Here is a 52518-nt window from a genome sequence, read left to right on the forward strand (position 1 = left end):
GCAAACCCCCGCTTCCCCCTCATCGCCGAGATCCGCCAGCTCCTCCTCGACAGCTACTACGGCAGGGCCTACGCCGAGCGGCCGGCGAGCGAGGACGGCGCGGTGGTGACGCTGGCGCGCGCCGGGTGACGGTCGCGCCGGCCCCCCCTCCCGACCTCCCCCCACTTCGCGGGGGAAGGAGACAAGCCCTCCCCCGCGCAGTGGGGGAGGGTTGGGTGGGGGGCCGACGCGACCACGTCACCCCATCACCCGCCGCACCCCCAGAATCCCCCCGGCGCGGGTCGGGTCGACGCGCTGCGCCACCGCGTCCAGCGGCTCCACCGTCACGGTCATGGTGAAGGCGGTGGCGTGCAGCAGGCGCTCGCCGTCCAGCATCAAGCCGACATGGCCGGGAAAGAACACGAGGTCGCCGCGCCGGTAGGCGGTCCCCGGCACCGGCTCCCCGACCTCGGCGCGCTGCATGTCGCTGTCGCGCGGGCAGGCGACGCCGGCCCGCAGCAGCGCCAGTTGCGCCAGTCCCGAACAGTCGATGCCCCGCGGCGTGCGGCCGCCCCACAGGTACGGCACGCCCAGCAGGCGTTGCGCCGTCGCCACGAGGTCGGGCTCGACCGCGTCGACGGGTGCCAGATGGCGGGCGTAGAGCCAGCCGCCGTCGGCGAGCTCCACATAGCCGCCCCGTTCGCCCACCGCCCGCAGCCGCGATCCCAGCGGCAGGCTGTCGAGCGGCGGCGTCTTCAGGTCCGGCTCGGGGAAGCGGAACGCCGCGAGGTCGGCGACCAGATGGGTCGGCGCCGGCCGGCCGGCGTCCAGCGCCGCCTCGGGCACCCAGCCGACGTAGCCGTCGGTGGCGCACTGCCCCCAGGCCCAGCCGCCGCACCTGTCGTAGACGGTGAACCCTTCGCCGTAGAGCACTTCGGAGGTCTGGCGCGCCGCCGGGTCGGGACTGCCGCGCATGCCGGCGACGCCCGCCGTCACCTGGTGCTCCCGGCCGTCGACGAACCGCGCCGCCTCGACGCGCCCGCGCAGATGCGCGGCGGCGAGGTCGGGGCGCCAGGGGTGGCGCCGCGGATCCAGGGGCCCGCTCACGCCTCGGCCGCGCTGCCGGCGGGCTGCTGCTGGCCGGCGTGCAGCTCCGCCTCCAGGCGGGCCTTGGCGGCGGCGGCCATGCGCTCCTGCTCCTCGACGGCGGCGAGGTCGTCGGGAGTGACGGCGCCGGCGCGGATCACCAGCTCGGCGAAGTCGGACAGGAAGACGGAGCCGCGCACCGTGCGCTGGACCAGCACGTTGCGCTTGTCCTCGGTGTCGCGCTTGCGGCGGATGAAGCCGAGCACGGACAGCCGGTCCAGCGCGCGCGTCACGGCCGGCTTGGAGATGCTGAGGATGGCGGCGAGCCCGCGCACCGTGTGCGGCGGATCGGTCAGATAGACCTGGAGCATGATCGCCATCTGCCGCGCCGACAGGTCGGGCCCGGCCTGACGGACGCTGTCGATGAGCGCCGCGCGCCACAGTCCGAGCGCCTTGAGGTTCCGCGCCATGCCACCCCCTCGCTGCGCCGCGTTCCCCCGAAGCGGCGCGCAGGAGAGTGTGCCCAACCCGGCGGAATCGGGCAAGCCTTTCGGCCGAGGATGTTTCGACCGCGGATCGAATGGCTCAGACGATCTCCTGCAGGTACAGCCCCGGCGACTCCTCGGCGTGCCACTGCGCGCGCAGGCGGCCGCGGGAATCGAAGGCCAGCGCCAGCCAGTTGCGGGCACGGATGAGCCGCCGCCCGGTCTCGGCGAAGGGCGGCATCTCCAGGACGGCGCCGTCGAAGGGCGTCTCGCGGCGCCGCGCCAGACGGTCGAGGATCGCGGCGAAGAGGCGCGACGGCGGCGGATGGACGATCCCCGAGGCGATGAGCTGGCGGATCTCCGCCGGTCCGCGCAGCACCGCCTGGGCGCCGAGGTGGACCTCCCCGGACAGGGCGGTGACCCGGCAGCCGGTGCGCAGCGAGAAGGCGCTCAGCGCCTCGACGACGCGGCGCCACTCGGCGGCGTGGGCCGGGCTGCGCCACTGGTCGCGCAGGTCGTCCTCGTAGCCGGTGCGGCCGGGGATCGCCGCCACCGCGCGCTCGACCCCGGCCGTGCCGGTGAACAGCAGCGGCACGCTCGACACCAGCAGCAGGTGGCGGCAGCCGGAGAAGCGGTCGAGCCAGTCGGGCAGCGCCCGGCGGCTGCGCGGCGACAGGACGCGGGTGCCCGTGCGCTCGCTGCGCAGGTCGGGGACGAGGATGCCGACGTCGCCCAGCACGAATCCCTGGGTGAAGGTGCCGAGATCCGCCCCCCACACGCATTCCGGCAGCGACTCCGGCAGCGCCGCCATCTGGAACAGGGCGAAGGCGCGCCGCGCCACGAGGTAGACGCCGCGCATCACCGGGGCCGTCTGCTCCGCCTCCGGCAGCGAGCCCCAGCCGTCGAAGATGTCGTGGTCGTCCCACATCATCACCGACGGGATGCGGGCCAGCACCGCCGCCACCTCCGGCTGCCCCCAGGTCTCCAGGTAGAGGCGGAGGTAATGGTCCATCGCCTCCTCCGCCATGGCGGCGCTGAACGGCTCGGCGAGCCGGGTGGCCGGCCGCCGGCGCCACGCCGCCAGGGTCGGGCAGTCGCGCCACACGCCGTCGGCGTAGAGCTGGTCGCCGCCCTGCAGCAGCAGGTGGAACGGCGCCTGTTCGTGGCGCCGCGCCAGATCGTCCCACAGCGCGTTGCGCGGCGGGCCGTGGCGGTCGAGCGTGCGCGGATGCTCGGCGCCGTTGCACGAGGTGAAGGCGATGCGCGGCGGCGGCGCGTCGCAGCCCGGCACGGCGACCTGCCAGCGCTCGCCGTCCGCGAAGCCGTAGCCGACGGTGCTGTCGTCGGCACGGCGCGGCACCGCGAAGTCGAACCGCCAGAGATGGCGGCCGCGCCACGCCGCGACGTGGCGCGGCGGCACGGCCAGGGTGACGCCGTCGACCACCAGATCCTCGGGCTCCGCCTCGCCGTCGAGCACGAACAGGGCGGCCAGCCGCCAGCGCGCGCCCTGCTCGCCGCGGAAGAACAGGACCGGGCCCAGGACGATGCGAGGCTCCCCGAACGTGCGCGCCATGATCCAGGGCGCTCAGACCTTGCCGAAGCGCCGCTCGATCAGCGCGTACACCGCTCGCAGCCCCATGGCGTCGCCGCCGTCGGGACGGCCGGGCCGGGCCGAGCCGTTCCAGGCGTACACGTCCAGGTGCGCCCACGGCGTCTCCTTCGAGACGAAGGACTCGAGGAACAAGGCCGCGGTGATCGCCCCGGCGAAGCCGCCGGTGCCGGCGTTGTTGAGATCGGCGACCTTGCTCTCGAACATCTTGCGGTAGCTCTGCCAGAGCGGCAGGCGCCACAGCGGGTCCGTCTCCGCCTCGCCGGCCGCCAGCAGGTCGGCGGCGACGTCGTCGCGGTTGGCGAACAGCGCCGGCAGCTCCGGCCCCAGCGCCACCCGCGCCGCGCCGGTCAGGGTGGCGAAATCGACCAGCAGGGCCGGCTTCTCCGAGTCCGCCTCGGCCAGGGCGTCGCACAGGATCAGCCGGCCCTCGGCGTCGGTGTTGCCGATCTCGACGCTCAGCCCCTTGCGGGTGCCGAGCACGTCGCCCGGCCGGAAGGCGTTGCCGGAGATCATGTTCTCCACCGCCGGGATGAGCACGCGCAGGCGCACCGGCAGGCCGGCCATCATCACCATGCGGGCCACGCCCAGCGCGTGCGCCGCCCCGCCCATGTCCTTCTTCATCAGCAGCATGCCGCTCGACGGCTTGATGTCGTAGCCGCCCGAATCGAAGCACACGCCCTTGCCGACGATGGTGACCTTGGGGTCGTCCTTGCGTCCCCAGGTGATGTCGATGAGCCGCGGCTCGCGCGCGCTGCCTCGCCCGACGGCGTGGACCGCCGGGAAATTCTTCTTCAGGAGGTCGTCGCCGACGATGATCTTGACGTCGGCCTCGAACTCGCCGGCCAGCTCCTTGGCGGCCTTGGCGAGGTCAGCCGGCCCCATGTCGGAGGCCGGCGTGTTGACGAGGTCGCGGACGAGGAAGGTGGCCGAGGCGGCGCGCTCCACCGCGCCGCGGTCGGCCGCCTTGGGCCAGACCAGGCTGGCGAACCCCTTCTCCGACTTCCTGTAGCGGTCGAACCGGTAGCTGCCGAGCGCCCAGCCGAGCGCCGCCCGGGTGGCGGCGCCGCGGTCGAGGTCGGCGTCGATGCGGTAGGTTCCCGGCGGCAGCGAACCCGGCAGCCCGGCCAGCGCCCACAGGTCGGGCTCGGCCGGTACGCCCACCAGCACGCGGGCGAGCCGCCCGTCCTCGCCCGGCAGCAGCGCCGTGGCGCCCGCCTCGGCGGAGAAGTTCACGGCCTTCACCCACTGGGCGGTGGCCGGCGGTTGGGAATCGAGCCAGCCGGCGAGGGCGGCCTTGGCGAGCGGGGTGACCGGGACGGCGTCGGCGCCGGCCTTGGCGCGCAGGGTGGCGAGCAAAGCGGGACGTCCTCTCGTGCTGACGGGGAAAACGGAGACGGTGCCAAGAGGATGGCGCGGGCAAGGGCCGGTGAAAAGGGGGAAAGCGGCGCGCCACCGGGGGCGTGTACAAACCCGCGCCGGCGCGGCACACTCCCCTGCCCTTCCCCGACCAGCCAGCGCGGACGCTCCCCATGACCGACTTCACCCTCGTCCTCGGCAACAAGGCCTACTCGTCCTGGTCGCTGCGGCCATGGCTGGCGCTGCGCCACCTCGGCGCGTCCTTCGACGAGGTGGTGATCCCGCTGCGCCGGCCCGACACGAAGGCCCGCATCCTCGAGCATTCGCCGGCCGGCAAGGTGCCGGTGCTCAAGCACGGCGGCCGCACCGTCTGGGAATCCCTGGCGATCCTGGAGTATCTGGCGGAGCTGTTCCCCGGCGCCGGCCTGTGGCCGGACGAGCCGGAGGCCCGCGCCCGCGCCCGCGCCGTCGCCGCCGAGATGCACGCCGGCTTCGCCGCCCTGCGCAAGGCGCTGCCGATGGACCTGAAGGAACGGCACCCCGGCCTGACCTTCGCGGCGGACGTGCAGGCCGACATCGCCCGCGTCCAGGCGATCTGGCGCGACGCCCGCGACCGCTTCGGCGACGGCGGCCCGTTCCTGTTCGGCCGCTTCGGCAACGCCGACGCCATGTACGCGCCGGTGGTCACCCGCTTCGCCACCTACGGCGTGACCCTCGATCCGGTGTGCCGCGCCTACGCCGACGCGGTGCTGGCCCTGCCGGCGCTGCGGGACTGGACGGCGGCGGCGCGGCAGGAGCCGTGGACGATCGACTTCGACCTGCCAAAGCCGTAAGCCTCCTCCCCTTTCGTCTAGGCCCTTCGCCGGGGTTGCCCTCACGGCCCGGCGATGCACTCTTGGCCGCGCCAACCCGCCCGTTCCCGCCCCCACGAGACCGGACCGCCCGTCGATTCCATGGCCATCCCCCCTTCTTCCACCCGCGCCGGCCTCAGCGACACCCACGAACGGCTGTGCGCTCAGGCCGCCGAGGTCGCCCGGTCCGCCCTGGCGCCGCGGGCCGCCGCGGTCGACCGCGACGCGGCCTGGCCGGCCCACGCCTTCGCGGCACTCGGCGCGACGCCGCTGCTCGGCCTGAACGTGTCGAAGCGGGCCGGCGGGCTGGGGGAGGGGCTGCTCGCCCTGGCCGCGGTGACCGAGGAGCTGGCGACCGCCTGCTCCTCCTCAGCGATGTGCTACGGCATGCACTGCGTCGCCGCCAAGGTGATCGACGTCAAGGCCACGCCGGACCAGGAGGAGCGCTACCTGCGCCCGATCGCCGCCGGCCGGCACGTCACCACCCTGGCGCTGAGCGAGGCGGGCACGGGGTCCCACTTCTACCTGCCGCAGACCCGCTTCGCGCCGGCCACCGACGGCTACGCGCTGGACGGCACGAAGAGCTTCGTCACCAACGGCGGCCACGCCGATTCCTACGTCGTCTCGGCGATGCCGGAAGGCACCGAGATGGACCCCGGCACCTTCTCCTGCTTCATCGTCGACGGTGCGTCGCCGGGCCTGCACTGGCAGGCGGAATGGAATGGGCTCGGCATGCGCGGCAACAGCTCGCGCGCGGTGCGGGTCGCCGGCGCCCGCATCCCGGCCGGCAACCTGCTGGGCCGCGAGGGAGACGAGATCTGGTACGTGTTCGACGTCATCGCGCCCTATTTCCTGGTCGCCATGGGCGGCACCTATCTCGGCATCGCCCAGGCCGCGCTCGATCTCGCCATCGCGCACCTGAGCGGACGGCGCCACGCCCACACCGGCGCGGCGCTGGCCGACCTGCCGGTCCTCAGCCACGAGGTGGCGGAGTGCTGGATCGCCGTGAACCGGGCGCGGCAGTTGCTGCGCCACGCCGCCCGGCTCGGCGACGAGGGGTCGCCGCACGCCCGCCCGGCCATCCTCGCCTGCAAGGTCGAGGTCGCCCGCGCCGCCGTCACGGCGACCAACACCGCGATGAGCCTGTGCGGCGGCCGCGCCTACGGCGCCAACGACCGGCTGGGCCAGTTGCTGCGCGACGCCCGGGCGGCCGACGTGATGGCGCCGACAACCCACATCCTCACGTCCTGGCTGGGCCGCAGCCTGCTGGGCCAGCCGTTGTTCTGAGCCGGCCGCCATGACGAAGGACGCGATGGACGCAGGCGATGCCGGCGGGACGGTGGTCCTGATCGGCGGCGACGCGGGGGCGCTGGGCACGGATGCCGCAGCCACCGGTGCTGCCTTCACCCTGCGCCGAGTCGCCGACGTCGAGGAGGCCGAGGCGGCTCCGCCCGGCCGCGGCGTCTTCGTCGTCGGCCCCGGCGTGCCGAGCCCGCTGGCGGCGGCGCGCCGGCTGCGGCGGCGCTGGCCGGCGGCTCAGCTCGTCTTCCTCTGCGGACCGGCGGCGCTCGAGCGGCTGCGGACGGCGCTGCCCTTCGTCCCGGAGCTGAGCGACGCCTGGACGGCGTCCAGCGACGCGCCGGCCGAATCCCTCCGCCTGCTGCTCGCCGAAGCGCTGCGCACGGCGCGCCGGCGCGCCGGGAGCGCGCTCCTCGCCCAGCGTCTGAACACGATGCTGGACACCGGCGGGGTGCGGACCGAGCGGGCGGAGCGGGACCGCCGCATCAGCCTGTCGGAGCGCTACCTCGGCCTGATCGCCGCGCAGTCCCGCACGCCGGTGCTGGCGCTCGACCGCGACGGCGTGCTGCTCGCCCTGAACGAGGCGGCGGAAGCGCTCTTCGGCGCGCCGGCGCCCGGCACCGTATGCCTTCCCGACCGCCTGCCGCCGGCGGACGCCGACCGCCTGCGCGCCGCGATCGCCCGCGTGGCCGAGGTCGGCGCGGAGGCGCAGACCGCACTGTCCCTGCCTGGCCCGGCCGGCGGGACGGTCGAGCTCGACGTCAGCCTGGCCCCCCTCGAGATCGGCGACGGCGCCGCCCGGGCGGTGTCGTGCGTCGCCCGCGACGTCACCGAGCAGCGGCGGACCCAGGCCGCCCTGCGGCGCAGCGAACAGGCGTTCCAGGATCTCGCCGAAACCCTGCCGGGCTTCGTGTGGACCGCCGGCCCCGACGGCCGCCCCGACTACCAGAGCCGGCAGTGGCACGACTACTCCGGCACGCCGCCGGGCAGCACGCTGGGCGACCGCTGGGTCGCGCACCTGCACCCCGACGACGTGGATGCGGCGCAGCGCGCCTGGGACACGGCGGTGGCGACCGGAGAGGACTACCGGGCGGAGCTCCGGCTGCGCGGGAGCGACGGCGCCTACCGCTGGTTCCTGGCGCGGGCACGGCCGGTGCACGGCACCGCCGAGACGGCGCCACGCTGGGTCGGCACCTGCACGGAGATCGGCGAGCTGGTGGAGGCCCGGACGGCGCTGGCCCGCACCAACGACCGCCTGGAAGAGCTGGTGGCGCGGCGCACGGCCCAGCTCGAGGACGCCAACCGCAAGCTGCTGGCCGAGGTGGAGGAGCGCCGGCAGACCGAGGCGGTGCTGCACCAGGCGCAGAAGATGGAGGCCATCGGCCGGCTGACCGGCGGCGTCGCCCACGACTTCAACAACCTGCTCCAGGTGGTCGGCGGCAACCTGCAGCTCGTGCTGCCGGGACTGGGCGACCCGGCGGCGCAGCGGCGCGTCCAGTCGGCGCTGGCCGCGGTCGAGCGCGGCGGCAAGCTGGCGTCCCAGCTCCTCGCCTTCGCGCGCCGCCAGCCGCTGGAGCCGACGGTGATCGACGTCGCCCGCCTGCTGCGCGGCATGGACGATCTGCTGCGGCGCTCGCTGGGCGAGGCGATCGAACTGGAAACGGTCATCGCCGGCGGCCTGTGGACCACCCTGGCCGACCCCAACCAGCTGGAGAACGTCGTCCTCAACCTCGCCGTCAACGCCCGCGACGCCATGGACGGCGCCGGCCGGCTGACGTTCGAGGCGGGCAACGCCATGCTCGACGACCTCTACGCCGCCACCCACAGCGAGGTCACCCCCGGCCAGTACGTCATGCTCGCGGTGACCGACACCGGCTGCGGCATCCCGCCGGAGATGCTGGAGCGGGTCTTCGAACCCTTCTTCACCACCAAGCCCGAGGGCAAGGGGACCGGCCTCGGCCTGCCCATGGTGCACGGCTTCGTCAAGCAGTCGGGCGGCCACGTGAAGATCTACAGCGAGGTCGGCCACGGCACCACGGTGAAGATCTATCTGCCGCGCGCCCACCAGGCGGCGGCCGAGCCGCCGGCCGACGTCCGCGCCGGCGCCGGCGCCGTGGTCGGCGGCTCGGAGACGGTCCTGGTGGTCGAGGACGACCCGCAGGTGCGCGCCACCGCGGTGGAGATCCTGGCCGACCTCGGCTACCGCATCCTGCAGGCCCCCGACGCGCAGAGCGCCCTCGCCGTGGTGCGCAGCGGCGCGGCGATCGACCTGCTGTTCACCGACGTGGTCATGCCCGGCCCGCTGCGCAGCCCCGAGCTGGCGCGGCGCGCGCGCGAGGTGCTGCCCGACCTCGCCGTCCTGTTCACGTCGGGCTACACCGAGAACGCCATCGTCCACGGCGGCCGGCTCGACCCGGGCGTCCAGCTCCTGAGCAAGCCGTACCGCCGCGAGGACCTCGCCCGCAAGATACGCCAGGTGCTGGCCAACCGGCGGCCGCGGACGGCGGTGGCCGACGACGCCCGCGAGCCGTGCGCGCCGGCGGCCGCGGGGCGGCGGGTCCTGCTGGTCGAGGACGAGGTGCTGATCCGCCTCACCACCGTCGACATGCTGAAGGCGCTCGGCCACACGGTGACCGCGGTGGCCGACGCCGAGGCCGCCCTGCGCGCGCTCGCCGGCGCCCCCTTCGACGTCCTCTTCACCGACGTCGGCCTGCCCGGCCGCTCCGGCCTGGAGCTGGTGCGCGAGGCGCTGCCGACGGCCCCCGGCCTGCGGGTCATCATCGCCACCGGCTACGCCGGCGACATCCGCCTGGGGCACGGCGAAGCCGACCTGGACGCCGTCCTGCTGCCGAAGCCCTACACCCTGTCGGACATCGACCGCGCCTTCCGGACGCTCGGCGGCGGGTGAGCCGGGCGCCGGCGGCTCCGCCGGTCGGGATCAGAAGTCCGAGCAGCGGCCCTTGAATTCCCAGTCGCCGTAGCGCGTCGGCTCCGGCCCCTGCGGGCCGCCGATCTCGCCGGGCTTCTGCTGCGGGCCCTTGCCGGGCGTGGTCTCCACGGGGTCGGCGCCCGCGACGGCGCCGGGCTGGCCGGATGTGGTGTTGTCGTCCATCATGCTCTTCATATGGCGAAGGAAAGGGCCGGGGGCAACACCTTGAACGGTCGCCGGTGGCGGGCCCATATCACCGACACCGCGTGGGAGGTAGTCCTTTTCCGCGCGACGCACGTTCCGGAGATTGCCACCGCGATGACCAGCTATCTGAAGACCTCGATCCTGCTGGCCGGCATGACGGCGCTGTTCGCCTTCGTCGGCTTCCTGATCGGCGGCCAGGGCGGCATGCTGATCGCCTTCCTCGTGGCGATCGCCATGAACGTCTTCACCTACTGGAACTCGGGCCGCATGGTGCTCTCCATGTACGGCGCCCAGGAGGTCGACCGCCGCACGGCGCCCGAATATTACGGGATCGTCGAGCGGCTGGCCCAGCGCGCCGGCCTGCCCATGCCGCGGGTCTTCATCATCCACTCCGACCAGCCCAACGCCTTCGCCACCGGCCGCAACCCGGAGAACGCGGCGGTCGCCGCCACCACCGGCCTGCTGCGCATGCTGAGCGCCGAGGAGGTGGCCGGCGTGATGGCGCACGAGCTGGCGCACGTCAAGAATCGCGACACCCTGATCATGACGATCACCGCGACGATCGCCGGCGCCATCTCCATGCTCGCCAACTTCGGCCTGTTCTTCGGCGCCTCCTCGTCCAACGACGAGGAGGGCGGCGGCAGCCCGCTGGGGTTCGTCGGCGTGCTGCTGATGTCGCTGCTGGCGCCCATGGCGGCGATGGTGGTGCAGATGGCGATCAGCCGCACCCGCGAGTACGAGGCCGACCGCATCGGCGCCGAGATCTGCGGCCGGCCCCTGTGGCTCGCCAGCGCGCTGGAGCGCATCCACGACGGGGTCGCCCGCACCGTCGACCGCCGGGCCGAGGCCAACCCGGCCACCGCCCACCTCTTCATCGTCAACCCGCTGCACGGCCAGCGCAGCTTCGACAGCCTGTTCTCGACGCACCCCAACGTGCAGAACCGGGTCGCCGCGCTGCGCGCCATGGCCGGCGCCGGCGGTGCCGCGCCGCGACACCCCGGCGGCCCATGGGTCGGCGCGGCCCGACCCGACCCGGCGCCGCGGCGGCCGGCCGGCCGCTCCTCGGTGCCGCCGTCCGGCGGAGCGCCGCGGCGGCGCGGCCCCTGGGAGTGAGGCGCCGTCCCCTGACCTGGCGCCGGCCGTGCGCGCCCCTTGTCGCTTCCCCGACACAGACACCGGATTGTCGCATTGCGGACATCGCCGCGCCTCTGCCCGATCTTCCGTAACCCACTGATCTGATTAACATTCCCGCTCTGGCCCACTTCTTGCTGCTATCCCGTCGATCCGACGGAGACCCCGATGGGGGCACGGCAGAAGGAGTGGGTTATGGGCAACGTGATCGCGCTCGACAGCATCCTCGGCGTGGGTGAGCTGAAGGCGTCCGGAACGCCGCCGGCCGCCGCCGCGTCGGGCTGTTCCTCCTCGGCCTGCGGGTCGTCGTCGGGTCCCGCCGACATGCCGGCCGCGGTGTGGGAGAAGGTCAAGAACCACCCCTGCTACAGCGAGGAGGCGCATCACTACTTCGCCCGCATGCACGTGGCGGTGGCGCCGGCCTGCAACATCCAGTGCAATTACTGCAACCGCAAGTACGATTGCTCCAACGAGAGCCGCCCCGGCGTCGTGTCGGAGAAGCTGACGCCGGAGCAGGCGGCCCGGAAGGTGCTGGCGGTGGCGCAGGAGATCCCCCAGCTCTCGGTGATCGGCATCGCCGGCCCCGGCGACAGCCTCGCCGCCAAGGGCAGCAACACCTTCCGCACCTTCGACCTGATCGCCGAGCAGGCGCCGGACCTGAAGCTCTGCCTGTCGACCAACGGCCTCGCCCTGCCCGACCACGTCGAGCGCCTCCGCTCGATGAACGTCGACCACGTGACGATCACCATCAACATGGTGGATCCCGCGGTGGGCGAGCGCATCTATCCCTGGATCTTCTTCGACCACAGGCGCTGGACCGGGCGCGACGCCGCCAGGATCCTGCACGAGCGGCAGATGCAGGGCCTGGAGATGCTGACGGCGGCCGGCATCCTGGTGAAGGTGAACTCGGTGATGATCCCCGGGATCAACGACCAGCACCTCGTCGAGGTCAACGCCGCCGTCAAGGCGCGCGGCGCCTTCCTGCACAACATCATGCCGCTGATCTCCGACCCGGCGCACGGCACCCATTTCGGCCTGACCGGCCAGCGCGGCCCGACGGCGCAGGAGCTCAAGGCGCTGCAGGACCGCTGCGAGGGCGACATGAAGCTGATGCGCCACTGCCGCCAGTGCCGCGCCGACGCGGTCGGCCTGCTGGGCGAGGACCGCGGCGCCGAGTTCACCGCCGACAAGGTCGAGACCATGGCGGTGTCCGCCGACGACAGCACCCGCCGCGCCTACCGCGAGCACGTCGAGGCCGAACGCGCCACCCGCCACGCCGCCAAGGCGGCGGCCCAGGCCGAGGTGGCGGAGGCGGTCGCCGGGGAGGCCGCGCCGATCCTGATCGCCGTCGCCACCAAGGGCGGCGAGCGCATCAACGAGCATTTCGGCCACGCCAAGGAGTTCCAGATCTACGAGGTCGGCACCCGCGGCGCCAAGTTCGTCGGCCACCGCCGGGTCGACGAATACTGCCAGGGCGGCGACGGCGACGAGGACGCCCTCGACACCGTGCTGGACGCCATCGCCGACTGCGCCGCCGTGTTCGTCGCCAAGATCGGCGGCTGCCCCAGGCAGAAGCTGACCGACGCCGGCATCGAGCCGGTCGACGCCTTCGCCTTCGAGTACATCGAGGAGTCGGCGTTGACGTACTTCAAGGACTACGTCGCGCGCCTGGCCCAGGGTGCGGCCACCGCCCGCGCCGGCCGCGACGCCGTCATCCGCCCGTCGCCGCTGAACGTGGCGCTGCGCGCCTGACCCCCCTTCCCCTGTCCGCAAGGGGAGCGGCGGACCGCCGCCGGTCCGTCCCGCCAACCGAAGGAGACCCGTGACATGGCTTACAAGATCAAGTCCGCCGAGTGCACCGTCTGCGGCGCCTGCGAGGCCGAGTGCCCGAACGTCGCCATCAGCTTCAAGAAGGGCACCTACATCATCGACCCCGCGAAGTGCACGGAGTGCCAGGGCCAGTTCGACAGCCCGCAGTGCGCCTCCGTCTGCCCGGCCGACTGCTGCGTCCCGGCCTGACGGGAGGCCCGGCGACCGTCCCCGCCTCCCGCCCGCGGCGGTGGAAGGCGGGGACCCTCGGGGGAGGTGACCCATGCTGGCGGACGTGGACGAGACGTGGCTGGACCGCTGCTATTACGGCGGCGACCTGCCGGCCGAGGCGGAACGCTGCCTCCACCTGGCGGCGGCGTGCTACGCCGACACCGCGGCGGCCGAGGCCCATCTCGCCGCCGCCGCACGCCGCGCCCCCGGCCACCGCCTGGTCGATCTCGGCCACTACAAGTTCCACTTCTACAAGGCGAACCTCGACACCGCCCTGCACTACGGCCGGCGCCTGCTGGGCCACGCGCTGGCCGGGCTCGGCGTCAACGATCCGGACTGGCGCGCCGTCACCCCGGCCACCGCCGATTTCCGCGGCCTCGACCCGGCGCCGCGCTTCTTCCTCTTCGCGCTGACCGCGGTCGGCTACCTGCTGCTGCGGCTCGGCCGGCTGGAGGAGGGACGCGAGGCGCTCGCCGCCGTCGCCGCCCTCGATCCCGCCGACCGCATGGGCGCGCGCCGCCTGGTCGCCGTCGCCGACGGGCACGGACGCCCGGAGGAGGAGGGATGAGCGAGATCGACGGCGCCTACGACTGGCTCGGCCGCGCGGTGGACTGCCGCGGCTGCGGCCATGCCGCGCTGCTGCGGGCGGGACGCTGCGAACCGCTGCGGGCCTGCGTCAACGACCGCTACGCCAAGCGCATCCAGCGCTTCTTCGAGCGCAACCCGGAGCTGGCCGCCGACCACCTCGACCATCCCTACTTCGAGGTGCGCGCCATCGCCGTCCGCTGCGCCCCCATCTTCTCGCTGCCCCGCCTCATGGAGGATCCGGACGAGACCGTGCGCACCTCCGTCGCCCGCCGGCTGCCGCGCCGCCTGCTGCTGCGCATGCGCAGCGATCCCGAGCGGGAGGTGCGCATCGCCGTCGCCTCGCGCCTGGAGGACGCCGACCTCGCGCCGATGATGCAGGACGCCGACTACGCCGTGCGGCTGCGGGTCGCCCGCCGCGCGCCGGAGGGGATGCTGCCGGCGATGATGCACGACGACGATCCCGAGGTGCGCCTGGAGGTGGCGCGGCGGATCGGCATGGAGTGGCTGATGAGCATGGCGTGGGACGACAGCCCGCGGGTGCGCCTGCTGGTCGCCCAGCGCCTGCCGCCGGACAAGCTCTCGCCGCTCCTCCGCGATGCCGACTGGTGCGTGCGCTACGTCGTCGCCAGCCGCATCGCCCCCGACGAGCTGGGCGTGCTGGCCGACGACCCGGTCGAGGAGGTCCGCGACGTCGCCCGCGGCCGGCTCGCCGCCCCGCCAACCCGGCCCCTGCCCCGGCCCGAGCCGGAACCGTGAGGTGATCCCATGGCCCTGCGCAACTCCGCCCGCCATCCCGACGACGCCGTCGAACTGAACGGCCCGCCCGTGCTGCGGGTCGGCCAGAAGGTGCGGGCGCTGCGCGACGTGCGCAACGACGGCACCTACCCCTCGCGGCCGGTCGGCGAGGTGCTGATCCAGGCCGGCGACGTCGGCTACGTGCACTCCGTCGGAACCTACCTGCAGATGTATTACATCTACGGCGTCGATTTTTACGAGCGCCGCATGGTGGTCGGCATGCGGGCCCGGGAGCTCGATCTGGTCGACGCCCACTGCAACGACCCCCAGCGCTGAAGGACCCCCGCCATGACCGAGACCGCATCCGACGCCCCCGCCACGCCCGCCTTCATCCCGCCGAGCGAGCCGGTCTACGACTGGGGCATGCGCGTCGCCGCCGCCGAGGACCTGTTCAACGACGGCAGCCATCCCCAGGCCGCGGAAGGGGCGCTGCTGGTGCCCAAGGGAACGCCCGGCGTCGTCGCCCGCGTCGGCCGGGCCGAGGAGTCCGGCGATTTCGTGTACCTCGTGGAGTTCCCGGCGGGCCTGGTGGTCGGCTGCTTCGAGGAGGAGCTGTCGCCGCTCGGCGCCACCCTGCGCCCGCGCCCGGGCGTGATGGGGTGAGGGCCGTGGTCTACCTCGACAACAACGCCACGTCGGCGCCGGCGCCGGAGGTGCTGGCGGCCCTGCTGCCCTATCTGGGGGAGCGGTTCGCCAACCCGTCGAGCCCGCATGCCGCCGGCATGGCGGCGCGCCAGGCGGTCGGCGAGGCGCGTGCCGCGGTGGCGGCGCTGGTCGGGGCGGCGTCGGCGGAGGTGGTGTTCACCGCGTCGGCCACCGAGGCGACCCACCTCGCCATCCTCGGCGTGCTGCACGCCGCGGCGGAATCGGGGCGCCGCCACCTCGTCACGACGGCGGTCGAGCATCCCTCGACCCTGCTCCTCGCGGCCGATCTGGAGCGCCGGGGGTGGCGGGTCACCGTGCTGCCGGTGGACGGCGACGGCCGCGTCGCCGCCGCGGCCGTCGCCGCCGCGGTCGACGCGACGACGGCGCTGGTCTCCCTGCAATGGGCCAACAACGAGACCGGCGTGCTGCAGCCGGTCGCCGCGGCGTGCGCCGCCGCCCACGCCGCCGGCGCGCTGTTCCACAGCGACGCCGTGCAGGCCGCCGGCCGGGTGCCGGTCGACCTGGCGGTCGTGCCCGCCGACCTCCTCACCCTGTCGGCGCACAAGATGCACGGGCCCAAGGGCGCCGGCGCGCTGGTCGTGCGCAAGGGCACGGCGCTGGCGCCGCTGATCCACGGCCACCAGGAGCGCCGGCGGCGCGGCGGCACCGAGAACGTGCCCGCCCTCGTCGGCTTCGGCGTCGCCGCCCGGCTCGCCGCCGCGGCGCTGGGATCGGCGGCCGCGGTGGCGGCGCTGCGCGACCGGCTGGAGCAGGGCGTTCTCGCCGCCTGGCCGGGCAGCCGGGTCAACGGTGCCGGCGCGGCGCGCCTGCCCAACACGGCGAGCCTCCGCTTCGCCGACCCGGGGGGCCGCCCGGCCGACGCCGAGGACCTGCTGCTGCGCCTCGACCGCGCCGGCATCCAGGTGTCGATGGGGGCGGCCTGCGCGTCCGGCGGCACCGCGCCGAGCCACGTGCTGACCGCCATGGGCCTGAGCGCGGCGGAGGCCGCGGCGTCCCTGCGCTTTTCCCTCAGCCGCTACACCACGGCGGCGGAGGTGGCGGCGGTGCTGGCCGCGCTGCCGCCGCTCTACGCACGGCTGGCCGCATGAAACGACGAGTCACTCCCCGGGAGACGAAGCATGAAGGTGATGGTGCGCAAGGTGGGCGAAGGGTTCACGATCTACGTCGCCAAGAAGGACCTGGAAGAGGCCATCGTCGCGATGGAGAAGCCGGGGCTGTGGGGCGGCTGGGTCAAGGTCGCCAACGGCTGGACCCTCGAACTGCCGGAGATGGCCGCCGACACGCGGCTGCCCATCACCGTCGAGGCCCGCAAGGTCGGCGGGGAGTGACGACCATGGCCCTGTCGACGCAGACCCTCGACGCCGTCGCCGCCATGGCCGGCGCCCGCTTCGCCGCGGGCGACGGCGTCTCCGCCGTGGTGCACGCCGTGAAGGACGCCTTCCCCGGCCTCCCCGTCACCGGCACCTTCGCCTCGGTGATGGCCGAGGAGCCGTACCGCGAGGAGGAGCGGTTCGCCCTCTTCCTCGTCGACGGCCGCAACCACTGCTGGACCATCACCGCCGACCCCGACGCCGCCAGCGGCCTGGTCATCGCGCAGCGCGAGGAGGAGGACTGAACCATGCTGGACACCGTCACCCCCGCGGACGACGCCGCGGCCGACGCCGGCGACGACGATTTCATCCCCCTGGTCGATCCCGACATCTCCGCCGCCGAGGTCGCGGTGCTGGGCCGCGTCCTCACCGCCGGCCCGCTGAACGACGGGCGCATGACGGCAGCCTTCGAGGCGGCCTTCGCCGCCCACGTCGGGCGCGCCCACGCGGTGGCGGTGTCGAGCGGGACCATGGCGCTGCTGCTGGCCCTCAAGGCCCACGGCATCGGCCCGGGGGCCGAGGTCCTGTGCTCCCCCTTCGGCTGGCATCAGGTGCAGCACGCGGTGGCGCTGAGCGGCGCCACGCCGGTGCTGGTGGACATCGACTACTGGCAGCACACCATCAACCCGGAGAAGGCGGCGGCCAAGGTGACCGCGGCGACCCGCGCCATCGTCGCCGGCAACGTCAACGGCCATCCCGCCCACTGGGACGAGCTGCGCGCGCTCGCCGGCGCCCGCGGGCTGCTGCTGATCGAGGATTCCAGCGAGGCCATCGGCTCCACCTACAAGGGCCGCATGGTCGGGACCTTCGGCGACTGCGCCGTTTTCGACTTCTCCGAACCCGGCGTCCTGCTGGCCGGCGGGGGCGGCATGGTGGTCACCGACGACCGGGCGCTGGCGCACGAGCTGCGCTACCTGCGCCGGCGCGAGGCGGAGCACCGCTACACCGTGGTCATCACCCGCACCCTGCCTTGGCAGGCCTCCATGGGCGACCTGAACGCCGCGCTGGGCCTGGTCCAGCTGAAGCGGCTCGACGAGATCCTGGAGAAGCGGCGGCGCGTCGTCGGCTGGTACGACGCGGCCATGGCCTCCTTCGAGGGGATCAAGCCGCCCTACAAGGGCCCCGGCGCCGAGACGGTCAACCCCATGGTCTACGCCGTTCACCTCGGCACCCGCTTCACCGCGTCGGGCCGCAAGGCGATCATCGAGGACCTGGACACCCACGCCGTCGACGCCTCCGACTACGGCCAGCCCCTCTACACCCAGCAATACTACCAGGAGCGGGGCTGCAACCGGGCCGACTTCCCGGTCTGCCAGAAGACCGCCGACCGCACGCTGGCCCTGCCGCTGCACCACAAGGTGACGGAGGACCAGGTGCGCTTCATCGTCGAGACGCTGAAGGACGCCACCGTCAACACCGGCGCCGGCGCCGCCATCTACTTGTGACCACAGGACGGATGCCCCCATGAGCGACACCACCCTGACGGCCGGCGACGCCGTCCGCGCCATCGCCGACGGCCTGCACGCGGGCACCGTGGTGCCCTACCTGGGGCCCGGCACCTTCGCCACCCTGCCCGAGGGCCGCTGCCCGATCCCCCGCACCTCGGCCGAACTGGCGCAGCGCCTCAACGCCAAGGTGGCGGCCCCCGGCCGCATCCGCTCCAGCCTGACGGCGGTCGCCCAGTACATCGAGACGCGGCGCCACCGCAAGTCGCTCGACGGCATCCTCAGCGAGATCTTCCGCACCGACGTGCCGGCGACGCCGGCGCACCGCTGGGTCGCCGGCCTGCCGGCGGTGCCGCTGGTGGTCGACGTGTGGTACGACGACGTGCTGGAGCGGCTGCTGGCCGCCGACGCCGGCCGCCTCTGGGGCCAGGTGCAGGGGCTGTCGCACCCGCAATCGACGGGCGAATGGGTGAAGTACTACGCGCCCGACGGATCGGAAACCGACGCCACGGCCGCCGCCGGCTGGAAGACCGTGCTGTACAAGCCCTCGGGCGGCGTCTCGCCGGCCGGGAACTACCTGGTCTCCGACAGCGACTTCGTCGAGGTGCTGACCGAGATCGACATCCAGACGCCGATCCCGGAGACGGTGATCGACCGCCGCGGCGGCCGCAGCTTCCTGTTCCTCGGCTGCCGCTTCGACGCCGAGATCCAGCGCACCTTCGCCCGCCAGATCGCCAAGCGCGCGGCCGACACCCATTGGGCGGTGATCGACGGCGATCTCACCAGGAACGAGGCGCGCTTCCTCGACCAGTACGGCATCCAGCGCATCGACCTGCCGCTGACCGAGGCGCTGGCCCGCATCGACGCGGCGATGGCGGGCTGACGTCAAACCCTCCCCTGCCTCCGGCGGGGGAGGGTGGCCCGAAGGGCCGGGTGGGGGCAAGGTGTCGCTCGAATGCCGGACTGCCTGTGCGGCACCGCGGGGGCTCCGGCCTCCCTGCGAGACCTCGCCCCCACCCTTCCCATGCTGTGCATGGGCCCCTTCCCTCCCCCGGCGGCGCCGGGGGAGGGATGATCGTCTCACCGCCCGGCGCGCGCCGGTGCGGGCTCGTCGTCCTCGTCGTCCTGCAGGGATTCCGGGATGTCGGGGGAGTCGACGTCGATCGGCACCCCCGGCAGGTGCTTGGAGCAGCGGATCGACAGCGCCGACTTCACGTGCGCGACGTTGGGCGCCGAGGTCAGCTTGGTGGTCAGGAAGCGCTGGTAGTCGTCCCAGTCCTCCGCCACCACCTTGAGCAGGAAGTCGAACTCGCCGGCCAGCATGTTGCACTCGCGGACCATCGGCCAGCTGTTCACCAGATCCTCGAACTTCTTCAGGTCCGCCTCGGCCTGGCTCGTCAGGCCCACCTGGGCGAACACCGTCACCCCGAAGCCCAGCGCATCGGGATTGATGTCGGCGTGATAGCCGCGTATGAACCCGGACTCCTCCAGGGCGCGCACGCGCCTCAGGCACGGGGGAGCCGAGATGCCGGCGCGCCGCGCCAGCTCTACGTTCGTCATCCGGCCGTCGTTCTGCAGGTCGCGCAGAATACGCCGGTCAATTCGGTCGAGTTTGACCCGCCGCATGGTGTGCTCGGTTCGCTCCGGGGGATGGTCTGGGAAAGGATATTACACGGTGGCAGTCCCTCCGCCAAGCCGGAACCCGATGCAACCCGACGGCGACGAGCTCTTTTCGATGCACCGCCCGCCGGGCCGCGACGACGGGCCGCACCCTTATAGACACGAGACCGCGATGGAAGACCTGACCTGCTGGGTTGTCACCGAGGGTGCGGCCGGCATGGAAAACCAGGGGGTGGGCCTGGCCGAGGCCCTGGGCCTCACCCCCGTCGTCAAGCGCATCCGCCTGCGCAGCCCGTGGAAGCAGCTCACGCCGTTCCTGCGCATCGGCAACCGCTTCGCCTTCGCCGCCGACGGCGATCCCGTCGGCCCGCCCTGGCCCGACGTGCTGATCGCCATCGGCCGCCAGAGCAACCCGGCGGCGCTGGCGGCGCGGCGCCATTCCCGCGGGCGGACCTTCACCGTGCGCATCCAGGACCCGCAGATCTCGCCCCGGCACTTCGACCTGGTGGTGGTGCCGGAGCACGACCGCCTGCGCGGGCCCAACGTCGTCACCACCCGCGGCGCCCTGCACCGGGTGACCCACGAGGCCCTGGCCGCCGCCGCGGCCCGCCACGCCGAGCGGCTGGCCGCGCTGCCGCACCCGCGCGTGGCGGTGCTGATCGGCGGCAGCAACGGCGTCTACCACCTCACGCCCACCGTCATGGGCGACGTGGCGGACAAGCTGGCGCACCTCGCCCGCGACCACGGCGCCGGGCTGCTGGTGACCCCGTCGCGCCGCACCGGCGCCGACAACGAGGCGATCCTGCGCGCCCGGCTGTCGGGCCTGCCGGCCGAGGTGTGGGACGGGACCGGCGAGAACCCCTACTTCGCCTATCTGGCGCTCGCCGACACGGTGGTGGTCACCTGCGACAGCGTGTCGATGGTCTCCGAGGCGTGCTTCACCGGCAAGCCCGTCTACGTGATCGAGCTGGAGGGCGGCTCGCCCAAGTTCCGCGCCTTCCTCGACGCCCTCTACCGCGACGGCATCGCCCGCCCCTTCACCGGCACCCTGGAGCGCTGGGACTACGCCCCCTTCGACGACACCCGGCGCGTCGCCGACGAGATCCGGCGCCGCCTTGCCGAGCAGCGGGCCCGCAGGCGATAGGACGGGAACCAGGTTTTAAGACACGAGGATTGGAAGAACTGAAAAGATTAGAACTCTACGCCAGTCTTCTCATCTTCCAATCTTCGTGTTTTTCTCCGCACTATCCCCGATGAGCCGTCACTCCCCCAGATGCTCCTGCACCAGGAGCTCGGCGATCTGCACGGCGTTGAGGGCCGAGCCCTTGCGCAGGTTGTCGGTGGCGCACCAGAAGGAGAGTCCGTTCTCCACCGTGACGTCCTCACGGACGCGGCTGACGTAGACGGCGTCGTCGCCGGTGGCCTCCGCCGGCGTGATGTAGCCGCCCGGCTCGTGGCGGTCCATGACGACGATTCCGGGCGCGTCGCGCAGGGCATGGCGCGCGGCATCGGCCTCGACGGGGTCGGCGAACTCCGCGGTGACCGCGGCGGCGTGGCCGATGAAGACGGGCACGCGCACGCAGGTGGCCGCCACCTTGATGCGCGGGTCGAGGACCTTCTTGGTCTCCACCATCAGCTTCCATTCCTCCCGCGTCGTCCCGTCCTCCATGAAGCGGTCGATCTGCGGAATGACGTTGAAGGCGATCTGCTTGGGAAAGACCGAGGCCTCCACGGGGTCGTTCACGTAGATGGCGCGGGTCTGGTTGAACAGCTCGTCCATGGCCTCCTTGCCGGCCGCCGACACCGCCTGGTAGGTGGCGACGACGACCCGCCGCACCGTGGCGATGTCGTGCAGCGGCTTGAGCGCCATCGCCAGCGCGATGGCGGCCCCGTTGGGGCTGGCGACGATGCGCTTGCGGGCGAAGCCGGCCAGCGCCTGCGGGTTCACCTCCGGCACGACCAGCGGCACGTCGGGATCCATGCGCCAGTGGGCGGTGGTGTCGATCACCACCGCGCCGGCCGCCGCCGCCTTGGGGGCGACGGCGGCCGCGGTCTCGGTCCCGGCCGCCGCCAGCACGATGTCGGTGCCGCGGAAGTCGAAGCGGGCGACGTCCTGCACGGCGAGCACCCGGTCGTCGCCGTAGGACACCTCGCGGCCGGCTCCCGCCGCCGGGGCCAGCGCGATCACCTCCCCGGCGGGAAAGTCCCGCGCCGCGAGCGTGGCCAGGATCTCCCGCCCGACGTTGCCGGCGGCACCGACGACAGCGATTCTGTAGCCCTTGCGGCCCATGGGATGGTTCCTTCTGCTGGAAACGTGGAGTGGTTTGACCTATTCCCTCGCCCCCGGAAATGCAACAATCGCTCCGAGGATCGTGAACCGACGGAAGTGGCGATGGCCGGTCCGCCCGCTGCCGAGACCCCGCCGGAACCGCGCAGCTACGCGGAGTTCTGGCCCCATTACCTGCGCGAGCACAGCCGCCCGGCGACCCGCGCCCTGCACGTCGCCGGGACCGGGCTCGGCCTGGCGCTGCTGGCCGCCGCCGCCGTCAGCGCCGAGCCGTGGCTGCTGGCGGCGGCGGTCGTCTGCGGCTACGGGTTCGCCTGGGTCGCCCACCTCGCCGTGGAGGGCAACCGCCCGGCCACCTTCCGCCACCCGCTGTGGTCGCTGGTCAGCGACCTGCGCATGGTCCTCCTGTGGAGCACCGGACGCCTCGGCCGCGAGCTGAGGCGCGCCGGCGTGGAATGAGACGAACCGATGCCGAGCCCCGTCGAAGACGTCATCGCCAAGGCCATCAAGGATGCCGACAAGTCCTTGTTCAACGAGGATTACACCAAGCAGGCGCGCGCCGTGCTTGCGGCGCTGAAGAAGACGGGGTACGAAGTGGTGCCGTCGCGCCCGCCCGACGGCCTCGTCGAATGGGCGAAGGACAACATCCCCTTCGGCCGCCTGCGTCCCGCCGACCTCATCTCGCAGATGTACACGATGATGGTCGTCAACGTGAAACGCTTCGACAAATAGACCCGTCCGCACCGCGTCCGGAGTTCCCCCGGCGCCCCGGCCACCCATATGGTTCGTAGAGCCCACAGAACAGGAGAGGGACAGCGATCGCCATGCCACCCGCCAAGATGACCGACACCGAGATCGCCCGCGTCCAGGCCTATCTGCGCCAGACCTTCGGCAACACCACGATCACCGTGGAGCCGCCGGCGAAGGCCGGGCAGTCCGCCGAAGTGACCTGCGGCGGCGAACTGATCGGCACCCTGCACCGCGACGTCGACGAGGGCGAGGTGTCCTACGCTCTGCACATGGTGATCCTCGAGGAAGACCTGCCCCAGGCCGGCCCCGCCGCCCGCCGACGCTGATCGCCGACGCCCGCGTCCGGCCGCCGCGCGCGGCCGCGATTGCGGCATACCGGCACAGCGCCGGATGCACTGCCGACACCCTCGTACTTAGGTGGTAGACTGACACCCGCAAGCGGGTGTCGGCGCGTTGACTCGTGGGGACGAGAGGGGGTAAACGAGTTCGCCGAAAAATCTTTCGCACATGCGAGCTTGTTGTTGATCCGCCGCTGCGGCAACCCGCACCCGCGCCGCCCCCGGCAGCCGAACAGAGGACGCACAAAAAATGGCAAACGGCAGCAGTCGGCCGCTCTCACCACACCTACAGGTTTATCGTTTCGAATGGACGATGGCCCTGTCGATCACGCACCGCATCACGGGCGTGGGACTCGTCATCGGCACGCTCCTCCTCGCCTGGTGGCTGATCGCCGCCGCCGCCGGCCCCGAGGCCTTCGCCACCGCGCAGGGGTTCATCGGCTCGTGGTTCGGCATGCTGCTGATGTTCGGCTGGACGTGGGCGCTCTTCTACCACCTCAGCAACGGCATCCGCCACCTCGTGTGGGACACCGGCATGGCGTTCGAGCTGCAGAACGCCGAACTCGGCGCCTACATCGTCGTCGGCGCCTCGCTGGGGCTGACGGTGCTTGCCTGGATTGTCGGCCTGATGGCCTGGTGAGGGGCAGATCATGAGCGCACACAACAAGAACACTCTGCGCGATCCGTTGGGAAACGCCCGCGGTCTCGGCTCGGCCAAGCACGGCACGGACCATTGGTGGCACCAGCGCCTCACCGCCCTGGCGCTGGTCCCGCTCACCCTGTGGTTCGTGCTCGCCGTCATCATCCATCTCGGCGCCGACTACGGCGAGATGGTCGCGTGGCTGCGGTCGCCCTATTCGGCGGCCATGATGATCCTGTTCGTCGCCGTCGGCTTCCACCACGCGGCGGCCGGCATGCAGGTCGTGTTCGAGGACTACGTTCACAATGAGTGGGCGAAGGTCGCCTCCATCATCGTGACCAAGTTCGTCCTCTACGCGCTGGCGGCGATCTGCATCGTCTCCGTCCTGAAGCTGACCTTCGGAGTCTGACCGGCCATGGCGACCGCATATCCGATCACGGACCACACCTACGACGTCGTCGTCGTCGGCGCCGGCGGCGCCGGCCTGCGCGCCACCTTCGGCATGGCCGAAAAGGGGCTGAAGACGGCCTGCATCACCAAGGTGTTCCCCACCCGCTCCCACACCGTGGCGGCCCAGGGCGGCATCTCCGCGGCCCTCGGCAACATGGGCGAGGACGACTGGCGCTACCACATGTACGACACCGTCAAGGGGTCGGACTGGCTGGGCGACCAGGACGCCATCGAGTACATGTGCCGCGAGGCGATCCCGGCGATCATCGAGCTGGAGCACTACGGCGTGCCCTTCTCGCGCACGCCCGAGGGCAAGATCTACCAGCGCGCCTTCGGCGGCATGACGGCGCAGTACGGCAAGACCCAGGCCTACCGCACCTGCGCCGCCGCCGACCGCACCGGCCACGCCATCCTGCACACCCTCTACCAGCAGTCGCTCAAGCACGAGGCGGAGTTCTTCGTCGAGTACTTCGCGCTCGACCTGATCATGGACGCCGAGGGGGCGTGCCGCGGCGTCGTCGCGCTGAACATGGACGACGGCTCGATCCACCGCTTCCGCGCCCACCAGACGGTGCTGGCGACCGGCGGCTACGGCCGCGCCTACTTCTCCGCGACCTCCGCCCACACCTGTACGGGCGATGGCGGCGGCATGGCGCTGCGCGCCGGCATCGGCATGCAGGACATGGAGTTCGTCCAGTTCCACCCGACCGGCATCTACGGCTCGGGCTGCCTCATCACCGAGGGGGTGCGCGGCGAGGGCGGCTACCTCACCAACTCCAACGGCGAGCGCTTCATGGAGCGCTACGCGCCGTCGGCCAAGGACCTGGCGTCGCGCGACGTGGTCTCCCGCTCGATGACCATCGAGATCCGCGAGGGCCGCGGTGTGGGCGAGCACAAGGACCACATCCACCTGCACCTGGAACACCTGCCGCCGGAGATCATCCACCAGCGCCTGCCCGGCATCGCCGAGACGGCGAAGATCTTCGCCGGCGTCGACGTGACGAAGGAGCCGATCCCGGTGCTGCCGACCGTCCACTACAACATGGGCGGCATCCCCACCAACTTCCGCTGCGAGGTGGTGCGCCCGACGGCCGACAACCCCGACCAGGTGGTGCCCGGCCTGATGGCGATCGGCGAGGCCGCCTGCGTGTCGGTGCACGGCGCCAACCGGCTCGGCTCCAACTCGCTGCTCGACCTCGTGGTGTTCGGCCGTGCCGCCGCCATCCGCGCCGCGGAGCTGGTGCAGGAGGCCAAGGCGCACAAGTCCCTGCCAGCCGACAGCGCCGACGTGGCGCTGGAGCGCCTCGACCGCCTGCGCAACGCCAAGGGCTCGATCAAGGTGTCCGAGCTGCGGCTGGAGATGCAGAAGGTCATGCAGAACAACTGCGCGGTCTTCCGCACCGGCGAGGTGCTGGAGGAGGGCGTGACGCTGATCGGCGAGGCCTTCGCCAAGAAGGGCGACGTCAGCGTGTCGGACCGTTCGCTGGTGTGGAACTCCGACCTGGTCGAGGCGATCGAGCTGGACAACCTGCTCTACCAGGCGGTCGTCACCATGAACTCGGCGCGCAACCGCCAGGAGAGCCGCGGCGCGCACGCCCGCGAGGACTTCCCGAACCGCGACGACGAGACCTGGATGAAGCACACCGTGGCCTGGGTGGCGGAGACGGGCGAGGTCAAGATCGATTACCGCCCGGTGCACCTCTACACCCTGACCGACGACGTCGACGTGTTCCCGCCCAAGGCGCGCGTCTACTGAGGCCCCGGAACGCAGGCAAGGACGCAAAACAATGGTCGAATTCAACCTTCCCGCCAACTCCCGGGTCGGCGTCGGCAAGACCGTCAACGCCGCGCAGGGCGCCAAGCGGGCCAAGACCTTCAAGCTCTACCGCTGGAACCCGGACGACGGGCAGAACCCGCGGGTCGACACCTTCATCGTCGACCTCGACAAGTTCGGCCCGATGATCCTCGACGCGATCATCTACATCAAGAACACCCTGGATTCGACGCTGACCTTCCGGCGCTCCTGCCGCGAGGGCATCTGCGGGTCCTGCGCGATGAACATCGACGGGACCAACACCTTGGCCTGCCTCAAGGCCATCGAGGACGTCAAGGGCGACGTCAAGATCTACCCGCTGCCGCACATGCCGGTTGTGAAGGACCTCGTCCCCGACCTCAAGCACATCTACGCCCAGCTCGCCTCGATCAAGCCGTGGCTGCAGACCCAGTCCCCGGCCCCGCCCGACCGCGAGCGCCTGCAGTCGCCCGAGGACCGCGCCAAGCTGGACGGCCTCTACGAATGCATCCTGTGCTTCTGCTGCTCGACGTCCTGCCCCAGCTACTGGTGGAACGGCGACCGCTATCTCGGGCCGTCGATCCTGCTGCAGGCCTACCGCTGGATCGTCGACAGCCGCGACGAGATGACGGGCGAGCGCCTCGACAACCTCGAGGACCCGTTCCGCCTCTACCGCTGCCACACCATCATGAACTGCACCAAGGCGTGCCCCAAGGGCCTCAACCCCGCCAAGGCGATCGCCGAGATCAAGAAGCTCATGGTGGCCCGGCGCTGAGGCGGCCCGGCAACCGGTGACACCGTGGGGCGCCCGAAAGGGCGCCCCATTTGCATTGCTGGGGAACCGTGCCCCTCCGAGCGTCCCTTTTCCACGCGCCGTCACCGCGATAGAATTCATCCGGCCCGCCGCGGGAGAAGCGTGTCATGATACCGTCGAGCGGAATGGCTGACACACCTCCTGCCCCCACCCTCCCCACGGCTCCGCCGCGGGTCCCCTCCCTCCCCTGCGAAGCGGGGGAGGGTCGGGGTGGGGGCAAACGTGTGTCAGGACTTCGGCTCGACGGTATGAGACCTTCGGTCGCCCTTGCACGACAGCGCGATGCCGCTCGCGCATTGGTCAGCCATCATCGGGTGACCAATCTGCGCGTGTTCGGCTCCGTCGTCCATGGAACGGACCGGGACGGCAGCGACCTCGACCTGCTCGTGGATGCTCTGCCCGGTGCGACCCTGTTCGACCTCGGCGGACTCCAGGTGGAGTTGGAGGCATTGCTGAACGTGCCGGTCGACCTGCGGATTCCCGGCGACCTGCCACGCAGCTTCCGCGCCGAGGTGCTGGCGGAGGCACGCCCCGTATGAAGGCCGACCGGCTGCCGAGCCACCTCGACCATATCCGGCAGGCCGCAGCCGGTGCCGGGGGACGTCCTCCGTTCGCGTCCGGCGGACGCCCCCGGGTCTCGCATCCGCCCCGCGAACCGGTCAGTGCAGCGGCGCCGCCTTGAGGAAGCGCTCGCGCACGGCCGAGCCGACGCGCAGGTCGAAGACGTCGCCCTCGCGCTCCAGGGTGAGCGGGACGTCGACGCCGGCCGGCCCCACCGCCCACAGCGCCCGATAGAGTTCGGCCAGCGTGCCGACGGGTTCGCCGGCGACCGCGCGCACCACGTCGCCGGCGCGCATCTCGGCGCGTTTCGCCGGGCCGTCGCCGGCCAGGCCGGCCAGCACCACCTGCCCCGCCTCGTTCTGCGTGAAGTAGGCGCCGAGCCAGGGCCGCGGCGGCCCCTGCACCCGGCCGTGGGTCAGCAGGTCGTCGAGGATCGGCTTCAGGCGGTCGATGGGAACGCTCATGTTCAAGGGCATGACCCGCTCGTCGGGCACCTGGTACTGGAGCTGCAGGGAGCCGATGCCGACGAGCGCGCCGTCCGGGCCGATCAGCGCCGTGCCGCCCCAGAAGGGATGGGCCGGGGCGGTGAAGATGGCGTCGTCCAGCAGGTATTCCCAGTAGCCCGCGAACTCCTGGCGCGCCACCACCCGCGCCGCCAGCGCGTGGACGCGGCCGCCCGCCCCGGCCACCACGACGTTGTCGCCGGGCTGCACCCGGCGGGCGTCGCCCATCGCCAGCGCCGGCACGCCGAGCGGTCCCAGGGCCTGCACGAGGCCGAAGCCGCTGGTGTGGTCGTAGGCCACCACGTGGGCCCGCACGGCGCGGCCGTCGTTGGTGGTCAGCCACACCTCCTCGGCCTCGACGATCAGATAGCCGATGGTCAGCACCAGCCCGTCGTCGCGGATCACCACGCCCTGCCCCGCCCGCTCCGTCCCCAGCGACTCGGCGGTGAAGGCGTCGCGGGGTGCCGTGGCGCGCAGCAGCACCACCGAGGACAGGGCCCGTTCCAGATCGTAGGCCAGCGCCTCCGGATCGGGCTGGTACTCGGGCGGGATCCGCCAGCCTTCGGACGTTCGCATCGCAAGCCTCCTTCGCTAGGGACGGCGTCGGCGACCGCCCTTACCGCTAGGTAGGCTCTCCACCCGCCGGAGAACAGGGGGCGTCGGCCGCCGGCAGCACGGTCTCCACCAGGGTGGCCCAGTAGGAGGCGCCGACCGCCAGCACGGCGTCGTTGAAATCGTAGCCGGGATTGTGCAGCAGGCAGCCGGAGGCCCCGTCGCCGCCCTGCCCCAGCCAGACGTAGCAGCCCGGCCTCGCCTGCAGCATGAAGCCGAAATCCTCCGACGCCATGGACGGCGCCGGGTTCCAGCGCACCTTGTCGGGGCCGACGACGCGGGCGGCCACGGCCGCCGCCAGGTCCGCCTCCGCCTCGCTGTTGACGGTGGAGGGATAGCCCGGGAGGATTTCCACCGTCGCCGCCGCGCCGAAGCCGGCGGCCACGCTGGTGGCGAGCTGGCGCAGCTGCTCGTGGATGCGGGCGCGGGTTTCCGGCCGGAAGGTGCGGATGGTGCCGCTCAACCGCGCCTCGGCGGGAATGATGTTGAAGGTCGTCCCGGCCTCCACCCAGGTCACCGAGACGACGGCGCTGTCCAGCGGATCGGTGCCGCGGCTGACCAGGCTCTGCGCGGCGGTGATGATGTGGGCGCCGACCAGCACCGGGTCGACGCCGCGGTGGGGCATCGCGGCGTGGGCGCCGTGTCCGGCGACGGTGACGATGAACTTGTCGGCCGATGCCATCACCGGGCCGGGGTGCACGGCGATGGTGCCGGCCGGCAGCTCCGGCCAGTTGTGCAGGCCGAACACCTGCTCGCACGGGAAGCGCTCGAACAGCCCCTCCTCCATCATCCGCCGGGCGCCCGCCAGCCCCTCCTCGGCGGGCTGGAAGATGAAGTGCACGGTGCCGTCGAACGCCCGCGTCTCGGCGAGGTAGCGCGCCGCCCCCAGCAGCATGGCGGTGTGGCCGTCGTGGCCGCAGGCGTGCATCGTGCCGGGGTGGCGCGAGGCATGGGGAAAGTCGTTGGCCTCCGCCATGGGCAAGGCGTCCATGTCGGCGCGCAGACCGATGGCGCGGTTGCCGCCGCCGCGGCCGCGCAGAGAGCCGACGACGCCGGTGCCGGCCAGACCGCGGTGCACGGCGACGCCGAAGGATTCCAGGGTCGTGGCGACGAGTTCCGCGGTCCGCGTCTCCTCGTAGGCGATTTCGGGATGGGCGTGGATGTCGCGGCGCCACGCCGCCATGTCGGCGCTGAAGGCGGCGATACGGTCGATGATCGGCATGTTCCTGGGTGTTCCTTATGCCGGCACGGCCATGCCGCGCTGCACCGCCGGGCGCTCGGCCAGTTGGGCGCGCCAGCGCTGGAGGTGGGTGCGCTCGCCGAGATGGCCCCCCTGGGCCGCGGCGGCGACGAACGGATAGCAGGCGATGTCGGCGATGGAGTACTCGCTCCCCGCGAGGTACTCGACCTCGGCGAGGCGGCGTTCGAGGGCGTCGTAGAAGCGGCCCATCTCGCCGCGGAAGAGGTCGATGGCGTAGGGGATCTTCTCCGGCGCCCGCACGGCGAAGCGGAACACGTCGACCGCGGTGGGCGCCAGATCGCTGATGCCGAACTGGAACCACGACAGCGCCTCGAGCCGCGCCTCGCCGGCCGGCAGCAGGCGGCCGCTGGTCTCGGCGTAGTGCAGCAGGATGGCGCCCGACCCGAACAGCCGGCGCCGGACGCCGCCCGGCAGCTCCTCCACCACGGCCGGCACCTTGCCGGTCGGGCTGACCGCCAGATACGCCTCGGCCCGCTGCTCGCCGGCCATCAGATCCAGCGTGTGCACCCGGTACTTCAGACCGAGCTCCTCGAGCAGGATCGACGCTTTGTGACCGTTGGGCGTCGGAAACGTATAGAGCGTGATCATGTCCGCCAGACCCTTCCCGGACCGGTTCCGTTGTCGGGGTCCACTGTTGCCGATTTGCGCGCGCAACGCCAGCGGCAGCGGCGGCGATTCCGCCGTCGCTGCGTCCGGGGCGGGCCGGTCGACTACACCGCCCGGCTGTGCCGACCGGCGCCGGTGGCGAGATAGGTGTCGAAGCGGGCGGCGACGATGCGCATCAGCGGGCGCGCCGCCTCCGGGACGCGGACGCGGCGCCCGTCGACGGCGACGACGCCGTCCGCCGCCAGATCGTCCATGGCGGCGAGCTCGCCGTCGAAATGGCCGGCGTCGCGGCCGAAGCGCTGCGCCAGCGCGCCGACGTCGACCGCGAGGTCGCACATCAGCCGCTCGATGACGGCGCGGCGCAGACGGTCCTCGTCGTCGAGCGCCAGCCCCTTGGCCGTGGCGAGGCGGCCGGCTTCGATCGCCTCGGCCCAGTCGCCGAAGGGAACGGCGTTCTGGACGTAGCCCTGGGGCAGCTCGCCGATGGAGGAGGCGCCGAAGCCCAGCAGCACGTCGGCGTCGTCGGTGGTGTAGCCCTGGAAGTTGCGGCGCAGCCGGCCCGAGGCCTGCATCACCGCCAGCTCGTCGGTCGGCTTGGCGAAGTGGTCGAGGCCGACGGCGGCGTAGCCGGCGCCGGTCAGGACGCCGGCGATGGCGGCGAACTGCTGCCAGCGGCCGAGCGTGCCGGCCAGGGCCGCCTCGTCGATCTTCTTCTGGTGCGTCTTCATCCACGGCACGTGGGCGTAGCCGAAGACGGCGAAGCGGTCGGCGTCCATCTCCAGGGCGATCTCGGCGGAGCGGGTGACGCTCTCCACCGACTGGTGCGGCAGGCCGTACATGAGGTCGAGGTTGATGTGGCCGACGCCGTTGGCGCGCAGCCAAGCCAGGCTCCGCTCCGTCATCTCCCGCGGCTGGATGCGGTTGACCGCGGCCTGGACCTTGGGGTCGAAGTCCTGCACGCCGAGCGAGGCGCGGTTCACGCCGCAGCGGCCGAGCGCCCGGGCCATCGCCTCGGTCAGGGTGCGGGGGTCGATCTCCACCGCGATCTCGGCCCCGTCCGCCACGTCGAAGCGGGTGCGCAGGTGCGCCATCAGCGCCTCGAAATCCTCGGGCGCCTGCATGGTGGGCGTGCCGCCGCCGAAATGGATGTGGCGGACCTTCAGGCGGCCGGGGATGCGGTCGGCCGCCAGATCGACCTCGCGGCGGATGTGGGCGAGGTATTCGGCGATCGGCTCGTAGCGGGCGACGATCTTGGTGTGGCAGCCGCAGTACCAGCACATCTGCTTGCAGAACGGCACGTGCACGTAGAGGGAGCCGGCGCGCGTCGGGTCGAGCTCGCCGAGCCAGCGCGCGTACGTCTCGTGGGCCACGTTGGGCGAGAAGTGCGGGGCCGTGGGATAGCTGGTGTAGCGCGGGATGCGCAGCCCGTCGTACTTGGCGAGCAGGGCGGGGTTCAGGGCGTCGGTCGGGTGCGTCGTCATGACACGCAGAGTGCGACCGTATCGCCGCGGCGGCCTTGATTTGCGTCAACGCCGCGGCGATCCGGCGCCGTCCCTCAGGCGGCCCGGCGGGCCATCTTCTCCTCCAGATGGCGGTGCAGCAGGTCGACGTTGCGGCGGTTCGCCTTGAAGCCGATGTCGAACAGGGTGCCCAGCACCGGCACCGATCCGACCAGCCAGTCCAGCCCGACGTTCGCCGCCATCCGCGCGATCAGGGACTTGGGCAGGCCGAAGCGCATCGCCTCGTAGACGATGTAGGCGGAGACGACGGCGGTGGCGCTGTCGCCGACCACCGGCACGAGCGAGGCGATCCCGTCCAGCCCGATGGGAATGCGGGTCCCCGGGATGCGCCAGCGCGAATCGAGCAGGGTGGCGAGGTGGCGCAGCCGCTCCAGCCGGGCTCGGTCGGTCTCACTTGAACTTGATGATGACATAGAGCGCATGGACGATCCCCGGGATGTAGCCGAGGATGGTCAGGATCACGTTGATCCAGAAATGCATGCCGAAGCCGACCTGCAGGAAGACGCCGAGCGGCGGCAACAGGATGGCGAGAAGGATGCGGATGATGTCCATTCCGGCGGCTTTCGTCTCAAGGTCCATCACAACGGCTGGTTCGCCCAGGGGAACGCGCCGCGGCCCCCGGCGGTTCCCCGCTCACCGCGCCGCTTCTGCCAGGCGGACCGCCTGCTGGCCGGCACAGCGGCGGAGCAGCAGGTAGCCCACCACCGCCGAGGCGATGGAGCCGCCGAGCACCCCGACGCGCACCGCCACCGCGTGCTCGGGATCGGCGAAGGCGAGGTTGCCGATGAACAGGCTCATGGTGAAGCCGATGCCGGTCAGCACCGAGACGCCGTAGATCTGCGGCCAGGTCGCCCCGGCCGGCAGCGCCGCCGCACCCGACCGCACCGCCACCCAGGTGGCGGTGAACACGCCGGCCTGCTTGCCGACGAACAGGCCGAGGGCGATGCCCAGCGGCACCGGCTCCAGCAGGCTGGCCGGGGTGATCCCGGCCAGCGACACGCCGGCGTTGGCCAGGGCGAACAGGGGCAGGATGAGATAGGTGACCCACGGGTGCAGCGCGTGCTCGAGCGTGCGCAGGGGATGGAGCACCTCGTCGCCCTTCTGCACCCGCAGCGGGATGGCGAAGGCCAGCACCACCCCGGCGAGGGTGGCATGGACGCCGGACTCCAGCACGCACACCCACAAGATGGCGCCGACGATCATGTAGGGCGCCCGGCGGCTGACGCCGATCAGGTTCAGCCACGCCAGCCCGAGCCCGGCCAGGGCGGCGAAGCCCAGCGCCGCCGGCGCCAGCTGGTGGGTGTAGAAGGCGGCGATGATGACGATGGCGCCGAGGTCGTCCATGATCGCCAGCGCCAGCAGGAAGATCCGCAGCGACGTCGGCACCCGCGGTCCCAGGAGCGCCAGCACCCCGACGGCGAACGCGATGTCGGTGGCCGCCGGAATGGCCCAGCCGCCCAGCGTCGACGGCGTGCCGGCGTTGATCAGCGTGTAGACCAGGGCCGGGGCCGCCATGCCGCCCAGCGCGGCGATGCCGGGAAGCATGGCCCGGGCGCGGCTCGACAGTTCCCCTTCGCGGATCTCGCGCTTGATCTCCAGCCCGACCAGCAGGAAGAAGATCGCCATCAGGCCGTCGTTGATCCACATGTGCATCGGCTTGTCGATGCCCAGGCCGCCGACGTGCAATCCGGCCGGCAGTTCCAGCACGTGGTGGTAGAGGTCGGCGGCGGGGGAATTCGCCAGGGCCAGGGCGACGGCCGACGCGATCATCAGCAGGATGCCGGCCGTCGCCTCGTTCTTCAGAAAATCGCGGATCGCAGGGAGTGTCATCAGCTCGCGTTTCCAGGTGGATGGGACACCGTCCGGAGGTGGGCCGCCACGATGCCCTCAACACCGTGGCAGGGGAAAGGGCCCTGGCGGTCCGGTCGGGCGACGGCACCGGCACGACCGCCCGGCGGTCGCCGGGCCACGCACAGTCGGCGCGACGGATCGTCGCAGAGTCCCGGTGCGTGTGCGCCAAACCATTCTTTCGCCGGACGAATCGCCGTCCGTCACACCATCGGACGGGGGCTTCCCCGACCTTCGCGGCGCAAATCCACCCTGGTCAGCCCGCGCCGACTCGGGAATCATGGGCGGCGGCGGCGAACAAAGACCGCGGTATGAAGAAAATCCCGGAGGAAACATGGATACCCTGTTCTGTGCATGCTGCGGCCGGCCGTTCCAGCGGGCCTCGCAGCGTGGACCGGCACCGACCTACTGCTCGCGCGACTGCCGGCGGCAGATGGACGTTCGGCGCCGCATCTGGGCCACGGCCGCTCCCGCCGGCATCGCCTGGGAACAGGCCCGCGACCGCCACCCGCCCGGGCGCATCGCCAGCGTGCGCTGAGATCGGCGACGGCTCCATCATACCGGCAGGAAAGCCGTGCCGAAGGGAGCACATTGTCACACGTCCGTCCCATATTCCTGCTGCCGGTCCAAGCAGCACCCTTGAATCTTCCCCAAAGACATCCCATTTGAATCCAGAGGACCGCAAGACTTTCAGGCGCTCCTCTGCGGGACGACTTGGAAACAGCAAGCCGGCGCCGTGCATTTCCCGCGTATCATTAGCCGGCTCGCCGCGAAGACCGGCACATCCCATCTGAACGCGGGCCATCCGACGGCGGGCCAGCCCGCCGGTCGGCCCGATGGCCGAAGGAGAATCTCGTGTCTCGTGCCCACTACGTCGTCATGCCGCGCACCGACGGCTGGTACATCCACTTCGAGGGGAACGTCTACGGTCCCACCCAGGGCGGCCGCACGGGCGCCCTGGTCGCCGCCGTGCAGGCCGCCCAGCAGGCCGGCAAGGACGGACACGAGGCGCAGGTGTCGGAACGGTCGACCGGCGGCACCGACGCCTGCGTGTGGCGGTTCGGCATCGACGCCTATCCGCCGGCGTGGGCGGAGGATCTGCGCCGCGACGCCAACGTCAAGCCGCGCGGGCGCAGCCGGCCGGGGGGCATCGCCTAAGCAGGTTTTCCGGACTCCGCCCACCTTTGGGCGGGCTCGGAAAACCTGCAAAACCATAGAGTCCGCAGGTTTTCCCAGGCCGGGCCATCTGTGGCCCGATCTGGGAAAACCCGCTTAGACGCCCCCCGGCGCCGCGGCCTCAGTAGCCTTCGCGCAGCATCCGCCGGCGCATCGCCTTGCGGTGGCGGCGCACCGTTTCCGCCGCTTGGCGGGCGCGGCGCTCCGAAGGCTTCTCGTAGCTGCGGCGCAGCTTCATCTCGCGGAAGACGCCTTCGCGCTGCATCTTCTTCTTGAGAGCGCGCAGGGCACCGTTGATGTCGTTGTCGCGAACGTAAACGAGCATGTCGTCGCGTTCCTTCCGTTGTTGACGTAGGACGGCGAGCACGCCGGAGCCCTTCCGCGGCCGCGATGCGGACCGCCGAGCGCCGACGCTGCCCACGGCAAAGTGCCGGCGGGCATCAAATCACTGAGGGAACCGATCGGAGGCGGGCGCCCGCGGGCGAAGGCCAACAAAGCCCAAAGCGGATTCGACCCCGCATACCTGCGCCCGATGCCCGACCGATGCAAGGACATTCGCCCCCGCGGACCGATGCGGCGGCCCTATTCCGCGGCCAGCGGATCGCCGGTTCCGCCGGAACCGCAGAGCGTGTCCCAGTCGAGCTCGGCGGGATGGCCGACGACGTGGTCGGCCTCGAAGGCAAGGCCGGCGTGCTGCGGCCAGGCGACGGTCAGCATGCCGGCGGCCTTGGCGGCGCGGGCGCCGGTCGGGCTGTCCTCGATCACCGCGCAGGCCCCGGGGGCGATGCCGAGACGCGCGGCGGCGAGGAGGTAGGGCTCGGGATCGGGCTTGCCGTTGGCGACGTCGTCGCGGCTGACGGAGAACTCGAACGGCTGCCGTCCCATGGCGCGGGCGATGGCGCCGAGGTTGGCGTCGACCACCCGGCGGCCGCTGTTGGAGACGCAGACCTGCCGCAGGCCGCGGGCGGCGAACGCCTCGACCAGCGCGAAGGCGCCCTCGCGCGGCGCCACCCGGGCGAGGACGGCGACGTAGCGGTCGGTGATGGCGCCGACCCAGGCGGCGAAGCTGAGCGGCATCGGCCGCGCCGCGTCGAGGCGGGCGAAGAACTCGGGGAAGCCGATGCCCAGCGCGGCGGCGAACTCCTCGTCCGAGAGCTCGTAGCCATGGTCGCGGCAGACGTCGACCGTGCAGCGGTAGTGCCAGGGCTCGCTGTCCAGCAGGGTGCCGTCGATGTCCCAGAGGATCGCCTGCAGGGCGGGCCGTCTCATCGCATCACCAGATCGTCGCGGTGGATCATCTCGTCGCGGCCGCGGTAGCCGAGGATCGCCTCGATGTCCGCGCTGCGCCGGCGGACGATGCGGCGCGCGTCCTCTGCGCCGTAGGCGCACAGGCCGCGGGCGATCTCGGCGCCGTCGGCGTCGCGGACGGTCACCAGGTCGCCGCGCTCGAAGTCGCCCTGGACCTCGGCGACGCCGGCCGGCAGCAGGCTGCTGCCCTGGCGCAGCGCCCGCACCGCGCCGGCATCGACGACGAGCACGCCGTGGGGGGCGAGGTGGCCGGCGATCCACGCCTTGCGCGCCGTCCGCGGCTCGGCGGCGGGAAGGAACCAGGTGCACGGCGCCCCGCCCTGCTCGGGCGGCGACTCCAGGGCGGCTAGCGGGTTCATGCGCTGGCCCTTGGCGATGACCATGCGGCAGCCGCCGGACATGGCGATGCGCGCCGCGGCGATCTTGGTGACCATGCCGCCGGAGCTGTAGCCGGGCGGCGGCTCGCCGGCCATGCCCTCGATGGCGGGGGTCAGCTCGCGCACCACCGGGATGTGGGCGGCGTCCGGGTCCTTGCGGGGATCGGCGGTGTAGAGGCCGTCGATGTCGGAGAGCAGCACCAGCGTGTCGGCGGAGATCATCTGCGCCACCCGCGCCGCCAGCCGGTCGTTGTCGCCGAAGCGGATCTCGGCGGTGGCCACCGTGTCGTTCTCGTTGATGACCGGTACGGCGCCGAGGCGCAGCAGGGTGTCGATGGTGGCGCGGCCGTTGAGGTGGCGGCGCCGCTCCTCGGTGTCCTCCAGGGTCAGCAGCACCTGGGCCACGGTGATGTCGTGGCGGGCCAGCGTCTCCTGGTAGGCGTGGGCGAGGCGGATCTGGCCGGTGGCGGCGGCCGCCTGCTTCTCCTCCAGGCGCAGCGCCCGGCCGCGCAGGCCGAGATGCTCGCGCCCCACGGCGACGGCACCGGAGGTGACCACCACCACCTCCTGCCCCCGCCCGCGGCAGGCGGCGATGTCGTCGCCCAGCGCGTCGAGCCAGGCGCGGCGGATGTGGCCGGTCGCCTGGTCGACCAGCAGGGCGGAGCCGATCTTGACGACGAGGCGCCGCGCCTCGAGCAGGGTGGCGCCGGGCTCCGTCGTCGCGCCCTCAGTCTTCCCGGTCATCGTCATCGTCGTCGAGGTCGTCGTAGTTGTCCCAGCCCTCGTCGTCCCCGTCGGGCGCGCGCGGATCGCGCAGGTGCCAGTTGCGCGGCTGCACCGGGGTGGGCGGCGGGTGCAGCACCTCCGGCTCCTCCTCCTTGGCCGCCTTGATGGCCTGGAGGAGGCGGTAGAGCACGGCCTGCACCCCCTGGCCGGTGACGCCGGACAGCACCATCACCTCGGCGCCCGAGTCCGCCTCCAGCGCCGCCTTCTTCTCCGCCAGCTCCTCGTCGAGGATGGCGTCGCACTTGTTGAGGCCGACGATCTCCGGCTTGTCGGCGAGCACGCCGCCGCCGTAGGCCTGCAACTCCTGGCGGATCACCCGGTAGGCGGCGACCACGTCCTCGGCCGTGCCGTCGATCAGGTGCAGCAGGATGCGCGTGCGCTCGAGATGGCCGAGGAAGCGGTCGCCCAGCCCGTGCCCCTCGTGCGCCCCCTCGATCAGGCCGGGCACGTCGGCGATGACGAACTCGTCCTCGCCGGCCCGCACCACGCCCAGGTTGGGGGTCAGGGTGGTGAAGGGATAGTCGGCGATCTTCGGCTTGGCCGCCGTGGTGGCGGCGAGGAAGGTCGACTTGCCGGCGTTGGGCAGGCCGACCAGCCCGGCGTCGGCGATCAGCTTGAGGCGCAGCCACACCCAGCGCTCCTCGCCGGGCCAGCCCGGGTGGAACTTGCGCGGCGCGCGGTTGGTCGAGGTCTTGTAGTAGGCGTTGCCGAAGCCGCCGTCGCCGCCCTTCAGCAGCACGACGCGCTGGCCGACCTCGGTGAGGTCGGCCAGCACCGTCTCCTGGTCCTCGTCGAGGACCTGGGTGCCGACCGGCACGCGCAGCACCGCGTCGTCGCCGCGCGGCCCGTTGCGGTCGCGGCCCATGCCGTGCTGGCCGCGCTTGGCCTTGAAGTGCTGCTGGTAGCGGTAGTCGATCAGGGTGTTCAGGCCCTGCACCGCCTCGATCACGACGTCGCCGCCGCGCCCGCCGTTGCCGCCGTCGGGCCCGCCGAACTCGATGAACTTCTCGCGGCGGAAGCTGACGGCGCCGGGCCCGCCGTCGCCGCTCTTCACGAACACCTTGGCCTGATCGAGGAACTTCATGGGTCTGTCTACAAAGAAAAATCGGGGGTCCGGTCGCCCGGTCCCCCGATCGAGAACGAAGCCGTCAGGCTGGGTCCGGTCGCGGTCACTCGGCCGCGACGGCCGGCGCCTCTTCGACGTTGGCGTTGACGGCGATGTAGGTCCGTCCACCGGTCGAGCGCTTGAACGACACCGTGCCGTTCACGAGGGCGAACAGGGTGTGGTCCTTGCCGATGCCGACGTTGGCGCCGGGGTGGAACGTCGTGCCGCGCTGGCGGACGAGGATGTTGCCGGCGAGCACCGCCTCGCCGCCGAACTTCTTCACGCCGAGACGGCGGCCGGCGCTGTCGCGGCCGTTGCGCGAGGAGCCGCCTGCCTTTTTGTGAGCCATAGTCCTACTCCTTCAGAACGGCGCCGGCTCAGGCCGCGCCGTTGATCCCGGTGATGCGGAGCACCGTCAGATCCTGACGGTGGCCGTTCTTGCGGCGGTAGTTCTGGCGCCGCTTCTTCTTGAAGACGATGATCTTGGGGCCGCGGTCCTGGGCGACCACCTCGGCCGCGACCGACGCGCCCGCCACCGTCGGCGTGCCGATCGTCGTGGTGCCGCCGTCGCTGACCATCAGCACGTCCTCGAGCGTGATGGTCGCGCCAGCGTCGCCTGCGAGCTTCTCGACCTTGATCACGTCGCCGTTGGCGACCTTGTACTGCTTGCCGCCGGTGCGAATCACTGCAAACATCGTCACTGCCCATTCCATAACAAACGGCGGGCCGTCGCCCACCGTCGAAGGTGCACGCCCGCTTGTGAGAGGGCGGATTTATACGCCGCTTTCTGCCGGAGTCAACAGGCTTGCCGCGGATTTTGGCGGCGTTGCGCCGTCGCGCGACGGCACGGACCGACCCCGCGGCACGACGGCCGCCCAATCCCTGGCCATCGGCGGGACCGGCGCCGCGCCGGGCCCCGCGCGGCGCCGGTCCATGCCGCGGCCGCCCGATGGACGGGCGGACGGCCTGCCCGATCGGTCGGATCACGGGCGCCGCGGACCGGTCACGTCATGCCTCTCCGACAAGACCGCAAACAGGGCTTGCGGGCCCCCGGCGTTTCGGTTAGGTTGCGCGCCGCTCCGCACCGCGGCGGCCACGGATGGGTGGCAGAGTGGTTGAATGCACCGCACTCGAAATGCGGCGTACCCGCAAGGGTACCGGGAGTTCGAATCTCCCCCCATCCGCCATTGATCGCCCCCGCCGGCAACCGGCGGGGAGCGCCGGCCCGGGATGATGGCCGGCCCCGACGCGCTCTACCACCGCCTGTTCTCCCATCCGCTGCTGGTCGAGCAGCTCGTGCGCGAGTTCGTGCCCGAGGCTGCGGCGGCCGGTCTGGCGTTCGACCGGATGGAGAAGGTCGCCGCCAAGTTCCACGCCCATTCCGGCGACCGTCGTGAAGGCGACGTCATCTGGCGCCTCCCGACCGGTGACGGCAGCGCCGTCTATCTCTATCTCCTCATCGAATTCCAGTCGCAGAACGACTGGTGGATGGCCGTCCGCGCCCAGGTCTACGAAGGCCTGCTCTGGCAGCAGGTGATCGCGGAGAAGGCGCTGCGGACCGGTGACCGCTTGCCGCCGGTGCTTTTGGTCGTCCTCTACAACGGGGAGACGCGCTGGACGGCGCCGACGGCCGTCGCCGATCTCGTCGCGTTGCCGCCGGATTCGCCGCTGTGGCTTTGGCAACCGCAGGTCCGCTACCATCTTCTCGACATGGGGGCGTTCCCGGACAGCGAGCTGGCCCGTCGGCACAGCTTGGCGGCCCTGCTGTTCCGCCTGGAGCACCGCCACCAGCCGGCGACGCTGGAACGCCTGATCGGCGAGGTCATCGGCTGGTTCCGGCAACATCCCGGTTACGGCGAGTTGAAGCGGCTTTTTACCGAACTGGTGAAAACGGCGGTCGACGGCGTCGGGCTGCGGGTCGCCGTTCCCAACGATCTGGCGGAGATGAGAACGATGCTGGCGACACAGGGCAAGGCCTGGATGCAGCAATGGAAGGCCGAAGGGCTGGCCGAAGGACGTGCAGAGGGACGTGCAGAGGGACGAGCAGAGGGACGAGCAGAGGGACGAGCGGCGGGGCGCCACGAGGCCAGCGTGCACGTCCTGCTGCGCCTGCTGTCACGCCGCTTCGGCACGGTTCCCGAAGCCGCGCAAGCGCGGATCGCGGCCGCCGACCTCGCCACCCTCGAGCGCTGGATCGACCGGGTGATCGACGCGCCGTCGCTCGACGCCGTGCTCGACGACCCCGCCCATTGATCCCGGAGCCGCACCGCCCGCCGCCGGTCCCGGGCGGCGGGCGGCGGGCGTTACCGTCCTACAGCGCCAGCATGTAGGCCACCAGGTCGGCCTTCTCCTGCTCCGTCAGCCGGGTGCCGAGCACCAGGTTGAAGAACTCCACGGTGTCGGCCAGGGTCAGCAGCCGGCCATCGTGCAGGTAGGGCGGCGAGTCCTTGATGCCGCGCAGGGTGAAGGTCTTGACCGGCCCTTCCGCCCCGGCGCGGTGGCCGCGGATCATCTGCGGCTCGTGGAAGCGCTCGACCTTCAGGTCGTGCATCATGTTGTCCATGAACATCGGCGGCTGGTGGCACTCCGAACAGCGCCCCTTGCCGAAGAAGAGCTGTTCGCCGCGCCGCTCCCGCTCGCTCGCCTTGGCCGGATCGAGACGGCCGAACACGTCGAGCTTCGGCGCCGGCGGCAGGTCGAACATGTTCTGGGTCTGCGCCATCATCACCACCTGGCTGGCGTGGTCGGGCAGGTTCACGCCCTTCTTCGCCGCCGTCACCTGGTCGCCGTCGAAATAGGCGGTGCGCTGCTCGAACTCGGTGAAGTCCTCGATCGAGCGCAGGGAGCGCTTGCTGCCGTGGATCTGCTGGTTGAACACGCCGCGCAGGCTGACCGTCTCGATGCGGAAGCGGTTGGCCTGCGGCCGGGTGTCGGGGTTGAGGTGGAAGGTCGCGTTGGTGTGGCCGTTGGTGTGGCCGTTGGTGTGGCAGTCGAGGCAGCTCACGCCGAAGCTCGGCTCCTCCGCCTTGCGGTCGTCGGTCTGGTTGAACTGCTGCTGCGGGAACGGCGTCAGCAGCAGCCGCAGCCCCTCGATCTGCACCGGGGTCAGCAGCCCGTTCATCAGCCCGTAGTAGTTCTTGATCGTCAGCACCTGGCCCTGCGAGACGTCGCCCTTCTCCGGGTGGGTCGTCAGGAAGATGGGCGGCGGGTACTCCGGCATGAGGTGGTCGGGGAAATCGAAGTCGACGTCGAAGCGCTTCAGCGACCGGCGCTCCGCCTTCTCGATGGCGTCGATCTGGACCTGCGGGAACACCATGCCGCCGGTGACGTGCTTGGCGTGGGGCAGCGGCAGGAAGCCCTGCGGGAACACCCCCCGGGCGCGGATCTCGTCGGGGCTCATCTCGGCCAGACGCTGCCAGCTCATGCCGTCGGGAAGCGTGACCCGGACCCCCGCCTGCACCGCTTTCCGGCCGCCCGACATCATCGTGTCCGAGGGACGGTCGGCCAGGTCGTAGCGCCGCTCCATCAGCGCCCGCTGCTCGGCCATGACGTCGCGCCTGGCCGCGCTGTCGGCGGCCATGGTCTCGTCGAAGCTGCGCTCGATGACGACGGGCATGAAGCTCTGGTCGGCCGCCGCCGCGCCGGCCGGCAGAGCCGCCGCCGCGGCACCGCCCAGCAGAAGCAGCCGCATCGCGGCACGGTTCCCGGAAACGCGCGTTGTCATGCATTCCTCCCTTCTTGGCGAACGGGCGAGCGGCCACCGCCGCGTGCGGACGGCGGACGCTCCGGTCGGACGCCCCGGGAACCGCAACGCCGCGCCCCCTCGCGCACGGAATCCCGGCGCAGAACAGCGTCCATGCGTTGCGCCCATGCTCCCGAGAGCGCCGATTCGTATTTTCTAGAATGATTAAAATCTACCGTCGCGCGACGACGCGCGCAAGACCGGTCGATGCCGGCGATCCCGCCGCGCCCTGCGCGGCACTGGCTTTCACGAGCTGTATCAATGGCTTGCCGCCTCTCATCCAGAGGGGTTACCCCGTCGATCCCGGCGCGGCGGCCGCCGCGCCGGACCGGGTCCGTCCCTTGCCGCACCGGCCGGAACCGCGCAGGATGGGCCGCGACACCAGCCGGGGACGCCCATGGAATTGGCCCTCCTGATCGCCGCCGTTCTCGTGGTGGCGGAGTTCCGCCGGCTGCGCGGCCGCTTGACGCGCTTGGAACGGGACAACGCCGACCTGCGTGCGATCGTCCAGTCGCTGCGCCCTCCCGCCGATGCCGGCGCGCCCCCGCCCGCGTCGGCGTTGGCGGCGGACGCCGCCGCGACGCCGGACTCCGCAACGTCGCCGCCGCCGCTGCCGCCGAAGCCGGCCGCGGTGCCGCCTCTCCCGCCGGAGCCGGTCGGCGGACCGGCGGGCGGCGGCTTCGCCGGCCTGGAGACGCGGCTGACCGGTCGCTGGCTGGTATGGACCGGCGGCGTGGCGCTGGCGCTCGGCGGCGCCTTCCTCGTCCAGGTGTCCATCGAATCGGGCCTGCTGTCCCCGGCCGTCCGCCTCCTCCTGGGACTCCTGCTGGCGGCGGGGCTGGTGGCCGCGGGGGAATGGCTGCGCCGCCGGCCGCCGGCCCGCGGCGTCGGTCCGCTCGGTGCCGACCACCTCGCCCCCACCGTTGCCGGGGCCGGCCTCGCCGCCGCCTACGCCGCCCTCTACGCCGCCCACGGCCTCTACGGGCTGATCGCCCAGGGCCTGGCCTTCGCCGGGCTGGCCGCGGTGTCGTTCGCGGCCCTCGTGCTGGCGCTGCGCCACGGGCCGGCCATCGCCGCCCTCGGCATCGTCGGCGCCTACGCGGCGCCGGCGGTGGTCGGCGGGGACGCCGACGACGGGATCGCGCTGTTCGCCTACCTCGCCACGGTGTCCGCGGTCGCCACCCTGGCGGCGCGCTGGCGCGGCTGGAGCTGGATGGTGCCGACGGTCCACTGGGGCGGCGTCGCCTGGGTGCTGGCTTGGCTGGCGCTGCGCAGCGGCGCCGGCGCCCCCTGGCCGGCGGCGCTCTATCTGCTGTTCGCCACCGCGCTGGCCGTCGGCCTGCGGCGCCGCCCCGCCGCCGCCGGGAACGCTCCCGGCTGGCGCGGCCGCCTGCGCCGGCTCGACGGTGCCGGCCTCGCGGTCGCCCTGGCGACCCTGCTGGCGGGCTGCCTGCTGTTCCTGGCCGGGGACGACGCCGTGGCGCCGACGGTCGCCACCGCCGCCGCCCTCGCGGTCCTCCTGCTCGCCGACGACCGTGCCGGAGCCCGCCCCACCGGCGGCGGCGCCGTCGCCGCCCTGGTGCTGCTGGCGGCGGGCGCGCTGATCGACGTCGCCGAACCCGGCGGCCTCGCCTACGCCGTGGCCGCCGCTGCCGGGCTGACCGCGGCGTCGTTCGTCGCCGCCCACGGCAGCGCCCGCGCCGGCTGGTTCACCCTGGTCGGCGGATCGGGCGCCCCGCTGCTGGTGGCCGCCGGCTACGCCGGCCACGGCGACGGCGCCCCCGATGCCGACTGGGCGCTCGCCGCCGCCGCCGTGGCGGCGCTGCACACCGCCGTCGCCGGCTACGCCGCCCGCCTGCGCACGCACCCGCCCTGGGCGGCGGTGCTCGCCGGCTACGCCACGGCGGCGCTCGGCGGGCTGGCCCTGGGCGCCGCCCTGCTGCTGCGCGACGCCGGGCTGACGGTGGCGCTGGCCTGGACGGTCGCCGCCGCCGCGGCGGTGCATCGCAGCGTGCCGGTGGCCGGACTGCGCACGGTCGCCCTGGCCCTGGCGATCACCGTCATCGTCCGCCTCGACCTCAACCCGGAGGTGCTGTCCTACGGTCCGCTGGGGCCGCTGACCGGCCTGCCCTGGATCTGGCCGGCGTACGGGCTGTCGGCGCTGGCCTTCGTGGCGGCGCGGGCCGGCTTCGCGCGGACACCCGCACCGCGGCTGCACACCGTGCTGGAGGCCGGGGCGCTGAGCTTCGCCGTGCTGCTGGTCAGCCTGCAGATCCGGCTCGCCGTCGCCGATGGACCGCTCGACCGGCCCGGCTACGACCTGCTGGAGCAGGGACTGAACGCGGTGTGGTGGCTGGCCGTCGCCCTGCTGCTCTACGCCCGGGCCGCGCCGGCGGCCGGGGCGACGACCCGCTACGGCTGGCGGGTGCTGGGCGCGCTCGGGGCGGCACAGGTGCTGCTGGGCACGATGCTGGCGGCCAACCCGCTGTGGACCGACGCCCCCGTCGGCGCGATGCCGCTGGTCAACGCGCTGCTGCCCGCCTACGCCCTGCCCGCCCTGCTGGCCGCCGGGTTCGCCGGGCTGGCGGCGCGGCGCGGCGCCCGCCGCCTCGCCCTCGGCGCCGGCGCCGCCGGCCTCGCGGCGTTCTGGATGTGGCTGGCCCTGTCGGTGCGCCAAGCCTTCCAGGGCACCCGCCTCGCCGGCCCCGCGCCGGCCGATGCGGAGCTGTACACCCAGTCGGTGGTATGGCTGGCCTATGGCGCCGCCCTGCTGGCCGGCGGGCTGTGGCGCGGCTCGCTGGCCCTGCGCTACGCCTCCCTGCTGGTGGTGCTGGCCACCGTCGCCAAGGTGTTCCTGGTCGACATGGCGGCGCTGACCGGCCTGTGGCGGGCGGTGTCCTTCCTCGGCCTGGGCGGCGCGCTCATCGGCATCGGCTACGCCTACCAACGTTTCGTCCTGGTGCGCCGGCCGGCGGTGCAGACATAGGGCTAGCGCGGCCCGAGGGTGCGCGGGTCGAGGGCGTCCTGCAGCCCGTCGCCGAGCAGATTGACGGCGATCACCGTGAGGAAGATCAGCAGCCCCGGCCACACCGCCAGCATGGGGGCTGCGGCGAGCGTCTCCTGGGCGCCGGTCAGCATGTTGCCCCAGCTCGGCAGGGGCGGCTGGATGCCGAGGCCGAGGAAGCTCAGCACCGATTCCAGCAGGATCACGTTGCCCACCGTCAGGGTCGTCGCCACCACCGCCGGGGCGGCGACGTTGGGCAGGATGTGGACCAGCATGATGCGCCCGCCCCCCGCCCCCATCGCCACCGCGGCGCGGACGTAGTCGCGCCGGCGGGCCGACAGGGTGGCCCCGCGCACCAGCCGCGCCACCGTGGTCCAGCCGAACAGCGCCACCAGCACGACGATGCGCAGCAGGCTCGCCCCCTCCGCCCCCGCCAGCTCGGCCGGCAGGCCGAGGCGCGTCAGGTCGACAGCCGCCAGCACGATCAGCAGCGGCAGCAGCGGCAGCGCGATCAGCGCGTCGGTCAGCCGCATCAGCAGCGCGTCGGCACGGCCGCCGTGGAAGCCGGCGAACAGGCCGACGGCGGTGCCCAGCAGCCCCGCCGCCAGCGCCGCGGCGACGCCGACGAACAGCGACACCCGGCCGCCGTAGAGCAGCCGCACCAGCACGTCCCGCCCCAGCTCGTCGGTGCCCAGCGGGTGTGCGGCCGACGGCGGGCCGTAGCGGTCGAACAGGCTGATCGCCGCGGGATCGACCCCCAGCGCCGCCTCCACCACCGGGGCGGCGGTCACCGCCGCCGCCAGCGCCAGCAGCAGCACGGCGCTGGCGGCCGCCAGCCGGTGGCGGGCGAAGCGCCGCAGGAAGCCCCGCCCCCTCACGTCCGCTCCCCGTGGAAGGTGATCCGCGGGTCCAGCGCGGCGTAGGCGAGGTCGGCGGCGAGGTTGGCGGCCAGCGTCGTCGCGGTGGCGAGCAGCAGCGCCACCAGCGCCACGTTGTAGTCGTTGCCCATGATCGAGTCGTAGATCAGCTTGCCCATGCCGGGCCAGGCGAACATGGTCTCGGTCACAAGGGCGCCGGAGAACAGCGCGCCGAACTCCAGCGCCACCACGGTCACCACGGGAATCAGCGCGTTGCGCAGGGCGTGACGCCACACCGTCCGCCCCTCGCCCAGCCCCTTGGCGCGGGCGGTGCGCACGTAGTCCTGGCGCAGCTCCACCATCATGGAGGCCCGCACGTAGCGGGTGTAGCCGCCCAGGCTGGCCAATGTCAGCGTCGCCACCGGCAGCACGAAGTGGGGCAGCCGCTCCCCCCACCCGGCCGCCCCGACCGGCCCCATTCCGGACGCCGGCAGCCAGCCCAGGCCGACCGCGAACAGCAGGATCAGCAGCAGGGCCAGCCAGAAGGGGGGCAGCGAGATGCCGGCGAAGCAGAACAGGTTGACCGCGTCGTCGGCCGGCCGGTGGGCGCGCCGCGCCGCGAACACGCCGAGCGGCAACGCCACCGCCACCGACAGCGCGAAGGCCGCCCCCAGCAGCAGCAGCGTGTTGACGAGCCGCGGCACCAGCACCTCGAGCACCGGCCGGGCGTAGAGGCGGGAATAGCCGAAGTCGCCCCGCAGGGCCGCCGCCAGCCAGTTCAGGTAGCGCTCGTGGAGCGGCCGGTCGAGGCCGTGGAGGGCGCGCAGGCGGGCCGCGCTTTCGGCCCCCAGGTTCGGATTGGCGGCGATCATCAGGTCGACCGGATCGCCCGGCATCAGGCCGATCAGCACGGTGATCAGGACGCTCATCGCCAGCAGCACCACCAGCGCCTGCAGCAGGCGGTCGGCGAGGAAGCGGGTCATGGCGGGCCGCCTACGGCTCGGCCCGCCAATTCTCGATCCACAGGGTGGTGGGATACTGGTGGCCGGTCGGCTCGACCCCCTTCAGCCAGGGCGGCTGGATGTAGGCGTCGGCGAGATAGTAGAGGGGCAGCGCCGGCAACTCCTCGGCGTAGAGCGTCTGCAGGCGCGACCACAGGGCGCGGTTGGCGTCCGGCGCGCAGGTGACCTCCAGGGCGTCGAGAATCCCGTCCATGGCGGCGCTGCGGTAGCCGGTGTAGTTCTGCCCGGCCCAGCCGTTGTCGGCCGCCGGGATCATGCCGGAATGCAGGATGGTGCGCGGGATGTTCTCCGGCGAGGACAGCCAGGCGAACAGCGCCATGGCGTCGAAACGGCGCTCGCGCAGGGTCTGGCCGAACAGCACCCGCGGCGGCTCGTTGGCGATGCGCACGTCGACGCCGACCTGCTTCCACTGCGCCTGCAGCACCTGCTCCAGCAGCTCGCGCGAGCGGTTGCCGGCGGTGCTCATCAGGGTCAGGCGCAGCGGCCGGCCGGCGGCGTCGTGGCGCACGCCGCCCTGCAGGCGCGACCAGCCGGCCTCGTCGAGCAGGCGCGCCGCCGCCTTCGGATCGTAGGCGTAGGTCGGATAGCCCGGCACGTGCACCCGGTCGAGCGGGTTGACGGTGTTGTGCGCCACCGGCTGGCGGCCGTCGAAGAGCTGCTGGCTGATCGCCGCGCGGTCGATGGCGTGCAGCAGCGCCCGACGCACCCGCACGTCGGCGAGGACGGGGTTGTCGAGGTTCAGCTCCAGGTGCTCGTAGAACAGGCCCGGCTTGTAGGTGACGGCGAAGCGGTCGCCGTGGCGCTTCTCGAAGGCCAGCGCCTGGTCGAGCGGCAGGCCGATGCCGCCGGGGATCGTGTCGACCTGGCCGGCCAGCAGGTTCGCCTCCAGCGCGGCGGTGTTCTCCACCGCCTTGACGACCACCCGCTGGAAGGGCGGCGCCTTGCCCCACCAGGTGGGGTTGGGCTCCAGCACCACGTGGGCGCCGGGCTCCACCGCAGCGATGCGGTACGGGCCGAAATAGAGGCCGGGGTTGGCGGTGTCGGTCTCGAAGGTGGAGCGCTGGCGGTAGAGCGCCGGGTCCGCCTCGAACACCGGGCGCTCCAGGTGCTCGGGCAGCAGCAGGAAGTCGTTGAGCTCGGCGTAGGTGCAGACCGGCCGGTCGCGGTGGACCGTGAAGGTGCGCTCGTCGGCCGCGGTGATGGCGACGATGTCCTCGGCGAACAGCTCGGCGTTGGAGAAGCCGCTCAAGGGGTGCCGGCCGACCTCCCAGGTGAACAGCACGTCGCGCGTGGTCAGCGCCGTGCCGTCGCCCCAGCGCGCGTCGGGGCGCAGCGTGTAGGTGACAGCGTAGCCCTTGGCGCCGTCGGCGCGCGTCTCCAGCACCGCCGTGCCGTCCGCCTGCGACGGCAGCGCGGTGCACAGCATGCACACCAGGTTCCAGTCCGGGTCGTAGGTGGTGAGCGGCCGTCGCGTCATGCCCAGCACGTAGCTCTTGACCGCCATCGCGTCGATCGACGGGTGCCAGTTGGCCGGGAACTGGCTGACGCCGATGGTCAGCGTGTCCCTGGCCGGGGCGTCGGCGGCCCACAGGGTCGCGGCGAGGGCGGCGGGGAGGAGCAGACGGTGGCGCATCGTGCGGGAGCCCTCCTTGGCAGACCGTCGAACCGGTCTGACTATGGGGGCCGTGCGCCGCCCCGTCCAGGCGGCTTGCCGAAGGGGGTGCAAACGGCGCAGGCTTCGCCATATTTGGAGACGCCACAACAGAGGAGTCGGCCCATGCTCACGTTCGCCCGCGCCGGCGTCTTCGCGACGCTCGCCCTGCTGCTCACCGCCTGCAACACCGTCGAAGGCATCGGCCAGGACGTGAAGGCCGGCGGCAACGCCATCGAACGCTCGGCCAGCGAGGTCAAGAGCAAGATGTAGGCGGGCCCGGGCCTCTTGACCGGCGGAGCGCCGCGTGCTGTGCATCGCCTCGCCACCAACGACAGGAGGCCCCGCATGGCCGGCCACGTGACCGTTCGCCGCGACGACGCCGTCGCCACCGTCAGCCTGAGCAACCCGGAGCGGCTGAACGCCTTCGACCGGCCGATGTGGGACGGCCTGGACGGCGCCCTGCGCGAGCTGGCGGCCGACGACTCGGTGCGGGCGGTGGTGGTGCGCGGCGAGGGCGCCGCCTTCAGTCCGGGCGCCGACATCTCCGAGTTCGCCGGCGAACGCGGCGACCCGGCGCGGGCACAGGCCTACGGCGCCTTCATGGACGCCGTCATGGAGCGGCTGCGCGACCTGCCGCATCCCACGGTGGCGGCCATCGACGGGCCGTGCTGCGGCATCGGCCTGGCGGTGGCGCTGGCCTGCGACCTGCGGATCTGCACCCGGCGCAGCCGCTTCGGCGTGCCGGTCGGCCGGCTCGGCATCTCCATGGCGCTGCCGGAACTGACGCTGCTGTTCAACGTGGCCGGGCGCGCGGCCACCTTGGAGATCCTGCTGGAAGGCCGCGTCTTCGACGCCGATCTGGCGCGCCACATGCGCCTGGTCAACCGGGTCGTCGACGACGACGGGCTGGAGGCGGAGGTGGCCGCCACCTGCGGCCGCATCGCCGCCGGGGCGCCGCTGGCGGCGCGCTGGCACAAGGCGTTCGTCCGCCGCGCCGCCGATCCGTCCCCGCTCACCGCGGCCGAGATCGAATCCTGCTACCGCTGCTTCGGCACCGACGACTACCGCGAGGGCTACCAGGCCTTCCTGGAGAAGCGCCGGCCGGTGTTCCGCGGGCGCTGACGCCCGCCGGTGCCCGTCGACTCAGCGGTCGTCCCAGTCGGGCTCGTCGGCCTTGAGGATCTCGACGAGGCGGGCGACGCGGCCCGACGCGGAGCGCCCGAGGTCGCCACCGAGATAATCGTCGGAGGCCAGCCAGGTGCGCGCCTCCATCAGCTCGGCCGGCGACGCGCCGGTGGCGATGATGTTGGCGATGCGCATGTCGTCCAGGTTGCCGCAGATCTCGATCACCTGGTCGCGAATCAGCGTCTGCTGAAGCGGCTCGCGGTCGGGCATGGGACGTCTCCTCGTCGGGACAGGGCCCGTCCGGGATAGCCGCGGCCGGGGGTGAATGCAAGCGGTCAAAGGGACGGTCCGCCGGGGGCCGCGGGGCGCCGGCGGCGCGCCGTCCGTTGACAGATTCCCGGGGCACGGCCTTAACTTCGGTCGACCGCAACGACCGGAGCGCCGTGGCCCATGACCGACCCCCGAACCCGCTCCGGCGCCCGGCTCCTGGTCGACGCGCTGCGCGGCCACGGCGCCGACCTCGCCTTCTGCGTCCCCGGCGAGAGCGTCGTCGACGTCCTCGACGCCGCCCTCGACGCGCGGGAGCTGCGACTCGTCCCCTGCCGCCAGGAAGGCGGCATGGCCTTCATGGCGGAGGCCTGCGGCAAGCTCACCGGGCGGCCCGGCATCGGCTTCGCCAGCCGCGGCCCCGGCGCCTGCAACGCCGCCGCCGGCGTCCACACGGCCATGCAGGACTCGACGCCGATGATCCTGTTCGTCGGCCAGGTCGGGCGCGACGCGGTGGGGCGCGAGGCGTTCCAAGAGATCGACGTCGCCCGCATGTTCGCTCCCGTCGCCAAGTGGGCGGCGCCGGTCGAGCGTGCCGACCGCATCCCGGAATTCGTCGCCCGCGCCTTCCACACCGCCACGTCGGGCCGGCCCGGACCGGTCGTGCTGGCCCTGCCCGAGGACATGCTGGGGGAGGCGGTGCCGGCCGCGGACGTGGCGCCGACGCCACCGACCCGGGCGCAGCCCGGCGCCGCCGACCTGGCGCGCCTGCGCGCGCTGCTGGCGGCGGCCGAGCGGCCGCTGGTCGTCGTCGGCGGCTCCGGCTGGAGCGACGAGGCCTGCGAGGCCATGAAGGTGTTCGCCGAGGCCAGCATGCTGCCGGTCTGCTGCTCGCCGCTCCGGCAGGACATCGTCGACAACGAGAGCCTCGCCTACGCGGGCGATCTCGGTCCCGACGCCAACCCGGCGCTGCTGCAGCGGGTGCGCGACGCCGATCTGCTGCTGGTGGTCGGCGCGCGCCTGGGCGAGGCGACGACGCAAGGCTATGCGCTGATCGACCGTCCGCAGCCGCGCCAGGTGCTGATCCATTGCCACCCCAGCGCCGAGGAGCCGGGCAGCGTGTTCCGCCCGACGCTCGCCATCCAGGCGGCGCCGGCGGCGATGGCCGAGGCGCTGTGCGGGCTGGAGCCGATCGCCGAGCCGCGCTGGGCCGACTGGGCCGCCGACGCCCGCGCCGACGCCATGATCTGGCTGGAACCCGAGGCGTGCGCCGGCGACGTCGATCTCGGCTTCATCTTCGCCTGGCTGCGCGACCGGCTGCCGCTCGACGCCGTCGTCGCCAGCGACGCCGGCAACGTCTCCGGGTGGGTGAACCGGCACCTGCTCCATCGCCGCCCGGGCCGCCAGCTCGGCCCCGCCAACGGGGCGATGGGCTACGGCGTGCCCGCGGCCGTCGCCGCCAAGCTGCTGCACCCGCGCCGCGTCGTGCTCGGCGTGTGCGGCGACGGCGGCTTCCTGGCGACCGGGCAGGAACTGGCGACGGCCGTCCACACCGGCGCCGCGCCGATCCTGCTGGTCGTCAACAACGGCATGTACGGCGCCGTGCGCCTGCACCAGGAGCGGCGATTTCCCGGACGTGCCGGCGCCACCGGCCTGACCAACCCGGACTTCGCGGCGCTGGCCCGCAGCCACGGCGCCTTCGGCGCGACGGTGGAGCGGACGCAGGATTTCGTGCCGCTGTTCTGGGAGGCGATGTGGAGCCGGCGGCCGGCGGTGATCGAGCTGCGAGTCGACCCGGAACAGATCACCACCCGCGCCACGCTGACGTCGATTCGCGCCGCCGCGCAGGGGAAATGCGGCGGTTGAACGTGTAGAAAGGGTTGGCGCGCCGAGGTTTCACCGGACAAACGCACGGTTGGGCGTGCGTTCACGCCCCGTTGCCGCTATAACCGAAGGCGGCACAGAGCACGCCGAATAAAGCAACAGGAGAGGCAGGGTTTTTTCGACGCTGCTTCCGGCCAACGGGACGGGATTATGGACTGGGACAAGCTGCGGGTGTTTCATGCCGTGGCCGAAGCGGGCAGCTTCACACACGCTGGAGAGACGCTCAACCTGAGCCAATCGGCGGTCAGCCGCCAGATCAGCGCGCTCGAGGAGAGCCTCGGCGTTCCGCTGTTCCATCGGCACGCGCGCGGGCTGATCCTCACCGAGCAGGGCGAGCTGCTGCACCGCACGGCGCGCGAGGTCTTCGCCAAGCTGTCGATGACCGAGGCGATGCTGACGGAGAGCAAGGAGGTCCCCAAGGGGCCCCTGCGGGTGACCACCACCGTCGCCTTCGGCACCACCTGGCTGGCGCCGCGCCTGCACGAGTTCCTCGGCCTCTACCCCGACGTGCAGCTGTCGCTGATCATCGACGACGACGAGCTGGATCTGGCGATGCGGGAGGCGGACATCGCCATCCGCATGAACACGCCGCGCCAGCCGGATCTCATCCAGCGTCACCTGATGACGATCCACTTCCACCTCTACGCGCACCAGAGCTACGTCAAGCGGCGCGGCATCCCGAAGACGCCGGCCGAGTTGGCGGACCACGACCTGATCGCCTATCCGCCCGACGTGCGGGCGCCGGTGGCCAACGTCAACTGGATCCTCGAGGT

57 protein-coding genes and 1 tRNA gene (1 of these 58 only partly in view) are annotated in these 52518 nt (G+C 72.4%); 33 read left to right on the plus strand and 25 right to left on the minus strand.

The window, feature by feature from the left end; translation table 11 throughout:
- Nucleotides 1-237 precede the first annotated feature (237 nt).
- The 4 genes from ACSBPG_RS28020 to ACSBPG_RS28035 form a co-directional block, all read right to left on the minus strand.
- A complete protein-coding gene (locus ACSBPG_RS28020; RefSeq protein ID WP_435540539.1) occupies nucleotides 238-1086 on the minus strand; it encodes a C40 family peptidase in 849 nt (282 codons plus the stop codon).
- The gene (locus tag ACSBPG_RS28025; RefSeq protein ID WP_435540540.1) at nucleotides 1083-1535 is read right to left on the minus strand and encodes a MarR family transcriptional regulator; all 453 of its coding nucleotides are present in this window, start codon (nucleotides 1533-1535) and stop codon (nucleotides 1083-1085) included. The genes ACSBPG_RS28020 and ACSBPG_RS28025 overlap by 4 nt, the downstream gene beginning before the upstream one ends.
- A 115-nt stretch (nucleotides 1536-1650) precedes the next feature.
- On the minus strand, nucleotides 1651-3123 hold the full coding sequence (locus tag ACSBPG_RS28030; RefSeq protein ID WP_435540541.1) for an alkaline phosphatase D family protein: 1473 nt from the start codon (nucleotides 3121-3123) through the stop codon (nucleotides 1651-1653).
- A gap of 12 nt (nucleotides 3124-3135) precedes the next feature.
- Nucleotides 3136-4518, minus strand: a complete 1383-nt coding sequence (locus ACSBPG_RS28035; protein WP_435540542.1) for a leucyl aminopeptidase family protein — start codon at nucleotides 4516-4518, stop codon at nucleotides 3136-3138.
- A gap of 173 nt (nucleotides 4519-4691) precedes the next feature.
- Between ACSBPG_RS28035 and ACSBPG_RS28040 the strand changes: the two genes are divergently transcribed.
- The 3 genes from ACSBPG_RS28040 (at nucleotide 4692) to ACSBPG_RS28050 (ending at nucleotide 9576) form a co-directional block, all read left to right on the plus strand.
- Nucleotides 4692-5351 (plus strand): glutathione S-transferase family protein, encoded by a 660-nt coding sequence (locus ACSBPG_RS28040; RefSeq protein WP_435540543.1) that lies wholly within the window; start codon nucleotides 4692-4694, stop codon nucleotides 5349-5351.
- A 120-nt stretch (nucleotides 5352-5471) separates the two neighbouring features.
- The gene (locus tag ACSBPG_RS28045) at nucleotides 5472-6656 is read left to right on the plus strand and encodes an acyl-CoA dehydrogenase family protein (RefSeq protein ID WP_435540544.1); all 1185 of its coding nucleotides are present in this window, start codon (nucleotides 5472-5474) and stop codon (nucleotides 6654-6656) included.
- A 25-nt stretch (nucleotides 6657-6681) separates the two neighbouring features.
- A complete protein-coding gene (locus tag ACSBPG_RS28050) occupies nucleotides 6682-9576 on the plus strand; it encodes a response regulator (protein WP_435540545.1) in 2895 nt (964 codons plus the stop codon).
- A 30-nt stretch (nucleotides 9577-9606) separates the two neighbouring features.
- On the opposite strand, the gene ACSBPG_RS28055 is transcribed toward ACSBPG_RS28050, so the two are convergent.
- The gene (locus tag ACSBPG_RS28055) at nucleotides 9607-9780 is read right to left on the minus strand and encodes a DUF1674 domain-containing protein (protein WP_435540546.1); all 174 of its coding nucleotides are present in this window, start codon (nucleotides 9778-9780) and stop codon (nucleotides 9607-9609) included.
- 135 nt (nucleotides 9781-9915) lie between these two features.
- Here ACSBPG_RS28055 and htpX point away from each other — a divergent pair, with 135 nt between their 5' ends.
- From htpX to ACSBPG_RS28115, 12 genes are all read left to right on the plus strand, one after another.
- Nucleotides 9916-10914, plus strand: a complete 999-nt coding sequence (gene htpX, locus ACSBPG_RS28060; RefSeq protein WP_435540547.1) for a zinc metalloprotease HtpX — start codon at nucleotides 9916-9918, stop codon at nucleotides 10912-10914.
- Nucleotides 10915-11127: 213 nt separating this feature from the next.
- Nucleotides 11128-12684, plus strand: coding sequence for a nitrogenase cofactor biosynthesis protein NifB (gene nifB / locus ACSBPG_RS28065; RefSeq protein ID WP_435540548.1), 1557 nt, complete (start codon nucleotides 11128-11130; stop codon nucleotides 12682-12684).
- Between the two features lie 75 nt (nucleotides 12685-12759).
- Nucleotides 12760-12951 carry a 4Fe-4S dicluster domain-containing protein gene (locus ACSBPG_RS28070; protein WP_435540549.1) on the plus strand — a complete coding sequence of 64 codons (192 nt, stop codon included), beginning with the start codon at nucleotides 12760-12762 and terminating at the stop codon, nucleotides 12949-12951.
- A 73-nt stretch (nucleotides 12952-13024) separates the two neighbouring features.
- A complete protein-coding gene (locus ACSBPG_RS28075) occupies nucleotides 13025-13540 on the plus strand; it encodes a hypothetical protein (RefSeq protein WP_435540550.1) in 516 nt (171 codons plus the stop codon).
- Nucleotides 13537-14316: a 4Fe4S-binding leucine-rich repeat protein gene (locus ACSBPG_RS28080; protein WP_435540551.1), complete on the plus strand. Its 780-nt coding sequence runs from the start codon at nucleotides 13537-13539 to the stop codon at nucleotides 14314-14316. The genes ACSBPG_RS28075 and ACSBPG_RS28080 overlap by 4 nt, the downstream gene beginning before the upstream one ends.
- Before the next feature lie 9 nt (nucleotides 14317-14325).
- Entirely contained in the window at nucleotides 14326-14631 is a 306-nt protein-coding gene (locus tag ACSBPG_RS28085; RefSeq protein WP_435540552.1) for a nitrogen fixation protein NifZ, read from the plus strand.
- 12 nt (nucleotides 14632-14643) lie between these two features.
- Nucleotides 14644-14958 carry a nitrogen fixation protein NifZ gene (locus tag ACSBPG_RS28090; RefSeq protein ID WP_435540553.1) on the plus strand — a complete coding sequence of 105 codons (315 nt, stop codon included), beginning with the start codon at nucleotides 14644-14646 and terminating at the stop codon, nucleotides 14956-14958.
- 5 nt (nucleotides 14959-14963) lie between these two features.
- A complete protein-coding gene (locus ACSBPG_RS28095; RefSeq protein ID WP_435540554.1) occupies nucleotides 14964-16109 on the plus strand; it encodes a cysteine desulfurase family protein in 1146 nt (381 codons plus the stop codon).
- 30 nt (nucleotides 16110-16139) lie between these two features.
- Nucleotides 16140-16349, plus strand: a complete 210-nt coding sequence (nifT, locus tag ACSBPG_RS28100; RefSeq protein WP_435540555.1) for a putative nitrogen fixation protein NifT — start codon at nucleotides 16140-16142, stop codon at nucleotides 16347-16349.
- Between the two features lie 5 nt (nucleotides 16350-16354).
- Nucleotides 16355-16636 carry a hypothetical protein gene (locus tag ACSBPG_RS28105; RefSeq protein WP_435540556.1) on the plus strand — a complete coding sequence of 94 codons (282 nt, stop codon included), beginning with the start codon at nucleotides 16355-16357 and terminating at the stop codon, nucleotides 16634-16636.
- A 3-nt stretch (nucleotides 16637-16639) separates the two neighbouring features.
- Complete coding sequence (locus ACSBPG_RS28110; protein WP_435540557.1) at nucleotides 16640-17836, plus strand: DegT/DnrJ/EryC1/StrS family aminotransferase; 1197 nt, start codon at nucleotides 16640-16642, stop codon at nucleotides 17834-17836.
- 19 nt (nucleotides 17837-17855) lie between these two features.
- The gene (locus ACSBPG_RS28115) at nucleotides 17856-18719 is read left to right on the plus strand and encodes an SIR2 family protein (RefSeq protein WP_435540558.1); all 864 of its coding nucleotides are present in this window, start codon (nucleotides 17856-17858) and stop codon (nucleotides 18717-18719) included.
- A 197-nt stretch (nucleotides 18720-18916) separates the two neighbouring features.
- On the opposite strand, the gene ACSBPG_RS28120 is transcribed toward ACSBPG_RS28115, so the two are convergent.
- The gene (locus ACSBPG_RS28120; protein ID WP_435540559.1) at nucleotides 18917-19462 is read right to left on the minus strand and encodes an Lrp/AsnC family transcriptional regulator; all 546 of its coding nucleotides are present in this window, start codon (nucleotides 19460-19462) and stop codon (nucleotides 18917-18919) included.
- Nucleotides 19463-19628: 166 nt separating this feature from the next.
- Between ACSBPG_RS28120 and ACSBPG_RS28125 the strand changes: the two genes are divergently transcribed.
- Nucleotides 19629-20600, plus strand: coding sequence for a mitochondrial fission ELM1 family protein (locus ACSBPG_RS28125; RefSeq protein ID WP_435540560.1), 972 nt, complete (start codon nucleotides 19629-19631; stop codon nucleotides 20598-20600).
- A 117-nt stretch (nucleotides 20601-20717) separates the two neighbouring features.
- Here ACSBPG_RS28125 and ACSBPG_RS28130 read toward each other — a convergent pair whose 3' ends face one another.
- Entirely contained in the window at nucleotides 20718-21746 is a 1029-nt protein-coding gene (locus ACSBPG_RS28130) for an aspartate-semialdehyde dehydrogenase (protein WP_435540561.1), read from the minus strand.
- 102 nt (nucleotides 21747-21848) lie between these two features.
- Here ACSBPG_RS28130 and ACSBPG_RS28135 point away from each other — a divergent pair, with 102 nt between their 5' ends.
- The 8 genes from ACSBPG_RS28135 to ACSBPG_RS28170 all read left to right on the plus strand — a co-directional run bounded on the left by ACSBPG_RS28135 (nucleotide 21849) and on the right by ACSBPG_RS28170 (nucleotide 27066).
- Nucleotides 21849-22202 carry an Mpo1-like protein gene (locus ACSBPG_RS28135; RefSeq protein WP_435540562.1) on the plus strand — a complete coding sequence of 118 codons (354 nt, stop codon included), beginning with the start codon at nucleotides 21849-21851 and terminating at the stop codon, nucleotides 22200-22202.
- Between the two features lie 9 nt (nucleotides 22203-22211).
- The gene (locus ACSBPG_RS28140) at nucleotides 22212-22475 is read left to right on the plus strand and encodes a hypothetical protein (RefSeq protein WP_435540563.1); all 264 of its coding nucleotides are present in this window, start codon (nucleotides 22212-22214) and stop codon (nucleotides 22473-22475) included.
- Between the two features lie 92 nt (nucleotides 22476-22567).
- Nucleotides 22568-22819: a DUF3126 family protein gene (locus ACSBPG_RS28145; protein WP_435540564.1), complete on the plus strand. Its 252-nt coding sequence runs from the start codon at nucleotides 22568-22570 to the stop codon at nucleotides 22817-22819.
- 262 nt (nucleotides 22820-23081) lie between these two features.
- Nucleotides 23082-23471 (plus strand): succinate dehydrogenase, cytochrome b556 subunit, encoded by a 390-nt coding sequence (sdhC, locus tag ACSBPG_RS28150; RefSeq protein WP_435540565.1) that lies wholly within the window; start codon nucleotides 23082-23084, stop codon nucleotides 23469-23471.
- Between the two features lie 10 nt (nucleotides 23472-23481).
- Nucleotides 23482-23880, plus strand: a complete 399-nt coding sequence (sdhD, locus tag ACSBPG_RS28155; RefSeq protein ID WP_435540566.1) for a succinate dehydrogenase, hydrophobic membrane anchor protein — start codon at nucleotides 23482-23484, stop codon at nucleotides 23878-23880.
- 6 nt (nucleotides 23881-23886) lie between these two features.
- On the plus strand, nucleotides 23887-25677 hold the full coding sequence (gene sdhA, locus ACSBPG_RS28160; RefSeq protein WP_435540567.1) for a succinate dehydrogenase flavoprotein subunit: 1791 nt from the start codon (nucleotides 23887-23889) through the stop codon (nucleotides 25675-25677).
- Between the two features lie 31 nt (nucleotides 25678-25708).
- Nucleotides 25709-26488 carry a succinate dehydrogenase iron-sulfur subunit gene (locus ACSBPG_RS28165; RefSeq protein WP_435540568.1) on the plus strand — a complete coding sequence of 260 codons (780 nt, stop codon included), beginning with the start codon at nucleotides 25709-25711 and terminating at the stop codon, nucleotides 26486-26488.
- Nucleotides 26489-26775: 287 nt separating this feature from the next.
- Nucleotides 26776-27066 (plus strand): nucleotidyltransferase family protein, encoded by a 291-nt coding sequence (locus ACSBPG_RS28170; protein ID WP_435540569.1) that lies wholly within the window; start codon nucleotides 26776-26778, stop codon nucleotides 27064-27066.
- Nucleotides 27067-27186: 120 nt separating this feature from the next.
- On the opposite strand, the gene ACSBPG_RS28175 is transcribed toward ACSBPG_RS28170, so the two are convergent.
- From ACSBPG_RS28175 to nhaA, 7 genes are all read right to left on the minus strand, one after another.
- Complete coding sequence (locus ACSBPG_RS28175) at nucleotides 27187-28167, minus strand: S1C family serine protease (RefSeq protein ID WP_435540570.1); 981 nt, start codon at nucleotides 28165-28167, stop codon at nucleotides 27187-27189.
- A gap of 46 nt (nucleotides 28168-28213) precedes the next feature.
- Nucleotides 28214-29425 (minus strand): M20 aminoacylase family protein, encoded by a 1212-nt coding sequence (locus ACSBPG_RS28180; protein ID WP_435540571.1) that lies wholly within the window; start codon nucleotides 29423-29425, stop codon nucleotides 28214-28216.
- A gap of 15 nt (nucleotides 29426-29440) precedes the next feature.
- A complete protein-coding gene (locus tag ACSBPG_RS28185; RefSeq protein ID WP_435540572.1) occupies nucleotides 29441-30052 on the minus strand; it encodes a glutathione S-transferase family protein in 612 nt (203 codons plus the stop codon).
- A 122-nt stretch (nucleotides 30053-30174) separates the two neighbouring features.
- The gene (gene hemN, locus ACSBPG_RS28190) at nucleotides 30175-31551 is read right to left on the minus strand and encodes an oxygen-independent coproporphyrinogen III oxidase (protein WP_435540573.1); all 1377 of its coding nucleotides are present in this window, start codon (nucleotides 31549-31551) and stop codon (nucleotides 30175-30177) included.
- Between the two features lie 74 nt (nucleotides 31552-31625).
- Complete coding sequence (locus ACSBPG_RS28195; protein WP_435540574.1) at nucleotides 31626-32012, minus strand: DUF4112 domain-containing protein; 387 nt, start codon at nucleotides 32010-32012, stop codon at nucleotides 31626-31628.
- On the minus strand, nucleotides 31981-32142 hold the full coding sequence (locus tag ACSBPG_RS28200) for a YqaE/Pmp3 family membrane protein (protein ID WP_435540575.1): 162 nt from the start codon (nucleotides 32140-32142) through the stop codon (nucleotides 31981-31983). The genes ACSBPG_RS28195 and ACSBPG_RS28200 overlap by 32 nt, the downstream gene beginning before the upstream one ends.
- A gap of 81 nt (nucleotides 32143-32223) precedes the next feature.
- A complete protein-coding gene (gene nhaA, locus ACSBPG_RS28205; RefSeq protein WP_435540576.1) occupies nucleotides 32224-33420 on the minus strand; it encodes a Na+/H+ antiporter NhaA in 1197 nt (398 codons plus the stop codon).
- Between the two features lie 352 nt (nucleotides 33421-33772).
- Between nhaA and ACSBPG_RS28210 the strand changes: the two genes are divergently transcribed.
- Both ACSBPG_RS28210 and ACSBPG_RS28215 read left to right on the plus strand, forming a co-directional pair.
- On the plus strand, nucleotides 33773-33976 hold the full coding sequence (locus ACSBPG_RS28210; protein ID WP_435540577.1) for a hypothetical protein: 204 nt from the start codon (nucleotides 33773-33775) through the stop codon (nucleotides 33974-33976).
- A 317-nt stretch (nucleotides 33977-34293) separates the two neighbouring features.
- Complete coding sequence (locus tag ACSBPG_RS28215; RefSeq protein WP_435540578.1) at nucleotides 34294-34596, plus strand: hypothetical protein; 303 nt, start codon at nucleotides 34294-34296, stop codon at nucleotides 34594-34596.
- A 139-nt stretch (nucleotides 34597-34735) separates the two neighbouring features.
- Here ACSBPG_RS28215 and rpsU read toward each other — a convergent pair whose 3' ends face one another.
- From rpsU to rplU, 6 genes are all read right to left on the minus strand, one after another.
- Nucleotides 34736-34939 carry a 30S ribosomal protein S21 gene (gene rpsU / locus ACSBPG_RS28220; RefSeq protein WP_435540579.1) on the minus strand — a complete coding sequence of 68 codons (204 nt, stop codon included), beginning with the start codon at nucleotides 34937-34939 and terminating at the stop codon, nucleotides 34736-34738.
- A 257-nt stretch (nucleotides 34940-35196) separates the two neighbouring features.
- Nucleotides 35197-35883, minus strand: coding sequence for an HAD family hydrolase (locus ACSBPG_RS28225; RefSeq protein WP_435540580.1), 687 nt, complete (start codon nucleotides 35881-35883; stop codon nucleotides 35197-35199).
- Nucleotides 35880-37043 carry a glutamate 5-kinase gene (proB, locus tag ACSBPG_RS28230; RefSeq protein ID WP_435540581.1) on the minus strand — a complete coding sequence of 388 codons (1164 nt, stop codon included), beginning with the start codon at nucleotides 37041-37043 and terminating at the stop codon, nucleotides 35880-35882. The genes ACSBPG_RS28225 and proB overlap by 4 nt, the downstream gene beginning before the upstream one ends.
- A complete protein-coding gene (gene obgE, locus ACSBPG_RS28235; RefSeq protein WP_435540582.1) occupies nucleotides 37027-38169 on the minus strand; it encodes a GTPase ObgE in 1143 nt (380 codons plus the stop codon). The genes proB and obgE overlap by 17 nt, the downstream gene beginning before the upstream one ends.
- 85 nt (nucleotides 38170-38254) lie before the next feature.
- Entirely contained in the window at nucleotides 38255-38539 is a 285-nt protein-coding gene (gene rpmA / locus ACSBPG_RS28240) for a 50S ribosomal protein L27 (RefSeq protein WP_435540583.1), read from the minus strand.
- A 28-nt stretch (nucleotides 38540-38567) separates the two neighbouring features.
- Nucleotides 38568-38885 carry a 50S ribosomal protein L21 gene (gene rplU, locus ACSBPG_RS28245; RefSeq protein WP_435540584.1) on the minus strand — a complete coding sequence of 106 codons (318 nt, stop codon included), beginning with the start codon at nucleotides 38883-38885 and terminating at the stop codon, nucleotides 38568-38570.
- Nucleotides 38886-39287: 402 nt separating this feature from the next.
- On the opposite strand from rplU, the gene ACSBPG_RS28250 reads away from it, so the two are divergent.
- Nucleotides 39288-39377 (plus strand) — tRNA-Ser (locus ACSBPG_RS28250).
- Nucleotides 39378-39420: 43 nt separating this feature from the next.
- Nucleotides 39421-40443: an Rpn family recombination-promoting nuclease/putative transposase gene (locus tag ACSBPG_RS28255; protein WP_435540585.1), complete on the plus strand. Its 1023-nt coding sequence runs from the start codon at nucleotides 39421-39423 to the stop codon at nucleotides 40441-40443.
- A gap of 58 nt (nucleotides 40444-40501) precedes the next feature.
- On the opposite strand, the gene ACSBPG_RS28260 is transcribed toward ACSBPG_RS28255, so the two are convergent.
- Nucleotides 40502-41914: a hypothetical protein gene (locus tag ACSBPG_RS28260; RefSeq protein ID WP_435540586.1), complete on the minus strand. Its 1413-nt coding sequence runs from the start codon at nucleotides 41912-41914 to the stop codon at nucleotides 40502-40504.
- Nucleotides 41915-42329: 415 nt separating this feature from the next.
- Between ACSBPG_RS28260 and ACSBPG_RS28265 the strand changes: the two genes are divergently transcribed.
- Entirely contained in the window at nucleotides 42330-44918 is a 2589-nt protein-coding gene (locus tag ACSBPG_RS28265) for a DUF2339 domain-containing protein (RefSeq protein ID WP_435540587.1), read from the plus strand.
- A gap of 2 nt (nucleotides 44919-44920) precedes the next feature.
- Here ACSBPG_RS28265 and ACSBPG_RS28270 read toward each other — a convergent pair whose 3' ends face one another.
- From ACSBPG_RS28270 to ACSBPG_RS28280, 3 genes are read right to left on the minus strand one after another with little or no spacing between them, the layout of a single operon-like run.
- Nucleotides 44921-45814, minus strand: a complete 894-nt coding sequence (locus ACSBPG_RS28270) for an ABC transporter permease (protein ID WP_435540588.1) — start codon at nucleotides 45812-45814, stop codon at nucleotides 44921-44923.
- The gene (locus tag ACSBPG_RS28275; RefSeq protein WP_435540589.1) at nucleotides 45811-46776 is read right to left on the minus strand and encodes an ABC transporter permease; all 966 of its coding nucleotides are present in this window, start codon (nucleotides 46774-46776) and stop codon (nucleotides 45811-45813) included. The genes ACSBPG_RS28270 and ACSBPG_RS28275 overlap by 4 nt, the downstream gene beginning before the upstream one ends.
- A gap of 10 nt (nucleotides 46777-46786) precedes the next feature.
- The gene (locus ACSBPG_RS28280; RefSeq protein ID WP_435540590.1) at nucleotides 46787-48448 is read right to left on the minus strand and encodes a peptide ABC transporter substrate-binding protein; all 1662 of its coding nucleotides are present in this window, start codon (nucleotides 48446-48448) and stop codon (nucleotides 46787-46789) included.
- 144 nt (nucleotides 48449-48592) lie between these two features.
- Between ACSBPG_RS28280 and ACSBPG_RS28285 the strand changes: the two genes are divergently transcribed.
- Entirely contained in the window at nucleotides 48593-48739 is a 147-nt protein-coding gene (locus ACSBPG_RS28285; RefSeq protein WP_435540591.1) for an entericidin A/B family lipoprotein, read from the plus strand.
- Between the two features lie 75 nt (nucleotides 48740-48814).
- Complete coding sequence (locus tag ACSBPG_RS28290) at nucleotides 48815-49591, plus strand: enoyl-CoA hydratase/isomerase family protein (protein ID WP_435540592.1); 777 nt, start codon at nucleotides 48815-48817, stop codon at nucleotides 49589-49591.
- Nucleotides 49592-49612: 21 nt separating this feature from the next.
- Here ACSBPG_RS28290 and ACSBPG_RS28295 read toward each other — a convergent pair whose 3' ends face one another.
- Nucleotides 49613-49864, minus strand: coding sequence for a hypothetical protein (locus ACSBPG_RS28295; protein WP_435540593.1), 252 nt, complete (start codon nucleotides 49862-49864; stop codon nucleotides 49613-49615).
- A 180-nt stretch (nucleotides 49865-50044) separates the two neighbouring features.
- Here ACSBPG_RS28295 and ACSBPG_RS28300 point away from each other — a divergent pair, with 180 nt between their 5' ends.
- Nucleotides 50045-51727 (plus strand): thiamine pyrophosphate-dependent enzyme, encoded by a 1683-nt coding sequence (locus tag ACSBPG_RS28300; RefSeq protein ID WP_435540594.1) that lies wholly within the window; start codon nucleotides 50045-50047, stop codon nucleotides 51725-51727.
- Nucleotides 51728-51895: 168 nt separating this feature from the next.
- Nucleotides 51896-52518 carry the 5' portion of a LysR family transcriptional regulator gene (locus tag ACSBPG_RS28305; protein ID WP_435540595.1) on the plus strand. Its footprint extends 268 nt past the window's final position, so the window shows 623 of its 891 coding nt (coding positions 1-623); its start codon is at nucleotides 51896-51898; the stop codon falls past the right edge of the window.

It is taken from the genome of Azospirillum sp. ST 5-10 (assembly GCF_051225715.1).
GTDB lineage: Bacteria > Pseudomonadota > Alphaproteobacteria > Azospirillales > Azospirillaceae > Azospirillum.

What these genes read in the sequence shown, in the direction of transcription:
- ACSBPG_RS28080 (WP_435540551.1), top strand. Translation starts at nt 13,537, where the DNA reads ATGAGCGAGATCGACGGCGCCTACGACTGGCTCGGCCGCGCGGTGGAC.
- ACSBPG_RS28170 (WP_435540569.1), top strand. Translation starts at nt 26,776, where the DNA reads ATGAGACCTTCGGTCGCCCTTGCACGACAGCGCGATGCCGCTCGCGCA.
- ACSBPG_RS28300 (WP_435540594.1), top strand. Translation starts at nt 50,045, where the DNA reads ATGACCGACCCCCGAACCCGCTCCGGCGCCCGGCTCCTGGTCGACGCG.
- ACSBPG_RS28140 (WP_435540563.1), top strand. Translation starts at nt 22,212, where the DNA reads ATGCCGAGCCCCGTCGAAGACGTCATCGCCAAGGCCATCAAGGATGCC.
- htpX (WP_435540547.1), top strand. Translation starts at nt 9,916, where the DNA reads ATGACCAGCTATCTGAAGACCTCGATCCTGCTGGCCGGCATGACGGCG.
- ACSBPG_RS28210 (WP_435540577.1), top strand. Translation starts at nt 33,773, where the DNA reads ATGGATACCCTGTTCTGTGCATGCTGCGGCCGGCCGTTCCAGCGGGCC.
- ACSBPG_RS28255 (WP_435540585.1), top strand. Translation starts at nt 39,421, where the DNA reads ATGATGGCCGGCCCCGACGCGCTCTACCACCGCCTGTTCTCCCATCCG.
- ACSBPG_RS28165 (WP_435540568.1), top strand. Translation starts at nt 25,709, where the DNA reads ATGGTCGAATTCAACCTTCCCGCCAACTCCCGGGTCGGCGTCGGCAAG.
- rplU (WP_435540584.1), bottom strand. Translation starts at nt 38,885, where the DNA reads ATGTTTGCAGTGATTCGCACCGGCGGCAAGCAGTACAAGGTCGCCAAC.
- ACSBPG_RS28050 (WP_435540545.1), top strand. Translation starts at nt 6,682, where the DNA reads ATGGACGCAGGCGATGCCGGCGGGACGGTGGTCCTGATCGGCGGCGAC.
- nifB (WP_435540548.1), top strand. Translation starts at nt 11,128, where the DNA reads ATGGGCAACGTGATCGCGCTCGACAGCATCCTCGGCGTGGGTGAGCTG.
- ACSBPG_RS28105 (WP_435540556.1), top strand. Translation starts at nt 16,355, where the DNA reads ATGGCCCTGTCGACGCAGACCCTCGACGCCGTCGCCGCCATGGCCGGC.
- ACSBPG_RS28055 (WP_435540546.1), bottom strand. Translation starts at nt 9,780, where the DNA reads ATGGACGACAACACCACATCCGGCCAGCCCGGCGCCGTCGCGGGCGCC.
- ACSBPG_RS28110 (WP_435540557.1), top strand. Translation starts at nt 16,640, where the DNA reads ATGCTGGACACCGTCACCCCCGCGGACGACGCCGCGGCCGACGCCGGC.
- ACSBPG_RS28025 (WP_435540540.1), bottom strand. Translation starts at nt 1,535, where the DNA reads ATGGCGCGGAACCTCAAGGCGCTCGGACTGTGGCGCGCGGCGCTCATC.
- ACSBPG_RS28185 (WP_435540572.1), bottom strand. Translation starts at nt 30,052, where the DNA reads ATGATCACGCTCTATACGTTTCCGACGCCCAACGGTCACAAAGCGTCG.
- ACSBPG_RS28120 (WP_435540559.1), bottom strand. Translation starts at nt 19,462, where the DNA reads ATGCGGCGGGTCAAACTCGACCGAATTGACCGGCGTATTCTGCGCGAC.
- nifT (WP_435540555.1), top strand. Translation starts at nt 16,140, where the DNA reads ATGAAGGTGATGGTGCGCAAGGTGGGCGAAGGGTTCACGATCTACGTC.
- obgE (WP_435540582.1), bottom strand. Translation starts at nt 38,169, where the DNA reads ATGAAGTTCCTCGATCAGGCCAAGGTGTTCGTGAAGAGCGGCGACGGC.
- ACSBPG_RS28175 (WP_435540570.1), bottom strand. Translation starts at nt 28,167, where the DNA reads ATGCGAACGTCCGAAGGCTGGCGGATCCCGCCCGAGTACCAGCCCGAT.
- ACSBPG_RS28200 (WP_435540575.1), bottom strand. Translation starts at nt 32,142, where the DNA reads ATGGACATCATCCGCATCCTTCTCGCCATCCTGTTGCCGCCGCTCGGC.
- nhaA (WP_435540576.1), bottom strand. Translation starts at nt 33,420, where the DNA reads ATGACACTCCCTGCGATCCGCGATTTTCTGAAGAACGAGGCGACGGCC.
- ACSBPG_RS28045 (WP_435540544.1), top strand. Translation starts at nt 5,472, where the DNA reads ATGGCCATCCCCCCTTCTTCCACCCGCGCCGGCCTCAGCGACACCCAC.
- ACSBPG_RS28125 (WP_435540560.1), top strand. Translation starts at nt 19,629, where the DNA reads ATGGAAGACCTGACCTGCTGGGTTGTCACCGAGGGTGCGGCCGGCATG.
- ACSBPG_RS28075 (WP_435540550.1), top strand. Translation starts at nt 13,025, where the DNA reads ATGCTGGCGGACGTGGACGAGACGTGGCTGGACCGCTGCTATTACGGC.
- rpsU (WP_435540579.1), bottom strand. Translation starts at nt 34,939, where the DNA reads ATGCTCGTTTACGTTCGCGACAACGACATCAACGGTGCCCTGCGCGCT.
- ACSBPG_RS28285 (WP_435540591.1), top strand. Translation starts at nt 48,593, where the DNA reads ATGCTCACGTTCGCCCGCGCCGGCGTCTTCGCGACGCTCGCCCTGCTG.
- ACSBPG_RS28135 (WP_435540562.1), top strand. Translation starts at nt 21,849, where the DNA reads ATGGCCGGTCCGCCCGCTGCCGAGACCCCGCCGGAACCGCGCAGCTAC.
- ACSBPG_RS28090 (WP_435540553.1), top strand. Translation starts at nt 14,644, where the DNA reads ATGACCGAGACCGCATCCGACGCCCCCGCCACGCCCGCCTTCATCCCG.
- ACSBPG_RS28260 (WP_435540586.1), bottom strand. Translation starts at nt 41,914, where the DNA reads ATGACAACGCGCGTTTCCGGGAACCGTGCCGCGATGCGGCTGCTTCTG.
- proB (WP_435540581.1), bottom strand. Translation starts at nt 37,043, where the DNA reads ATGACCGGGAAGACTGAGGGCGCGACGACGGAGCCCGGCGCCACCCTG.
- sdhD (WP_435540566.1), top strand. Translation starts at nt 23,482, where the DNA reads ATGAGCGCACACAACAAGAACACTCTGCGCGATCCGTTGGGAAACGCC.
- ACSBPG_RS28030 (WP_435540541.1), bottom strand. Translation starts at nt 3,123, where the DNA reads ATGGCGCGCACGTTCGGGGAGCCTCGCATCGTCCTGGGCCCGGTCCTG.
- rpmA (WP_435540583.1), bottom strand. Translation starts at nt 38,539, where the DNA reads ATGGCTCACAAAAAGGCAGGCGGCTCCTCGCGCAACGGCCGCGACAGC.
- ACSBPG_RS28145 (WP_435540564.1), top strand. Translation starts at nt 22,568, where the DNA reads ATGCCACCCGCCAAGATGACCGACACCGAGATCGCCCGCGTCCAGGCC.
- ACSBPG_RS28295 (WP_435540593.1), bottom strand. Translation starts at nt 49,864, where the DNA reads ATGCCCGACCGCGAGCCGCTTCAGCAGACGCTGATTCGCGACCAGGTG.
- ACSBPG_RS28225 (WP_435540580.1), bottom strand. Translation starts at nt 35,883, where the DNA reads ATGAGACGGCCCGCCCTGCAGGCGATCCTCTGGGACATCGACGGCACC.
- ACSBPG_RS28290 (WP_435540592.1), top strand. Translation starts at nt 48,815, where the DNA reads ATGGCCGGCCACGTGACCGTTCGCCGCGACGACGCCGTCGCCACCGTC.
- ACSBPG_RS28115 (WP_435540558.1), top strand. Translation starts at nt 17,856, where the DNA reads ATGAGCGACACCACCCTGACGGCCGGCGACGCCGTCCGCGCCATCGCC.
- ACSBPG_RS28085 (WP_435540552.1), top strand. Translation starts at nt 14,326, where the DNA reads ATGGCCCTGCGCAACTCCGCCCGCCATCCCGACGACGCCGTCGAACTG.
- hemN (WP_435540573.1), bottom strand. Translation starts at nt 31,551, where the DNA reads ATGACGACGCACCCGACCGACGCCCTGAACCCCGCCCTGCTCGCCAAG.
- ACSBPG_RS28195 (WP_435540574.1), bottom strand. Translation starts at nt 32,012, where the DNA reads ATGCGCTCTATGTCATCATCAAGTTCAAGTGAGACCGACCGAGCCCGG.
- sdhC (WP_435540565.1), top strand. Translation starts at nt 23,082, where the DNA reads ATGGCAAACGGCAGCAGTCGGCCGCTCTCACCACACCTACAGGTTTAT.
- ACSBPG_RS28040 (WP_435540543.1), top strand. Translation starts at nt 4,692, where the DNA reads ATGACCGACTTCACCCTCGTCCTCGGCAACAAGGCCTACTCGTCCTGG.
- ACSBPG_RS28130 (WP_435540561.1), bottom strand. Translation starts at nt 21,746, where the DNA reads ATGGGCCGCAAGGGCTACAGAATCGCTGTCGTCGGTGCCGCCGGCAAC.
- ACSBPG_RS28280 (WP_435540590.1), bottom strand. Translation starts at nt 48,448, where the DNA reads ATGCGCCACCGTCTGCTCCTCCCCGCCGCCCTCGCCGCGACCCTGTGG.
- ACSBPG_RS28275 (WP_435540589.1), bottom strand. Translation starts at nt 46,776, where the DNA reads ATGACCCGCTTCCTCGCCGACCGCCTGCTGCAGGCGCTGGTGGTGCTG.
- ACSBPG_RS28265 (WP_435540587.1), top strand. Translation starts at nt 42,330, where the DNA reads ATGGAATTGGCCCTCCTGATCGCCGCCGTTCTCGTGGTGGCGGAGTTC.
- ACSBPG_RS28180 (WP_435540571.1), bottom strand. Translation starts at nt 29,425, where the DNA reads ATGCCGATCATCGACCGTATCGCCGCCTTCAGCGCCGACATGGCGGCG.
- sdhA (WP_435540567.1), top strand. Translation starts at nt 23,887, where the DNA reads ATGGCGACCGCATATCCGATCACGGACCACACCTACGACGTCGTCGTC.
- ACSBPG_RS28070 (WP_435540549.1), top strand. Translation starts at nt 12,760, where the DNA reads ATGGCTTACAAGATCAAGTCCGCCGAGTGCACCGTCTGCGGCGCCTGC.